Origin of the sequence: Streptomyces sp. NPDC058576, from assembly GCF_042718715.1 — a bacterium.
Classification (GTDB): Bacteria; Actinomycetota; Actinomycetes; order Streptomycetales; family Streptomycetaceae; genus Streptomyces.
Window position 1 is genome coordinate 1 of the sequence record NZ_JBHXPF010000048.1, and the last position, 57,671, is coordinate 57,671.

At 70.9% G+C, this 57,671-nt stretch carries 41 protein-coding genes, 1 tRNA gene and 7 pseudogenes (1 of these 49 running past the window's edge); 19 read left to right on the forward strand and 30 right to left on the reverse strand.

From position 1 onward, the window contains the following. Positions 1-367, forward strand: a 367-nt coding sequence (locus tag ACFWRV_RS27335; protein WP_384338391.1) for a helix-turn-helix transcriptional regulator, incomplete at its 5' end; no start/stop codon positions are given. On the opposite strand, the gene ACFWRV_RS27340 is transcribed toward ACFWRV_RS27335, so the two are convergent. The 9 genes from ACFWRV_RS27340 to ACFWRV_RS27380 form a co-directional block, all read right to left on the reverse strand. Continuing rightward, complete coding sequence (locus ACFWRV_RS27340) at positions 302-1,732, reverse strand: amidase (protein WP_384338392.1); 1,431 nt, start codon at positions 1,730-1,732, stop codon at positions 302-304. The two genes, ACFWRV_RS27335 and ACFWRV_RS27340, sit on opposite strands and share 66 nt — an antisense overlap. Positions 1,733-1,765: 33 nt before the next feature. Beyond that, on the reverse strand, positions 1,766-3,112 hold the full coding sequence (locus tag ACFWRV_RS27345) for a hypothetical protein (protein ID WP_384338393.1): 1,347 nt from the start codon (positions 3,110-3,112) through the stop codon (positions 1,766-1,768). Positions 3,113-3,124: 12 nt separating this feature from the next. Continuing rightward, entirely contained in the window at positions 3,125-3,520 is a 396-nt protein-coding gene (locus ACFWRV_RS27350) for a hypothetical protein (RefSeq protein ID WP_143203720.1), read from the reverse strand. 44 nt (positions 3,521-3,564) lie between these two features. Then, on the reverse strand, positions 3,565-4,773 hold the full coding sequence (locus ACFWRV_RS27355) for an acyl-CoA dehydrogenase family protein (protein ID WP_384338394.1): 1,209 nt from the start codon (positions 4,771-4,773) through the stop codon (positions 3,565-3,567). Between the two features lie 13 nt (positions 4,774-4,786). Next, positions 4,787-5,311, reverse strand: coding sequence for a flavin reductase family protein (locus tag ACFWRV_RS27360; RefSeq protein ID WP_384338395.1), 525 nt, complete (start codon positions 5,309-5,311; stop codon positions 4,787-4,789). Positions 5,312-5,506: 195 nt separating this feature from the next. Beyond that, positions 5,507-6,430: an SDR family oxidoreductase gene (locus tag ACFWRV_RS27365; RefSeq protein ID WP_384338396.1), complete on the reverse strand. Its 924-nt coding sequence runs from the start codon at positions 6,428-6,430 to the stop codon at positions 5,507-5,509. Next, positions 6,427-7,623: an FAD-dependent monooxygenase gene (locus ACFWRV_RS27370; protein ID WP_384338397.1), complete on the reverse strand. Its 1,197-nt coding sequence runs from the start codon at positions 7,621-7,623 to the stop codon at positions 6,427-6,429. The genes ACFWRV_RS27365 and ACFWRV_RS27370 overlap by 4 nt, the downstream gene beginning before the upstream one ends. 1 nt (position 7,624) lies before the next feature. Then, the gene (locus ACFWRV_RS27375; protein ID WP_384338398.1) at positions 7,625-14,872 is read right to left on the reverse strand and encodes an amino acid adenylation domain-containing protein; all 7,248 of its coding nucleotides are present in this window, start codon (positions 14,870-14,872) and stop codon (positions 7,625-7,627) included. Between the two features lie 228 nt (positions 14,873-15,100). Next, a complete protein-coding gene (locus ACFWRV_RS27380; RefSeq protein WP_384338399.1) occupies positions 15,101-17,935 on the reverse strand; it encodes a BTAD domain-containing putative transcriptional regulator in 2,835 nt (944 codons plus the stop codon). A gap of 100 nt (positions 17,936-18,035) precedes the next feature. Here ACFWRV_RS27380 and ACFWRV_RS27385 point away from each other — a divergent pair, with 100 nt between their 5' ends. Next, on the forward strand, positions 18,036-19,592 hold the full coding sequence (locus ACFWRV_RS27385; RefSeq protein WP_384338400.1) for an MFS transporter: 1,557 nt from the start codon (positions 18,036-18,038) through the stop codon (positions 19,590-19,592). Positions 19,593-19,651: 59 nt separating this feature from the next. Here the strand turns inward: ACFWRV_RS27385 and ACFWRV_RS27390 are convergent, their stop codons facing one another. The 3 genes from ACFWRV_RS27390 to ACFWRV_RS27400 form a co-directional block, all read right to left on the reverse strand. Next, positions 19,652-20,515 carry a LysR family transcriptional regulator gene (locus tag ACFWRV_RS27390; RefSeq protein ID WP_384338401.1) on the reverse strand — a complete coding sequence of 288 codons (864 nt, stop codon included), beginning with the start codon at positions 20,513-20,515 and terminating at the stop codon, positions 19,652-19,654. Positions 20,516-22,340: 1,825 nt separating this feature from the next. Further along, positions 22,341-23,123 carry a hypothetical protein gene (locus ACFWRV_RS27395; protein ID WP_384338402.1) on the reverse strand — a complete coding sequence of 261 codons (783 nt, stop codon included), beginning with the start codon at positions 23,121-23,123 and terminating at the stop codon, positions 22,341-22,343. 478 nt (positions 23,124-23,601) lie between these two features. Beyond that, a complete protein-coding gene (locus ACFWRV_RS27400) occupies positions 23,602-24,744 on the reverse strand; it encodes an FAD-dependent monooxygenase (RefSeq protein ID WP_384338403.1) in 1,143 nt (380 codons plus the stop codon). Positions 24,745-24,915: 171 nt separating this feature from the next. Here ACFWRV_RS27400 and ACFWRV_RS27405 point away from each other — a divergent pair, with 171 nt between their 5' ends. After that, the gene (locus ACFWRV_RS27405; protein WP_384338404.1) at positions 24,916-25,251 is read left to right on the forward strand and encodes an ArsR/SmtB family transcription factor; all 336 of its coding nucleotides are present in this window, start codon (positions 24,916-24,918) and stop codon (positions 25,249-25,251) included. A gap of 185 nt (positions 25,252-25,436) precedes the next feature. Here ACFWRV_RS27405 and ACFWRV_RS27410 read toward each other — a convergent pair whose 3' ends face one another. Further along, positions 25,437-25,763 carry a hypothetical protein gene (locus tag ACFWRV_RS27410; protein WP_384338405.1) on the reverse strand — a complete coding sequence of 109 codons (327 nt, stop codon included), beginning with the start codon at positions 25,761-25,763 and terminating at the stop codon, positions 25,437-25,439. Between the two features lie 74 nt (positions 25,764-25,837). Next, positions 25,838-25,912 (reverse strand) — tRNA-Ala (locus tag ACFWRV_RS27415). Between the two features lie 162 nt (positions 25,913-26,074). Here ACFWRV_RS27415 and ACFWRV_RS27420 point away from each other — a divergent pair. Next, positions 26,075-26,371 carry an antibiotic biosynthesis monooxygenase gene (locus ACFWRV_RS27420; RefSeq protein ID WP_384338406.1) on the forward strand — a complete coding sequence of 99 codons (297 nt, stop codon included), beginning with the start codon at positions 26,075-26,077 and terminating at the stop codon, positions 26,369-26,371. An 895-nt stretch (positions 26,372-27,266) separates the two neighbouring features. Here the strand turns inward: ACFWRV_RS27420 and ACFWRV_RS27425 are convergent. Beyond that, positions 27,267-27,398: pseudogene (locus tag ACFWRV_RS27425) on the reverse strand (AAA family ATPase); the annotation flags it as partial. 148 nt (positions 27,399-27,546) lie between these two features. Between ACFWRV_RS27425 and ACFWRV_RS27430 the strand changes: the two are divergent. Next, entirely contained in the window at positions 27,547-27,834 is a 288-nt protein-coding gene (locus ACFWRV_RS27430; protein ID WP_384338407.1) for a chaplin family protein, read from the forward strand. A gap of 115 nt (positions 27,835-27,949) precedes the next feature. Continuing rightward, positions 27,950-29,122, forward strand: coding sequence for a hypothetical protein (locus ACFWRV_RS27435; protein ID WP_384338408.1), 1,173 nt, complete (start codon positions 27,950-27,952; stop codon positions 29,120-29,122). Between the two features lie 374 nt (positions 29,123-29,496). Here the strand turns inward: ACFWRV_RS27435 and ACFWRV_RS27440 are convergent, their stop codons facing one another. Continuing rightward, positions 29,497-30,237 carry an SDR family oxidoreductase gene (locus ACFWRV_RS27440; protein WP_384338409.1) on the reverse strand — a complete coding sequence of 247 codons (741 nt, stop codon included), beginning with the start codon at positions 30,235-30,237 and terminating at the stop codon, positions 29,497-29,499. Positions 30,238-30,389: 152 nt separating this feature from the next. Here ACFWRV_RS27440 and ACFWRV_RS27445 point away from each other — a divergent pair, with 152 nt between their 5' ends. After that, positions 30,390-30,938, forward strand: coding sequence for an RrF2 family transcriptional regulator (locus ACFWRV_RS27445; RefSeq protein ID WP_384338410.1), 549 nt, complete (start codon positions 30,390-30,392; stop codon positions 30,936-30,938). Between the two features lie 60 nt (positions 30,939-30,998). Here ACFWRV_RS27445 and ACFWRV_RS27450 read toward each other — a convergent pair. The 5 genes and pseudogenes from ACFWRV_RS27450 to ACFWRV_RS27470 form a co-directional block, all read right to left on the reverse strand. After that, positions 30,999-31,147, reverse strand: a pseudogene (locus ACFWRV_RS27450) (HNH endonuclease); the annotation flags it as partial. Between the two features lie 92 nt (positions 31,148-31,239). Further along, on the reverse strand, positions 31,240-32,091 hold the full coding sequence (locus ACFWRV_RS27455) for a trimeric intracellular cation channel family protein (RefSeq protein ID WP_384338411.1): 852 nt from the start codon (positions 32,089-32,091) through the stop codon (positions 31,240-31,242). Between the two features lie 34 nt (positions 32,092-32,125). Then, positions 32,126-33,955, reverse strand: a complete 1,830-nt coding sequence (locus ACFWRV_RS27460) for an alkyl/aryl-sulfatase (protein WP_384338412.1) — start codon at positions 33,953-33,955, stop codon at positions 32,126-32,128. A gap of 184 nt (positions 33,956-34,139) precedes the next feature. Beyond that, positions 34,140-34,943: pseudogene (locus ACFWRV_RS27465) on the reverse strand (MerR family transcriptional regulator). A 13-nt stretch (positions 34,944-34,956) separates the two neighbouring features. Next, positions 34,957-35,121: pseudogene (locus ACFWRV_RS27470) on the reverse strand (VOC family protein); the annotation flags it as partial. A gap of 165 nt (positions 35,122-35,286) precedes the next feature. On the opposite strand from ACFWRV_RS27470, the pseudogene ACFWRV_RS27475 reads away from it, so the two are divergent. Then, positions 35,287-35,583: pseudogene (locus ACFWRV_RS27475) on the forward strand (transposase); the annotation flags it as partial. 9 nt (positions 35,584-35,592) lie between these two features. Here ACFWRV_RS27475 and ACFWRV_RS27480 read toward each other — a convergent pair. Next, complete coding sequence (locus ACFWRV_RS27480) at positions 35,593-36,756, reverse strand: serine hydrolase domain-containing protein (RefSeq protein ID WP_384338413.1); 1,164 nt, start codon at positions 36,754-36,756, stop codon at positions 35,593-35,595. 231 nt (positions 36,757-36,987) lie between these two features. Here ACFWRV_RS27480 and ACFWRV_RS27485 point away from each other — a divergent pair, with 231 nt between their 5' ends. Further along, positions 36,988-37,764, forward strand: a complete 777-nt coding sequence (locus tag ACFWRV_RS27485) for a MerR family transcriptional regulator (protein WP_384338414.1) — start codon at positions 36,988-36,990, stop codon at positions 37,762-37,764. Positions 37,765-38,086: 322 nt separating this feature from the next. On the opposite strand, the gene ACFWRV_RS27490 is transcribed toward ACFWRV_RS27485, so the two are convergent. Both ACFWRV_RS27490 and ACFWRV_RS27495 read right to left on the reverse strand, forming a co-directional pair. Further along, positions 38,087-38,503 (reverse strand): VOC family protein, encoded by a 417-nt coding sequence (locus ACFWRV_RS27490; protein WP_384338415.1) that lies wholly within the window; start codon positions 38,501-38,503, stop codon positions 38,087-38,089. 343 nt (positions 38,504-38,846) lie between these two features. Continuing rightward, the gene (locus ACFWRV_RS27495) at positions 38,847-40,439 is read right to left on the reverse strand and encodes a molybdopterin-dependent oxidoreductase (protein WP_384338416.1); all 1,593 of its coding nucleotides are present in this window, start codon (positions 40,437-40,439) and stop codon (positions 38,847-38,849) included. A 369-nt stretch (positions 40,440-40,808) separates the two neighbouring features. Here ACFWRV_RS27495 and ACFWRV_RS27500 point away from each other — a divergent pair, with 369 nt between their 5' ends. The 3 genes from ACFWRV_RS27500 (at position 40,809) to ACFWRV_RS27510 (ending at position 45,485) form a co-directional block, all read left to right on the forward strand. Continuing rightward, positions 40,809-41,633: an alpha/beta fold hydrolase gene (locus tag ACFWRV_RS27500; RefSeq protein WP_384338417.1), complete on the forward strand. Its 825-nt coding sequence runs from the start codon at positions 40,809-40,811 to the stop codon at positions 41,631-41,633. Positions 41,634-41,891: 258 nt separating this feature from the next. Continuing rightward, the gene (locus tag ACFWRV_RS27505; RefSeq protein WP_384338418.1) at positions 41,892-42,296 is read left to right on the forward strand and encodes a RidA family protein; all 405 of its coding nucleotides are present in this window, start codon (positions 41,892-41,894) and stop codon (positions 42,294-42,296) included. 354 nt (positions 42,297-42,650) lie between these two features. Next, positions 42,651-45,485, forward strand: coding sequence for a sigma-70 family RNA polymerase sigma factor (locus ACFWRV_RS27510; RefSeq protein ID WP_384338419.1), 2,835 nt, complete (start codon positions 42,651-42,653; stop codon positions 45,483-45,485). Between the two features lie 194 nt (positions 45,486-45,679). Here ACFWRV_RS27510 and ACFWRV_RS27515 read toward each other — a convergent pair. The 5 genes and pseudogenes from ACFWRV_RS27515 to ACFWRV_RS27535 form a co-directional block, all read right to left on the reverse strand. Beyond that, a pseudogene (locus tag ACFWRV_RS27515) lies at positions 45,680-46,321 on the reverse strand (FAD-dependent oxidoreductase); the annotation flags it as partial. A 206-nt stretch (positions 46,322-46,527) separates the two neighbouring features. Further along, positions 46,528-46,755 (reverse strand): hypothetical protein, encoded by a 228-nt coding sequence (locus tag ACFWRV_RS27520; RefSeq protein ID WP_384338420.1) that lies wholly within the window; start codon positions 46,753-46,755, stop codon positions 46,528-46,530. Next, positions 46,697-47,080, reverse strand: coding sequence for a DedA family protein (locus ACFWRV_RS27525; protein ID WP_384338421.1), 384 nt, complete (start codon positions 47,078-47,080; stop codon positions 46,697-46,699). The genes ACFWRV_RS27520 and ACFWRV_RS27525 overlap by 59 nt, the downstream gene beginning before the upstream one ends. Beyond that, a complete protein-coding gene (locus tag ACFWRV_RS27530) occupies positions 47,017-47,421 on the reverse strand; it encodes a hypothetical protein (protein WP_384338422.1) in 405 nt (134 codons plus the stop codon). The genes ACFWRV_RS27525 and ACFWRV_RS27530 overlap by 64 nt, the downstream gene beginning before the upstream one ends. Next, complete coding sequence (locus tag ACFWRV_RS27535) at positions 47,418-48,146, reverse strand: class I SAM-dependent methyltransferase (RefSeq protein ID WP_384338423.1); 729 nt, start codon at positions 48,144-48,146, stop codon at positions 47,418-47,420. The genes ACFWRV_RS27530 and ACFWRV_RS27535 overlap by 4 nt, the downstream gene beginning before the upstream one ends. Positions 48,147-48,278: 132 nt before the next feature. On the opposite strand from ACFWRV_RS27535, the gene ACFWRV_RS27540 reads away from it, so the two are divergent. The 3 genes and pseudogenes from ACFWRV_RS27540 to ACFWRV_RS27550 form a co-directional block, all read left to right on the forward strand. Then, entirely contained in the window at positions 48,279-49,424 is a 1,146-nt protein-coding gene (locus tag ACFWRV_RS27540; protein WP_384338424.1) for a sensor histidine kinase, read from the forward strand. After that, positions 49,421-50,071, forward strand: a complete 651-nt coding sequence (locus tag ACFWRV_RS27545; protein ID WP_384338425.1) for a response regulator — start codon at positions 49,421-49,423, stop codon at positions 50,069-50,071. Before ACFWRV_RS27540 ends, ACFWRV_RS27545 begins: the two co-directional genes overlap by 4 nt. A 68-nt stretch (positions 50,072-50,139) precedes the next feature. Then, positions 50,140-50,247: pseudogene (locus ACFWRV_RS27550) on the forward strand (TOBE domain-containing protein); the annotation flags it as partial. Between the two features lie 130 nt (positions 50,248-50,377). On the opposite strand, the gene ACFWRV_RS27555 reads toward ACFWRV_RS27550, so the two are convergent. Next, positions 50,378-51,244 (reverse strand): DUF4394 domain-containing protein, encoded by an 867-nt coding sequence (locus ACFWRV_RS27555; RefSeq protein ID WP_384338426.1) that lies wholly within the window; start codon positions 51,242-51,244, stop codon positions 50,378-50,380. Positions 51,245-52,003: 759 nt separating this feature from the next. Here ACFWRV_RS27555 and ACFWRV_RS27560 point away from each other — a divergent pair. From ACFWRV_RS27560 to ACFWRV_RS27575, 4 genes are all read left to right on the forward strand, one after another. Then, a complete protein-coding gene (locus tag ACFWRV_RS27560) occupies positions 52,004-53,605 on the forward strand; it encodes a DUF4331 domain-containing protein (protein ID WP_384338427.1) in 1,602 nt (533 codons plus the stop codon). Positions 53,606-53,703: 98 nt separating this feature from the next. Then, positions 53,704-55,059 carry a tetratricopeptide repeat protein gene (locus ACFWRV_RS27565; RefSeq protein ID WP_384338428.1) on the forward strand — a complete coding sequence of 452 codons (1,356 nt, stop codon included), beginning with the start codon at positions 53,704-53,706 and terminating at the stop codon, positions 55,057-55,059. Then, positions 55,056-56,723, forward strand: coding sequence for a nickel/cobalt transporter (locus ACFWRV_RS27570; RefSeq protein WP_384338429.1), 1,668 nt, complete (start codon positions 55,056-55,058; stop codon positions 56,721-56,723). Before ACFWRV_RS27565 ends, ACFWRV_RS27570 begins: the two co-directional genes overlap by 4 nt. Before the next feature lie 219 nt (positions 56,724-56,942). Then, positions 56,943-57,671, forward strand: partial view of a hypothetical protein gene (locus ACFWRV_RS27575; protein ID WP_384338430.1) — the 5' portion only. 588 nt of this gene lie beyond the right edge of the window; the window shows 729 of its 1,317 coding nt (coding positions 1-729); the start codon lies at positions 56,943-56,945; its stop codon lies beyond the right edge, outside the window.

The window sequence follows — 57,671 nt, forward strand, 5'->3', positions numbered from 1 at the left end:
GGCGGACTGGGGGCCGGCCCCGCTGCGCCGGGCGCGGCCCCGCCTGCAAGCCCCGTGCCGGCAGCACCCGCGCCGGGGGGCCCGGCCGGGGGTGCGGCCCGGGCCACCGGACCTCAACGACCAGGAGAGCCGGATCGTGCAGCTGGTCGCCGAGGGGCTGACCAACAAGCAGATGGCCCGGCGGCTGGGGATCTCGCCCCACACCGTCAACTACCACCTGAAGAAGCTGTTCCAGAAGGCCGGGGTCAACTCCCGTATCGCCCTGCTGCGGGAGACCGGCTGGAACGACCCGTCCGAGGAGTCACCCGAGCCGGGGCCGCGCGTGCGCCCACGGCCGGGCGCCTTCGAACGCGGCGGCCAGCTCTAGCAGCCGGTCCTCGGCCCCGGGCGCGCCGACGAGCTGGACGCCGACCGGCAGGTTCCCCGCGGCCACCCCGGCGGGCACCGAGAGCGCCGGCTGGCCGGTGATGTTGAAGGGGTAGGTGAAGGCCAGCCAGTCGGCGTACTCGCGCCACCGCTCCTCGAACCCCGTGCCCTCGGGAACCGCCCCGAGGACCGGCGGGAGCACGGTGAGCGTGGGGGTGAGCAGGACGTCGTACCGGGTCCAGAAGGCCAGCACCTCGGCGGCCCGCCGCTGGGCGGCCGCCAGGGCGGCGCAGTAGTCGACCGCGCCGAGCCGTTCGCCGCGCAGGGCGATGTCGAGGGTCGTCGGCTCCAGCTCGGCCAGCTCCCCGGGCGGTACGCCGCGGACCATGGTGGCCACGTTGGTGGCGATGACCGTCAGCAGCGGGTCCAGAAGTCCGCCGAGGTCGGGGGCGTCCTCGACCAGCTCGACGTCCAGTTCGCCGAAGGCCGACACCGTCCGCTCGAACACCTCCCGCACCGCCGGGACGACCATGCCGTGCGGCGGTGTGCACGTGTAGGCCACGCGCAGCCGCCGCGGCGAGCGCGGGCCGGGAGTGAGGAAGGGTGCGGAGCGCGCGGGCAGCCCGTACGGTTCCCCGACGGACGGGCCCGCCATCACGTCCAGCATCAGGGCCGTGTCGCCGACCGTACGGGCCATCGGGCCGCTGCTGACGTAACCCGCCCACTGCTCCTGCGAGGCGGGCGCCCACGGGATCCGGCCGCGGGTGGGTTTGAGCCCCACGACGCCGCAGGCGGACGCGGGGGCCCGCACGGAGCCGGCCCCGTCGGCGGCCAGGGCGAGCGGGCCGATGCCGGCGGCTACGGCGGCGGCCGCGCCGCCGCTGGATCCCGCCGGGCCGTGTTCGGTGTTCCACGGATTGCGGGTGGGCGGGAAGGCCCGGTTGTCCGTCGTGATCCGCAACCCGAACTCCGGCATGTTGGTGCTGCCGACGAGGATGCCGCCCGCCCGCCGCAGCCGGGCGACCACCTCGCTGTCGAAGCCGGGCCGGTAGCCGGTGAAGGGCCGCGACCCGTAGGCGGTCGGCAGCTGGGCCGACTCGTGGGCGTCCTTGACGGTGAACGGGACCCCGTGCAGCGGGCCCCGTTCCTCCGGCGGCAGGGCGTCGGCGGCTCGGGCGTCGGCGAGCGCGCCCTCCGCCCGTACGGCGGTCACCGCGTTCAGCCGGGGGTTCACCTCCTCCAGGCGGCCCAGGACCGCTTCGGTGACTTCGAGGGCGGACAGTTCCTTGTCGCGGATCAGGTCGCGCAGCTCGGAGGCGGGCAGGAAGAGAGGGGACTCGGTGGGCGGGTGGGGCGGTGATTCCATCGGAAGGTGCTCCCTTGCGGTTCGTGACGGGCTTCAGTCGCCCGCTCGTACGAGGGCGAGGACGAGCTCCACACAGCTGTCGGCGAGCCGCTCCGCGCGGTCGTCCCGGACGATGCCCTGGGCGTAGGTGAAGTTCCAGGCGAGCTGGTGGTGGGTGGAGTTGACGGTGGCGACGAACGCGCCGACCACCGAGAGCGAGGCGATGAACTGGGCACCGGACGCCCGCAGCGGTCCGATGGTGTCCGGGAACGGGAACCGGCCGATGTTGGAGAGGCAGAAGTTGATCGGCCCCTTCTCGTCCAGGTGCCGCACGAACGGCAGGCTCTCGGCCAGGTTCTGCGGACCGGCCCCGCCGATCCCGTTGATCATGGAGAACTGCTCGCCCCGCGCCTTGCGCGCCTTGAGGTCGGCGCTGATCTCCCGGGCCGTCTCCCACAGCGGGCGGTCCGCCCGGTGCTCGACGAGGGTGGGGATCGTCGCCACGTAACTGCCCACGTCGTCGGGGCCCACCGCCGGTTCGAGGTCGCCCCGGAAGTCGACCGGGGAGCCGATCGAGTACCAGGCGCCCTCGTCGGCCCCGGCGTCCACGGCGAGCGCCCGCACCATCGCGGCGGCGAGGACCCCGTGCATGGTGACCCCGCGGGCCCGGCAGGCGCGGGCGAGCCGGTCCAGCGCCGGGCCTTCCAGCGACCGGTGGAGGAACCGGGTGCGGCGCTCCTCGAAGGGCACCGGCCGGTCCGCGTCCACCCGGCGGGGACGCAGCCGTTCGAGGTCGCCCTCGTCGCGGTCGGCCTTCGCCTTCGCCCGTACCTGCCCCGCGGCACCGCGGTGCTCGGGCGGGAACAGTTCCTCGGCCGAGGGCAGCACCGTACGCGCTCCCACGGTGCCGCCGACGGCCAGCTCCGCCCACTGCCGCAGCAGCGAGATGAGCGTGGTCCCGTCCGCGACGACGTGCAGCAGGCTCAGGATCAGGTCGTGCACCTCGCCGTCCGGCCCGGGGCCGCTGAGGACGACGGCCGTGGCGAGCGGGCCGGCCCGCGGGTCGATGCGGCCGTTGACGAGTTCCTCGTCCACGACGCGCCGCCAGCCGTCCTCCACGGCCTGCGGCGAGCCGAGGGGCCGGTGTTCGAGCGGGACGGGACGGTCGTCCACCGCGACGAAGCGCGGGTGCCGTCCCGTCGGGTCGGCCTCGACCGCCACCCGCAGCAGCGGGTGGCGGGCCTGGAGTCCGTCCAGGGCGGTGCGCAGCGAGGCGCGGGAGACGGGCCCGTGCAGGCGGACCCGTCCGACGACGTTCAGCGGTGAGATCTGGTCGGCTATCCAGTACCAGCGCTCCAGCGGGCTCAGTTCCCGCCGGACCGCCCCGGAGGTCGTGGACACGGGCGTCCCCGGTCAGTCGACCGGCGACGCGGAGAGCGGCCGGAACATGCCCGCGCTCGCCCGGGTCTCCGGGGTGGTCTGCCAGGGCGGGTTGGTGCCGAAGGCGATCAGGACCTTCTCGCCGTCGGCCCGGAACGCGACGGGCTCGCCCTGCTCCACCCACACCATCTCGTGCGGTCCCGCGCTCACCGAGCCGCCTTCGAAGTCCACGGCGAACCGGCCGGTCAGTACGACGATGAACTCGTCGTAGCTGGGCACCCATTCCATGACGTCGCCGGGGTGCAGGCAGGCGAAGCCCGCCCCCATCGACTTCGGGACGCCGTCGTCGGCCAGGTCGCCGATGTAGATGCGGGTGTCCGCGAACTGCTGCCAGTTCGCCTCTTTCGTTCCGTACGTGCGTGCGGCCATGTCCGACTCCTTCACGAGGTGTTCCGCTTGCCGGGCTGTCCGCGTCAGACCAGCGGAGAGATCTGGTCCTCCACGCCCAGCAGGGCCTTGCCGTACATTTCCTTGATCATCGAGGGCTGGAGGATGGCGTGGCGGGCGCTCACGGCCGAGTCCCGCCAGATCCTCTGGAGCGGGTTGGTGTCGGCGAAGCTGGCCGCGCCGTGCGCGGTCAGCAGGATGTCGATCGCCTCGGTGACGTGCCCGATCGCCCCGCTGAGGTCCGCCCGCGCCCGGATGCGCTGGAGCGGGTCCAGGGCCTCGCCGCGCCGCGCCGCGCCGTCGATGTCGGCGGTGGCGCGGTGGACGTGGAGGTGAGCGGTGTCGATCTTCTGCGCCGCCTCGGCGACCCGCAGTTGAAAGGCCGTCGAGTCGCGCTGCTTCTCGAAGTAGGTGAACGTGATGGCCTTCTGGGCGGACTTGCCCCTGACCAGCTCCAGCGCCGCACGGCCCAGGCCGAGCTGGGTGGCCGCCAGGGGGGCGGCGGTGAGGAACTGCACGAAGGCGGAGCGGGGGTGGGGTGAGCCGGACCGCTGCACCGGGTAGTCGCCGGCCATCGCCTTCGGCACCGACACCACCCGGTGGTCCGGTACGAAGATGTCCTGGGCCACCAGGCAGTTGCTGCCGGTGGCGCGCATCCCGGCGACGAACCAGGTGTCCTCCACCGTGTAGTCGGCGGCGGGGATCAGCGCCATGCCCTGGTCGACGATCTGCCCGGTGGAGTCGGGGACCGGGAAGCCGATCACGGACCAGCCGGCGTGCCAGGAGCCGGAGGCGTAGTGCCAGCGGCCGGAGACCCGGTAGCCGCCGTCGACCCGCTCGGCGGTCGCGCTGGGCGTCAGCACGCCGGAGATCCGGGTGTCGGGGTCGGCCCCGAACACCTCGTCCTGGGCCCGCTCCGGGAAGAGGCTGGTGACCCACGCCAGCGAGCTGCCGACCGCGACCACCCACGAAGCGCTGCCGTCCCCCTCGGCGAGGGTCGCGGACACGTCGACCAGGGTGCGCAGGGACACCTCGTGGCCGCCGTACCGCTTCGGCACGGCCAGCCGGAACATGCCGCCGGCGGTGAGGAGTTTGACGGATTCGTCGGTCAGCCGGCGGTCGCGCTCCCCCTGCTCGGCGTTGCGGGCGAGAAGCGGGACGAATTCCCTCGCGGTGCGGAGCAGCTCGGACGATTCCGAGGAATGGAGTTCATTCTCGGTCCGGGTGTCGGCCATGGAAATCTCCGTCTCAGTGGGCGAATGCCGTGATGTGGTCGGTGAGGGAACGGGTATGCGTCGGTGCTGCCGCGGAATGCGTGCCGAACGTCCGGCGGCCGTAGACGAGCGGGGCGGCGCCCCGGGTTCCGGAGACCCGGGTCACCAGGCCGAGCAGCAGCAGGTGGTCCCCGCCGGGGACGTGCCGCTGGAGCTCGCACACGAGCCATCCCGGGGCCTTGCGCAGACGCGGGAGGCCGCCGTCCGGGCACCAGTCGACCCGGTCGAACCGGTCGGCCGCCGAGGAGGCGAACGCCCCGGCCACGTCCGCCTGTCCGGCCCCGAGCAGGTTCACGCCGAACCGCTCGGACCGCAGGATCTTCGGCAGCAGCCGGGAGCGCTGCTCCAGCGCGACGGTCACCATGGCCGGCCGCAGCGACAGCGAGGTGAGCGAGCCGACGGTCGTACCGTGGGGCAGGCCGTCCGCCATCGCCGTGACCACCGCCACCGGGGTGCAGACATCGGCCATGAAATCCTTGAAATCTCGCTCCGTAACCATTCCTTCTCCTCAGAGCGTGAATGGGCCAGGCATTTTCACGGGGCCGTTCCGGCGGGTTCGCCGGCCGTGCGGAAATCCGGCCGGGCTTTTCTTCCCGGACGTGGACGCTGCGTACGCTAGCGAGGGGCGCGGGGCGCGTACAGGCATATCCGCCCGGTACTACGCGAACACGCAGTCGCCCCGGGCCTGCCGCGATTACCGGCCGGCGTCCCTGCCGCCGGTCGTGCCCACGAGGGCGGTGATCGCCCGGAACCGGCGGTCGAGCAGCGGGTCGGGGAGCAGCCGCGCCGTCCGGGCCATCCGGCGGGCGTCCGTCCCCACCCAGTAGCGCGCCCGGGGGCGTACGTCGGTCAGGGCGCGCAGGACCGTGCGGGCGAAGTCCTCCGGGGTGGTCCTGCTCGCCATCGCCTGCTGCGCGTTGCCCTCCAGGAACCCCCGGAGTGCGGACCGGTAGAGGTCGGCGACCGAGGGGACGGCATCCGCCAGCGCCCGTTCGCCCGCCCGCGACACCTTGGTCCAGATCGGCGTGAGAATGGCTCCCGGCGCCACCACCGAGACGCGTACGCCGGTGGGCGCCAGCTCGCGGCGCAGGGCGTCGCTGAGCGCTTCCTTGGCGAACTGGGCGGCGGAGTAGGCCCCGAGGAAGGGGACCGCGGCCTTGCCGAGACCGGACGTGACGTTGACAATCCGGCCGTGCGACCGGCGCAGCAGCGGGAGATGGGCCCGGATCATCGCGAGGTGCCCGACCACGTTGACGTCGAGCTGACGGCGGAACTGGTCGCCGTCGATGCACTCCAGCGGGCCCGGTACGCAGATCCCGGCGTTGTTCACCAGCCCCCGCAGCCCGCCGTAGCGGTGTTCGACGAGTTCGGCCGAGGCCCGTACCGACGCGTCGTCGGTGATGTCGATGACGGCGTAGCGGAGCCTGCCGTGCTGCGACTCGGTGAGCAGCTTCTCGCCGTCCTCCTCCCGGCGGACCCCCGCGAGCACCTGGAAGCCCCGGTGCTCCAACTCCAGGGCGCACTCGCGGCCCAGCCCCGAGGAGGCGCCCGTGACGACGACCGCGCCGTGCGGCGGGGTGCTCCCGCCGCGCGGTCCGCGTACCGTGTTCCGGCTCATCGGCCCGCCTCCCCGCCCGCGCCGGCGGGAAGGCCGGCGCCCGGGAAGGTCAGCGCCGGTTCGAGCTTGCCCACCAGCTTCCGGTGGGGCATCCACCGGAAGTAGCCGTCCCGGACCCGGCGGCGTACCGGGCCCTGCGACTGCTCGAACTCGCTGATGGCACGGGTGGCCTCCACCATGGTCCGGGTGCGTTCGTACCGCGCCGACTCGTAGCCGCGCAGCCCCCGGGGCACGTCCGGGGCGTGCCGCAGGTGCTGGGCCAGGACCGCGGCGTCCTCCATCGCCATGGCGGAGCCCTGGCCGAGGCTGGTGAGCATGGGGTGGGCGGCGTCCCCGAGCAGGGTCACCGGCCCCGTGCCCCAGGGCTGGAGGAACGCCCGGTCCCGGGTGTTCAGCGTGAGCAGGTCCTCCGCCGGGGTCACCCGGATCGCCTCCCGGACCTCGTCCGGCCAGCCGGAGTAGGCGTCGAGGACCCCCGCCTTGCCGCCGTCCCAGGTGCTGGACTCCTCGAAGGGCATGTTCTTGGTGCCCCACCAGTAGAGCCGGCCCCGGCCGATGTCGACCAGGCCGAACCGCATCCCGTCGCCCCACAGGTGGACCACGGAGCCGGGGGCGAACCGGGGGTGGCTGTACTCGGTGATGCCGAGCCACGCGATGTACCCGCTGTCGTGCACGGGCTCGTCCGGCCCGGTCGACTGGCGGCGTACGGCCGAGTTGAACCCGTCGGCGCCCACCAGGAGGTCGGCCTCAGCTTCCCGGCCGTCGGTGAAGTGCACCCGCGCCCGGTCGCCCTCCACCTCGAACCGGTCGGCGGCGGCGTTCAGCCGGATCGGGATGTCCGCCGTCTGGTCGAGGAGCGCGGCGAGCAGGTCGGACCGGCTGATGCAGACGCACGGGACGCCGATGCGCCGGGTGATCTCGGGGAACGGGAACTCCCGTATCAGCCTGCCCTTCCAGTCCTTGACGTGGTACGTCTCCATGACCCGGCCGCGCTTCTCCAGGCCGAGGTCGATGTCCAGGGTGGCGAGCGCGGCCGTGGCGTTGCTCATCACGGAGAGTCCGAAGCCGGCCGCCCGCATCTCCGGCGCCCGCTCGAACACCTCCACGTCGAAGCCGACGCGCCGTAGCGCAATGGCCGTGGTCAGGCCGCCGATCCCGGCGCCGACGACGATGGCTGTTCGTGTGCTGCTCATGTCAGTGCTGCCCGCTTTCGCCTGTGAGGAGTCCCATGGCCCTGAGTACCGGGCCGACGACGTCGGCCACGCGTGGTTCCTCCATGATCGTGAGGTGGTCGCCCTCGGTGTCGATCACCGTGAGGCGGCCGGAGGTGCGCTCCCGCCACCCGTTGGTCTCGTCCGCGTGCATGCTGTCGATGGCGGTGTGCATCTCCAGCAGCACGCCCGGCAGCGGATCGCGGGCCCGGAGAAGGACCACGTCGTAGTCCACGACCCCGGGCCGGTAGTCGAAGGCGGAGCGCCAGTTCGCCTCGTACACCTTGAACAGCCTCCGCACCACGGCATCGCCGCTGCCCGCGGGCAGAACGCCCTCGTCGACGGCCAGCCGCGCCATGAACGCGAACTTCTCGTCCAGCGTGGCCAGCCCGGGCGGCAGGAGGTCGCCGGCGGTGGCGCTGCCGTGCTGGAGCCAGAGCAGTTCCCAGAAGAACCAGCCGAGCAGGGCCTCGTCGTCGGTCCAGGGCCGCCGCCCCGGGTTGAGCGCCGTCGTGTCCAGGAGGACCACGGAGGCGACGCTCTCCCCGGCGGCGTGCAACTGGCGGGCCATCTCGAAGGCCACGAACCCGCCGAAGGACCAGCCGCCGAGGTGGTAAGGGCCGGACGGCTGGACCCGGCGCATCGCCGCGATGTAGTGGGACGCGAGCTGCTCCAGGCCGCGCACCGGCTCCGTGCCGACGTCCGCCCCGGCGGCCTGGAAGGCGTAGAAGGGCTGGTCCGGGGGGAGTTGCCCCGCGAACGGTACGTAGCAGAGCACGTTGCCGCCCATCGGGTGCGCGAAGAACAGCGGCGGCCGGGTGCCCTCCGGCCGGATCGCCACCAGCGGGTCGAAGCCGGCGGTCGTGCTGCCCGCCGAACGGAGCCGTTCGGCCAGTTCGGCCACGGTCGGCGCCACGATGAAGTCCGACAGGGGGATCGCGGTGCCGAACCGCTCCTCCAGGAGGACGACCAGACGCATCGCCGTGATCGACGTGGCGCCGAGGTCGAACAGGTTGTCGTGCACCCCCACGTCCGGCAGGCGCAGCAGGTCGGCCAGCATCCCGGCCAGCACCCGCTCGTGGTCGTCCCGGGGGGCGACCGGGCCGGCCGGCCCGGTGCGGACCGGCCGCACCTGCTGGAGCGCGGCCTCGTCCCGCTTGCCGTTCGGGGTGAGCGGGATGGCGGGCAGCCAGACGAAGTGCGCGGGCACCATGTAGTCCGGCAGCTTCGCGCGCAGGTGGCGCCGCAGCTTGTCCAGGTCCGCGCGCTCGGCGTCACCGACCAGGAAGGCGATCAGCGAGGTGTCGCCCGCCTCGTCGCGCCGGGCGATCACGGCGACGTCGGTGATCGCGTCGGGACCGCCCGCCGCCGCCCCGGCGGTGACCAGTTCGATCTCCCCGGGCTCGACCCGGTAGCCGCGGATCTTGACCTGCCGGTCGGCGCGGCCCAGGCAGACCACGTCCCCGCCGGGCAGGACCATGCCGACGTCCCCGGTGCGGTAGACCAACCCGTCGCCGTCAGGGGCGGACAGGAACCGCTCCTCGGTCAGATCGGGCCGGCCCGCGTACCCGTCGGCCAGGCCGGCGCCGCCGATGTAGATCTCGCCCCGGCTCCCGACCGGCACCCGGCGCATCCCCTCGTCCAGGACCAGCACCCTGGCCCCGTGGATGGGCTGTCCGACCGGGGGCAGCGCGGGGAACACGGCGGGATCGCCGGTCATCCCGTGGAAGGCGGCGGCGTGGGTCTCGGTGGGACCGTAGTGATTGTCGACCACCACGTCGCCGAGCGACGCGCAGAACCGGCGGATCTCGTCCGTCGTACGGAACTGCTCGCCCGACGAGCACAGCACCCGCAGGCTCCGCGGCACCAGGCCGAGCGTCACCGACGCCTCCGCCAACTGCTGGAGGGCCACGTACGGCAGGTGCATGCGCTCGACGCGCTCCCGGTCGATCAGCCGCAGCAGACCGGGCATGTCGCGCCGCAGCGCCTCCGTGACGACGACCAGGGTCCCGCCGCCGGCCAGCGTGGCGTACAGCTCCTGGAAGGAGACGTCGAAGCTGAGGGGCGCGTACTGCACCGTGCGGGCGCCCTCGGCGGTGCTGGCGATCCCGTTCTGCCAGGCCACGAGGTTGGACAGGGACCGGTGCGGCGCCGACACCCCCTTCGGACGTCCCGTCGAGCCCGAGGTGAACAGCAGGTACACCTCGTCGTCCTCGGAGATCTCCGGCAGCTCGGCGGCGTGCCCGGTGGCGGCCAGCGCCTCGTACGGGAGGACGGGTACGGGGGTCTCCAGGGCCTCCACGAGGCCCCGGTGCTCCGCGTCCACGACCACGCGGGCAGGGCGGCCCTGCTCGATCATGGCGCGCAGCCGGTCCACCGGATAGGCGGTGTCCAGCGGCATCGCCGAGCACCCCGCCTTCGCGGTGCCCAGGAACGCGGCGACGGTCCCGGCCGCCCGGCCCATGGCGAGGCCGACGCGGTCGCCCGGGCGCACTCCCGACTCCAGCAGACCCGTGGCGAACCGGGTGGCGACCCGGTCCAGCTCCTCGTACGTCCACGTCAGGTCCTCGGAGACCACGGCCTGCACCCCGGGGGCACGGCGTGCCCGCTCCTCGAAGGCGCGGACCACGTTGACCGGCGGCCGCCCGGTCCGCGGCGGCTCCGGCGCCGGAGCGAGGAAGCCGAACTCCACGGCGCCGTCCGGCTCCTCGGCGAGCCTGCGCAGGATGCGCACGTACGTGTCGGTGTACAGCCGCGCCTGCGCGGGGGTGAACGACTGCCCCGAGAAGTCGAGGCGGAGCCGGATGCCCTCGTCCACCGGGTCGACCATGGCGTTGACGACCAGGGAGAAGTTCGTCTCCTCCCGGACCGCGAAGCCGCGGCTGGTGATCCCGGGGGTCCGGAAGACCTCTCCGAGCTGGCGGAAGTGGATGAAGTTGAACAGGGTGTCGACCAGCGACGTCCGGCCGAGGTCCTCCTGGATGACCGCCAGCGGCACCCGCCGGTGCGGATAGCTCTCCCGCTCCCGGTCCAGGGCGCGTCCCACGACGTCGAACCAGGTGGCCTGCTCCGCGTCCACCCGCACGGGCAGGGTGTTGAGGAAGAGGCCGCACGTGCGCTCCGCGCCCTCGACGTCCGGCCGGCTGTGGGTCACCAGACCTGTCAGGACGTCGCGTTCGCCGGAGAAGGCCCGCAGCATCAGGACGTGCGCGGCGAACAGGACCGACTTCACCGGAACCCGACGGTCACCGGCGGTGGCGCGCAGGGTGTCGACGAGATCGGCGGGCAGCCGCAGGTCGCACTCCACCCGCTCGTCCGTCCCCGGCGCCTCGTGCGGACGGAAGCTCTCCAGATGGGGCTGCGTCGCGTCGGTCAGCAGGTTCCGCCAGTAGGCGCGGCCCGCCTTGGTGTCGATGGCCGCGCGCTCCTGGGCGACGTGCAGCGCGGCCGAGGGCGGCGCGGTGTCCGGCACCGGCTCCAGGTCCAGTCCCAGCAGGTGGCCGTAGTCCTGGAGGAGTTCGGAGACGAGGTTGGCCACGCTGCCACCGTCGAGGATGGCGTGGTGGAAGCTGAGGACCAGCTCCACCGTGTCGGGCAGGGCGAAAGCCCGGAAGTGGTACAGCGGCGCGCGGTCGAACCGGTAGTCGTGCCGGCGCCGGGCGGCGATGTGCTCGTCGATCACCGCCTCGGCCTCCGCGGCCGGAGCCTGACTCAGATCGCGGACGCTCAGCCCGCCCTCGGCGGAGGAGTGGACGATCTGGAGCGGCTCGGCATGGCCGGCCAGGGCGAACGACGACCGCAGCACCGGATGGCGTGCGACGAGCCGGTCGAAGGCCGTCCGCAACTCCCGCTCCCGCCACGGCATGGCCAGGCTGTAGCGGAAGACGTCCTTGTACGTCGCGGAGTCCTCCTTCTCCCGGCTGTGGAACAGCAGGCCGAACTGGAGGCGGGTGATCGGGTAGGCGTCCTCGTACGTCTCCAGGCGGGCCCGGTCCACCGGGGAGACCAAGGCGAACGGGGCCAGGGCCGCGGAGCCGGCCGGGACCGCGGAGCCGGCGTCCTCGGCGCACGCGGCCACCCCCGCCACGGTGGGGTTGCGCACGAAGTCGTCGGTGGTGAACCGGATGCCCGCCTTCTCGGCGAGCGCCCGCACCCGGAGCATGCTGATCGAGTCGCCGCCGATCACGAAGTAGTCCGTGTGGACGCCGACCCGGTCGACGCCGAGCACCTGGGCCCAGATGTCGGCGAGCACCGACTCACGGGGGGTGCTCGGGGCGCTGTCCGTGGCCTCGGCCGCGTCGGTGGACGGGGCGGGCAGGGCCCTGCGGTCCACCTTGCCGTTGGGCGTGAGGGGGAGGCTGTCGAGCCGTTCGAAGGCCGAGGGGATCATGTAGGAGGGCAGCACGCTCCCGAGCGCCGCCCTCAGGCGGCCCGGGTCGAGCTCCCGGTCGGCCGTGCAGTAGGCGACGAGGACCGGGCCCCGGCCGCCGCCGGGCCGGTGGTCGACGACCACGGCGTCGCGGATCGCGTCCAGCGCGACCAGCGCGTTCTGCACCTCGCCCAGCTCGACCCGGTTGCCGCGGATCTTCACCTGGTCGTCGTTCCGGCCGAGGTACTCCAGGTTGCCGTCGTTCAGCAGCCGGGCCAGGTCCCCCGTCCGGTAGAGGCGGCCGCCGGGGACGAAGGGGTCCTCGACGAAGCGCTCGGCGGTGAGTTCGGGCCGGCCGAGGTAGCCGCGGGCGACCTGGACGCCCCCGATGTGCAGCTCGCCGGGAACGCCGACCGGCTGCGGGCGGCCGTGCCGGTCGAGCACGTGGAGCGTGGTGTTCTCCACGGGGCGTCCGATGGGCACCCGCGTGACGGGGCCCTCGGACGCGGGCGGGCAGTCGAAGTAGCTCACGTCGACCGCGGCCTCGGTGGGGCCGTAGAGGTTGACCAGGCGGGGCCGGTCACCGCCGTCGAAGATCCGGTTGAACTGGGTGACCCGCTCGGGGGGCAGGGCCTCCCCGCTGCAGAAGACGGAACGCAGGGAGCCGACCCCGGCGGCCCGCTCCGGGTAGTCCTCCAGCAGGTCCAGAAACGGGCCGAGCATCGAGGGCACGAAGTGGATCACGCTCACCCGGTGGTCGCGTATCGTGCGCGCGATCCGCTCCGGGTCCTTCTCCGCTCCCGGCGGCAGCAGCACCACCCGAGCGCCCTGGACGGCCCACCACAGCAGCTCCCACACCGAGACGTCGAACGAGATGGGCGTCTTCTGCAGGAGCGTGTCGCCCGGACCGATGGGGTAGCGGCGCTGCATCCACGTCAGCCGGTTCCCCACCGCGTGGTGCTCGACCATCACGCCCTTGGGACGCCCGGTGGAGCCGGAGGTGTAGATGGTGTACGCGACGTCCTCCGGGCCCGCGGTGCGCCCGAGGGACCGGCTGGAGCCCCGGTACAGCTCGGAGATCCGGAGCACCGGGGCGCCGGTGGGCAGCTCGTCGACCTCGTGCGCACCGCGCAGGACCAGCTTCGCCCCGCAGTCCTCCAGGAGCAGCCGGACGCGGGAGGGCGGATAGCCGGGATCGACGGGGACGTAGGCGGCGCCCGCCTTGAGGATGCCGAGCAGGCCGGGCAGCAGCTCCGGGCCGCGCTCCGCGAGGATCGCCACCCGGTCGCCGGAGCCGGCGCCCCGCTCGCGCAGCACCCGCGCCACCTGGTTGGACCGCCGGTCCAGCTCGGCGAAGGTCAGCGTGGCACCGGAGGCGCCGTCGACCACCGCCGTCAGATCGGGGGTGCGCGCCGCCTGTTCGGCGAACAGCTGGTGCAGCGTCTTCTCGCGCGGGTAGGGGGCGGAAGCGCCTTGGCGGCGGCGGACGACGTCCTCGTACTCGTCGTCGGTCAGCATGGGCAGCTCCGCGAGCGGCAGCTCGCGGGAGTCCAGTCCGCGGCGGAGGAGTTCCCCGACGTGCCCGGCGAGGGCCGCGGCCGTGAGGTGCCCGTCGAACACGTCGTCGGCGTAGTCCAGGTCGACGCGCAGGCCCGGCTCGTCGTCGAACGCCTGCACCATGACGGAGAGGGCGTCGGCGGCGTGGACCGGGGCCATGATCGTGGTGGTCCGGTCCACTCCCGGGATCCCCGACGGCCGGGGGAAGCGCAGGTAGGAAGCGGTGACGTCGAACAGCCGGCGGCCGTCGGCGCCCTGCACGGGGGCCTCCCGGAGGATGTCGCCGTAGGGCAGCCGCTCGTGCTGTCTGAGCCGGTCGATCTGTCGGCGGACCCGCTCGGCGAGTTCCACCAGCGGCAGGTCCTCCGCCACCGCGATGCGCACCGGCAGATTGTTGGCGAACTGGCCCACGATCGAGCGTTCGCCCTCGGTCCGGCGGTTGAGGAAAGGCACCCCGAACACGACCTCGTCGGCCTGGTGGATGCGCCCGAGGCACACCGCGAACGCCGCGAGCAGGTAGGGGAAGGGGGACGCGCCCGCGTCGAGGATGCGCCGCACCAGCTCCTCGCCGACCGGGAAGGAGTGCCGGCCGCGGCCGGGCCGGGCGGCGCCGGAACGTGTGAAAAGAGCGGGCTCCACGCCCGTCAGATATTCCCGGTAGAACGCGCGGTCATTCTCTCGGTCCGCGTCGCCGAGGGCGGAGTCGCTTTCCTGGATGAAATCCCAGTACGAGGCGGATTCGGTCCGTCCTGCCGACTCGGCTGCTTTTTCACCGGCGGCCGGAACGTCCTTTCCGGACACGCGCGAGCGGTAGTCGGAAAGAATCCGCAAGGTCAGCGCGTTCAGGGCCCAGGCGTCGGTCACGATGTGGTGCGAGGTCAGCACCAGGTGGACGGCCTCCGGCCCCTCGGTGACCACGGCGGCCCGGAACAGCGGGCCGCCCCCGAGGTCCAGCGGCCGGCCCAGCTCCTGCTCGCACCAGATCCGCACGGCCCCGGCGGGGTCCGGCCCGTCGGAGAGGTCGATGTGCTCGAAGGGCGGCGCCCCGGCGTCCGGCTCCTCCGTGATCCGCCGGACCCGGGGGACCCCTTCGTCGTCCTCGCCGAACCGCAGCCGGAAGGCGTCGTGCTCCCCCACCGCACGGGCCAGGCAGGCACCGAGCAGCTCCCGGTCCACGGCCCCAGCCAGCCGCTCGTGGACCAGGACGTTGAATTGGCAGTTCCCCGGTGTCCTTGCTTCGGCCGCCCAGATGTCGCGCTGGGAGCCGGTTAATCCGAGGGCCCCTAATTCAGCTGCTATCCCCACGGAAAGACACTCCTTCGCCTGCCATTCGTACGCGAATAAATAACGGCTCGGATCAGGCTAGGGTGAAGGGTTCGGTGCGGCTACTGCGTAATCGAGTAGGGCGTATTCGAGTAGGGCGCACGAAAGAATACGCCCGCTCCGGCGCACGCCGCCGGAGCGGGACGGACCACCGGAGCGCGGGGCCCTCCCACCCGGAAGGCGCGCCGGGCTCGCCCCCGGCGGGTCCGGTCACGCCCGGGCGACGAGGTCCAGTTCCGCCAGCGCGGCCGCGGCGTGCGTGGCGTGTTCCGAGGACTGGCTCTTGGCCAGCGCCCGGTTCAGATGAGACGTGGCGGCGTCCCGGTCGCCGCGGAGCCGTGCGGCGTGTCCGAGGCCGATCTCGGCACGGATCTCGCCCCGGTGGTAGGCGCGTTCGGCCGACACGGACAGCGCACGCTCGTACAGCTCCGTCGCCCGCTCGACGAAGCCGCTCGCCAGCGCGGCCCGGCCGAGGAAGGTCAGCGTCTCGACGACCTCGGTCCACAGGCCGAGCTCCTCGGCCATCAGGAGCCCCTCGCGGTGCAGCCGTTCGGTCCGTACGCGGTCGCCCTCGCGTTCGGCCGCGAGTGCCAGGGACCGGGTGGCCCGGAGCTGGCCCCAGCGGTCGCCGACCTCGCGGAACAACGCGGCGCCCAGCTCCGCCGACCCGTCCCCGTCCGGGGCGTGGCTCGCCAGCTCCACCAGGGCCGCGGCCTGGCCCCAGCGGTCCCGGGCGGCGCGGGCGCCGGCCAGGCTTGCCTCCACCAGCCGCCGCCCCTCGCGGTGGTGGCCGCGGCCGGTCAGCCCGGTGCCGACGAACCACTGGAGCCGGGCCTTCAGCACCGGGTCCTCGACCCCGGCGGTGGGGTCCTCGCCCGCCCGGCCGGGCACGGCATCGGCCTGCGAGGTGCGCAGCTCGACACCGGCCAGCCAGACCCGTGCCGTCAGGCGCGCGGCCGGCTCGGCGTCGACGTCGGCCGTCAGCGCCGTCCGCAGCGACCTGCGGGCCTCGGGGAACCGTCCGCGCAGGAACCAGTACCAGGCGAGCGCGTTCACCAGCCGCACCGCGTACCCGGCGGGGTCCTGGGCGACCGCGAGGTCCAGGGCGCGGCGCAGATTGACGGTCTCCGCGTTGAGGCGTTCCAGGGAGCACCGCTGGTCCGGGCCGCGCAGCCGCTCGCTCTCCCGCTCGGCCGACTCGGTGCAGTACCGCACGAAACGCGCGCGTACGGCGCTCTCCTCGTCCGCCTCCGCCAGCCGCTCGGCGCAGTAGGCGGCCACCGATTCGAGCAGCCGGAACCGGTCGCCCTCTCGGACCACCAGCGAGCGGTCCACCAGCCGGGAGAGCAGGTCAGGGATCCGCTCGGCGGGCAGCTCCCCGTCGGCGCAGACCGCCTGGGCGGAGGGCATGACGCAGCCGTCGGCGTGCACGACCAGACGGCGCAGCACGGTGCGCTCGTCCGGCGGCAGCAGCTGCCAACTCCAGTCGAGCATGCCCCGCAGCGTCTGCTGGCGGTCCGGGAGCCCGCGCACCCGTACGTCGGGCCGGGCGAACCGGTCGTCCAGCCGGGCGGCGAGCTCCTGCGGGCTCAGCGTCCGCAGCCGGGACGCGACGAGTTCGAGGGCGAGCGGAATCCCGTCGAGGCGGCGGCAGACGGTGGCGACGGCCTCCGCGTTGTCCGCGTCCAGGACGAAGCCGGGCGCCGCCGCCGAGGCTCGCTGCACGAACAGTTCGACGGCGCTGGACCGGGCGACCGCCCGCGGATCGGTGTGCTCCGGCAGCGCCAGCGGCGGCACCGGGTGCACCACCTCGCCGGGGATGTCCAGGGCTTCCTGGCTGGTGAGCAGGAGGTGGGCCGCCGGCACGGCCGACAGCAGGGACTTGGCGAGCACGGCCACCGGCTCGACGAGGTGCTCGCAGTTGTCCAGCAGGATCAGCAGCCGCTTGCCGGCCACCGCCTGGCACAGCCAGCCCACCAGGTCGTCCAGGTCCGGTTCGGTCGCGGCCGTGTCGCACAGGCCCAGCGTCGTGATGACGCGTTCGGCGATGTCGTCCGGGTCGGACGCGGCGCCCAGGCCGGCCAGTTCGACCAGCCATACCCCGTCGGCGTACCGCCCGGCCGCGTCGCCCGCCGCGGCGATCGCCAGCCTCGTCTTGCCCACCCCCCCGAGGCCGGTGAGGGTGACGAGACGGGTGCTCGCGCCGGGGTCCAGGCGGGCCAGCACCTGGGCGGCCGCCTCGCGCCGGCCGATCAGCGGGGTCAGCGGAGCGGGCAGGTTCGTCCGGGACGACCGCGACCCGATCGCCGGTGTGGCGAGCTCCGGCTCCTGGCGCAGGATCGCCTCGTGCAGCGCGGCGGCATGCGGACCGGGCGAGGCGCCCAGCTCCTCGGCCAGCTCCCGGCGCAGCTCCTGAAAGCTCTGCAGCGCGTCGCCCTGCCGCCCGGAGCGGTACAGGGCGCGCATGTGGGCCATGCGCAGCCGCTCGCGCAGCGGGTGCCGTGCCACCACCGCCCCCAGCTCCGCCGCGAGCGCCGTGTGCTCGCCCAGGGTCAGCCGGACCTCGGCGTGGTCCTCGACGACGGCCAGGCGCAGCTCCTCCAGCCGCGCGATCTCGCTGCGGGCGAACAGGGACTCGGCCACGTCCGCGTAGGCCGGGCCCCGCCACAGGGCGAGCGCGTCGGCGAACAGGTCCGCCTTCACCGCCGGCTCCCGGTGGGTGCGGGCGCGGTCGGCCAGCTCCTGGAAGCTCAGGGCGTCGACCACGGCATCCGCGAGCAGCAGCCGGTAGCCGGCGGGCTCGCGGACCACCTGTTCCCGGCCCAGCACCCGCCGCAGCTGGGAGATCTTGGTCTGCAGGGTGTTGGCGGACCCGCCCGGCGGGTTGCTCGCCCACAGGTCCTCGATGAGGCGGTCCGCGGGCACCGGCCCGCCACCGTGGACGAGCAGGTTCGCCAGCAGGGCGCGCACCTTCGCTTCGGGGACCCTGATCAGCTGCCCCTCGGCGTTCCAGACGGCCAGCGGACCGAGCACCCCGTAACGCATGGCCGCAGTCTATCGCCGAACGACCCTCAGGAAACCGTGCGTGAGGGGCGGCAGGGTGGCGATCGCATGTCGACGATCCGAGAAAAAGGCAGGGAGTGCTATGAGCACAACGACCACAGGCAGAGCGGGAGCCCGGGAGTGGGGAGGGCTGGCCGTCCTTTCGTTGCCCACCGTGCTGCTGGGCCTCGACGTCACCGTGCTGTACCTGACCCTTCCCTCACTGGCCGAGGATTTGCGCCCGTCCGGCACCCAAGAGCTGTGGATCATGGACGCCTACGGGTTCCTGATCGCCGGTTTCCTGCTCACCATGGGGACGCTGGGTGACCGGATCGGCCGCCGTCGGCTGCTGATGATCGGGGCGGCGGCCTTCGGGATCGTCTCGGTGCTGGCGGCCTACGCCACCAGCGCCGACATGCTCATCGCCGCGCGGGCGGCCCTGGGCGTCGCCGGTGCCACGCTCATGCCGTCCACACTGGCGCTGATCAGCAACATGTTCGCCAACCAGCGGCAGCGCTCCCTGGCGATCGGTGTCTGGGCCACGAGCTTCGCGCTCGGCATGGCGCTCGGCCCGGTGGTCGGCGGGGTGATGCTGAACCACTTCTGGTGGGGTTCGGTGTTCCTCCTGGCGGTGCCCGTCGCGATCGTGCTGCTCGTGGCCGCGCCGCTCCTGATCCCCGAGTACTCGGCGCCGCAGAGCGGTAGGTTCGACCTGATCAGCGTGACGCTGTCGCTGTTGGCGATCCTGCCGGTGGTCTACGCGGTGAAGCGCTTCGCCAAGGACGGCTTCGATCTGCCGATGATCGCCGCCGCGGTGATCGGCGTGGTCTTCGCGGTGCTGTTCGTCCGCAGGCAGGGCAAGCTGGAGAGCCCGCTGCTGGATGTACGCCTCTTCGCCAACCGGACGTTCAGCTCCGCGCTGAGCGTGCTGCTCATCGGTCTCGTCGGCGTGGGCGGCTCGATGCTGCTGATCACCCAGCAGCTCCAGTTCGTGGAGGGGCTGCCGCCGGTCGAGGCGGGGTTGTGGATGGGCCCGCCCGCCCTGCTGATGTTCCTGGCCGCGATCGGCTCGCCCCTGGTCGCGCGGCGGGTGCCGCCGGGCCTCGTGGTGGCGGCCACCCTGATGCTGTCCACGGTCGGATACGTCCTGCTCGCCCTGGTGGGTTCCTCGGGCGGCATCGCCCTGATGGTCGTCGGATTCGGCCTCGTCTACCTCGGGCTCGGGGCGATCGCGGCCCTGGGTACGGACCTGGTGGTCGGGGCGGCGCCGCCGGAGAAGGCCGGCTCGGCCTCGGCGATGTCGGAGACCGTGCAGGAACTGGGCCTCGCGCTCGGCGTGGCGATCCTGGGCAGCCTGGCGACCGCGATCTACCGCGGCCAGATCGACGACGAGATCCCCGCCGGCACGCCGTCGGACGTGGCCGACGCCGCGGGCGACAGCCTCGCCGGCGCCGTCTCCTCGGCCCGGCAGATGCCCGCCGGCTGGCTCGACCTCGCCAAGGAGGCCGCCACCTCCGGCATGAACACGGCGATGGTCGTGGCCGCGGCGTGCACGGTGGTCCTGTCGATCCTGTCCGCCGTCGTGCTGCGGCACGTCGGAGCCATCAGCGACGAACCGGGGGCCGCGTCGGAGGCGGAGCCCGTCAAGTCGCGGGTCTGACCGGCCGCGGCCCGCACCCGCCGCACCCGCTCGCGGGGGCGGCGGGTGCGGGCACGGGCCTACTCGGCTCCCTCCGCGACCACGTCCCGCGCCAACTGGATGAAGGAGCTCAGCGCCGGATGGCGATTGTTGGAAGCCCAGACCAGGTACACCGGCACCGCGGGCGCGTCCCGCAGGGGCAGGTAGCTGATCTCGGCATGCGGGTGCATCCAGGCGGTGGAGGCCGGGGTCACGCCGATTCCGACACCGGCGGCGATGTAGCTCTGCCAGTCGTCGATCGTGTCCACCTCCACCGCCACCACGGGTTGCCCGCCCTCCTCCCACAGGTCGGGGTTGGTGGTCCCGGAGAAGGAGTTGAGCACCAGCGGGTAGGCGGCCAAGTCCCGCAGCGACACCTCGTCCAGGTCGATCAGCGGGCAGTCCGAGGGCACCGCGACGACCCGGGGCTCCATGACGAGCAGCTCCTCGTGCAGACTGCGCCGCCCGGTGTGCGTGCGCATGATCGCCACGTCCGACTGGCCGGTGGTGAGCCCGCCCGCGGGGTCGTCGACCCGCTTCAGGCGTACCAGGACCTCCGGGTTCGCCTCCTTCCACTGGCGCAGTATCTCGCTGGTGTACACGCCGATCGCCGACCAGGCGTGCCCCACTCGCAGGGCCCGCACCCGGTGCAGGTCCGAGTGCATGGCGTCGTCGAAGGCGGTGACGGCGGCATCCGCCTTGGCGCAGAACATCTTTCCCGCCACGGTGGGCTGCACCCCCTCCGCGGAACGTTCCAACAGGGTCTGTTTCACGTGGCGCTCCAACTCCGCGAGTCTGCGCGACACCGCGGACTGGGCCTCGTACAGACGGGCCGCGGCCTTCGAGATGCTGCCTTCGTCGACCGCTGTGAGGAAGGTCCTCAAGTGGTGGATTCCCACAGCCATGACGCTGCTTTCCTTTCGCAGAGAAATACGGGGGTGCACGGAGACCGCACCGGCGCGCGTTCGACGAGAACGGGGGGCACGCCGGGAAGAGGGCACCGGTAGGCCATGACGGAAAGGCCGCCCGACCCGGGGACCGGAGGGCGCGACGCGGCCCGGAGGCTCACCCGGTCAGGAGCGTGCGAGGGTTCCCGGACATCGGGAGAAGCGCTCATCGGCGCCCGTCGTCCGCCGGCACGCCCGCGGGGCCCGTGTCATCGCAGACCCGGACGCGGCCGGCTCCGTACCCCACTCCACGAGACCGTCCCGGACATGTCGCCCTCACTCCGTCGCAGCCCCGGTGCCACGCCACCCGCTCCACGGGCCGGCCCCGCAGGCCGGCCCATTCCCCTTACGGGTCGGGGAGATGTCCCCAGGGCCGGTTTCTGGCCTGGGGCCGACCATGGCTTTCGGGTCACGTCATCGCTTTCCAGGAAGAGGGCACACGTGTAACACCCCGCATGGGCGTAGAGGGAACGACGAATATCGGCGTGCAGTAGATCCTGGAGCCGACGAATCACGCACTGCCTGTACTCACGGCGGCTTCGGTCCTCAGTGTGACCGGTGGCGTTTACGTGTTCAACAACCTCTCGGCGAAGGACTGATATACACCTGTCACGTGGCTCGCGTTCGGGTTGTGTGAAACGTCGGACCGAAGCGTTTCGGTGCAGGTGGGATGCCGGGTACGGCCAGCGAAAAAAGGGACGATCGGTCGATACGGACCGTTCCGGGCGGCGAAAATAAGAAGTACTCCGTCCCGAATGGCGGAAAGTCGGCGCATCTTTTTCGGACACCGGTGATGCGCCATCTCCGCCTCCACCCCGCTCCTGAACGAGCGATGCCGCGGAAGTTGAAGACTAGACAGATCGCCGCCCGGTGAAGGTATAGCGGCAGTAAAGGGAGTGCCACAAATCTCGTGGCCTGCACACCTGTCCTTCGGAAGTCCCGAACTCCATCTCGTCCAGGAAGCGCTCGACCACGATCGGTGTGTGACCGAGCTCTGCTTCCGCGACCCCAGGCGCGGGAGGATGTGCACGTTGATCGAGCTGTCGACGTGCCGGCCGGTGGAGCAGTCCGCCCTTTTCGGCTGCCGGGGCCGCCCCTGCTTCGCGTACTCCTCGACCGTCAGCTGACCCAGTCCACGGCGGGCCGGCGCTGCGGTCGGCGCTGTGGTCCTCTTCTCCGCGGACAGCTGCGTCAGGCGCTCGATCGCATCACCCTGCTTGGCGTATCCGGACTCCTCGCTCTGCCTGCCTGCTGAGCGCATCCCGGAAACGTATCGAGTAACCTCACAGCGAATCACGGCTCAGCAAAGCCGTTGGTTTTCGCGACCATGGCCACGGCCCGTCCGACGGCAAGTTTGAGCGCGAAAGGAGGGGTGCCAAACGGGCTTGCACTGCTATGCCACCCTGGCTCGGTTCCACCATCCACCGAAAGCCCTGTGCAACAAGCTTGTTGGCGCTGCGGGCGTGAAAGGGCACCGCATAGTCGAGCTTTCTGGCGGGAAGGGCTGCCGGTGACGGTTATGGCGCCGGACTGTCAACGGATTCCGGGCGTGCTGGAACAGAGCGATCCACGGGTCACGGGCCGCTTCGAGCCAAGGAAGTCGCGGTGGAGCTTGGCCTTGGATCGACGCCCGCGAAGGTCGAGGGGTTGCGGTCGAAAGCCCGGCGCCCGGCGGACCGTGGGGGGCTCCTCCTGGAGGCGCCGGGGGCGTTCAGTGCCGGCGGGCGGTCCGCGGCCGTGAGTGCAAGGACTGCCCAGGGGCCAGCTGCGAGCACACGGGGCGTCAGGGAATCACGGGGCTGAAGGCGGCGACTACGCCCACTGCCACCAGACCCAAGGCGACGGCCAGTTTCAGGACCGTTACTGGCACTGCCAGCAGTAGCGAAGTACTCGCAGCCATCCGCTTCGAGTTCCTGGGGTCGTAGGTCACCTCAAGCCTTCCCGTGTTGAGCGCACTCTTGAAGGTGCGCTTATTGCCCTCTCCGTCGATGAATCGATACTCCGATCTCCCATGCAGTTTGTGCGTGGAGAGCGCCTCGACCGTCACGCCTCTCCGTCGCAGCACGACCTTGTCGCACAGGTGCTTCACTGACATGAAAGTGCCTACCGAGCCCAGGGTGAGGGGGAAGAGGCCGATGACCGCACCGATGATGAGCACGGATGAATGCGCGACGCCGAGATATATCAGATATCCGCAGTACGCGACTGCGCCACAGAGGACCGCAGATGGTATGCGCCAGCCGGTGAACAGTGGCGGCGCTTCGGGCGCGCGCAACCTCTTGGTTCGGACAAGTCTGCTTCCGCGCGGATCGAGTTCCACCGGAAGGCCGGCGTTGACGGCAGCCGCGAACGCTGTTGCGGAGGTGGCGTTGCTCGCCCGGATTTCGTGAGTCATGCCGTCGGTGAGGACGATCTCGACCGTACGCGCGCGACGTCCGCCTACTCGTGTCTCCTGAATGACTTCAAACGGAATGGTGGTGCGCACCTGTTCGCGGTCGACGACGACGGCTGACTTCTTCAGGGTGGCGGTGGCCCCGCGGCCGCGGACGATCTGGGAGGAGGACATGACTGAAACGACTCCCGGCGCAAGCCCAAGGTTGCATGTACGGGGCCATGAGATGTGCTCGCCCACCTGGCGTGCGCGGCTCGGGCCCGACCGCGACGCGACCTCGTCGAACCGACCCGCCGCCGGCAACCGGCATGAACGGCACCGTCACTCGCCCAGGGACTCGGTGCGGCAGCGGACAGGCACGTCGCCGCAGCTTGACACGCAGGCCGCGGAAGGGCACCCGGATGATGCCGTCGGCGCCTTGATGCGCCTTGTCCGCCCAGCACTTCACTTCCGCGTCGCGGGGGCGCAGTTACCGGCAGCACCCTGGTCGTGGCGAGCGCCGGGAACGGTAGGTGAGGGCCGACAGCAGCCGACCGCCGCATCGGCGGTGACTGCCACGCCGAGCCGGGCTCGTCGGACATAGCGGTCTGACCCGGCTGAGAGCTGCCGCGCTGCTGCGCACCGACCGGTGAACGGTCGGTGCGGACCCGGTCTACCGCTTCGCGGCTTCGCGAGGGGTGATCCGGTTCGTGCGACCGACCGCGCGGCCCGCAGCGTTGCGCACCGCGAGGCCCGGCCGGGTGCGGGGCACCAGGAGCCTGGAGAGCAGACCGACGCGTCGCTGCCGCGGGCCTACCTCACGGCGGATCCGCGACTCGTAGGCGGCGAAGGCGCGGGCGTGGTCACCGGGATGGGCGGTGAGTTCCTCTGCGAGGGCGTACGCGCCCGCCATCGCCATGCTGGACCCGTCGCCCAGCAGGGCTGTCGCCGCCGCCGCGTCCCCGAGCAGTACGACCCGTCCTCGGGACCACGAGGGCACCCGGATGGTGGTCAGGGGGTCGAAGAACGGAGCCGGGTGGTCGAGGAACGCCGCCACGAGTTCCGGTGCCCGCCACCGCACGTCGGCGTAGGCGTCGGCCACGGTCTGCTTGTGGAGGGCGATGTTCTTGCGGTCGTGGGGGGTCGGCTGTGCGGCCCGGAAGGTGAAGATCGCGAGCGGAGTGGTCCGCGAGGGGTGGACGACCAGCATCCGATTCGGCACGGTCAGCATCGTCATCTCGCTCGGGTCCTCGATCGCGTCGGGTTCCAGCGGGACGGTCGCGCCGTACAGGCCCAGGTCGCTCGCGAACTGCTGCTCGGGTCCAAATACCAGGCGCCGTACGGTGGAGTGCATCCCGTCGGCACCGACGACCAAGTCGAAGCGCCGTGGGGCGGACCGCCGGAAGGTGACGTCGACCCCTCCTCCGTCCTGGTCGAGAGCGGTGACCGTGTCGTCGAACAGGAACTCGGCCTCGGTCTGCGCCGACCCGTGGAGCACCTCGGACAGGTCGGCCCGGGTCACCTCGACCGTCGGCGCCTCGTCCGAGGTGAGCGGGAGTTGCAGGATTCGCCTGCCGTCGGGGTCGAGCAGGGTCAGTGACCGATTGCGGGTGGCGAATTCGCGGAGCTGCGGGAGGATGCCCATGCGGTCGGCGACCGGGATCGCGGGCCCCTTCACGACGATCGCGCTACCACCGGAGCGCAACTGCCGGGCATGTTCGACGACCGTCGGCCGGTAGCCATTCCGGGAGAGCCAGTACGCGAGTGCGGGCCCTGCGATTCCGGCACCGACTATCAGCACCTCGGGCTTCTTCATGACGATGACCTCTCGGAGTGTCGATGACCAGGTTCCCCGGCGAGTGCCGGGGCCGGTCTCCGGGCGCGGCGGCACGGGGCACCGCGATCGGACCAAGGTACGAAAGATTTCGTACCTCAGTGGAGCACATCCTTCAGGTACGATTCAAGTCGTACCTGAAGGGGGTGCCGCATGACCGGGAGGAACCTGGACGGCCCGGAGGCCGATGCGCTCGATCTGGGTGCGGTGTTTCGCGCCCTCGCCGACGAGCACCGTCGTTCAGTGATGACGCAGTTGACCGCCGACCGCGGCGACAGCGAGCGGGGCTGCAACTCGTTCGATCTTCCGATCTCGAAGCAGACCCAGACCCACCACTTCCGAGTCCTGCGCGAGGCAGGTCTCGTTGACGAGATCGACTACGGCAATCGCAAGGGCATCCGACTACGACGCGCGGACATCGAGAAGAGATTCCCCGGGCTGCTCGCCCTCCTGGGAGCAGAGCCCTCGGGCGATACCGCTCCTTCCTGAGCACAGCTGAGCACACCGGAGAGAAGGCCGAGTCGGCCCTGAGGTGCGAGCTCGACCGAATCCAGCTCGCGCCCGGCCCGCAGGTAGCCGAGCACGACGCGGGCATGCATGGGATCGGTGTCGCTTCGCCCCCTCCCCCCGTCCCGCGCTCGTGCTCGGCGCCGAGCACGTCCGCGCGCGCTCCTTCACACCAACACCCACTGAGGTTTCGTCAACCTGCTTGCGGAACGGGGCCACCGGGGTGAGGACGGGGTGAACAGGATCGCCGCCCATGACGAGATCGTCTCTACCTGTTCGCCCTGCTCGATGGTCTCCTCCGCGAGACGCCGGCTCTCCTCGCCCTGGACGAGGCTCGCGCTGGACATGCGGCGCATGGCCTCGTCCTGATTTATCGTCACCAAGGTGGAGTGGACGGTCAGCGCGTTCCCGAGCAGGGCCCTCGCCCCGTCCACGCGTTCGACCACCCGGATGGGCGCCGCCGAAGGCCATGTCAACCGGATCAAGATGCTCAAGCGCCAGGGTGTTCGGTCGCGCACGATTCCAACTCCTGCGCAAACGCCTATTGTTGGCATAATTCAGGTTGGGATGGGGCTGGCCGGATTTCGAACCGGCGTCCTCCCACATGCGGTGAAGGCGCGACAGCCACTGCGCTACGAGCCCCATCCCACCGCACGATCATACGAGCCACTCACACCCAGACCTCTGAGAGGACGTTAAGTCCGGTTCCGGTAGCGGCCTCGGGCCGGAGCAACAACAGCCAACTGGCAGTTCCGCAGCGGCACGAGGCTGGCGCTGCGGCTGCCTGTGTGCCACGCTGACGGCCGTGATCGTCAGAGTGAGTGAGGCACGCGTACGTCCTGAACGCTTCGAAGCGTTCCACGACTGGATCGTCTCCGCGGTGCGCGAGTTTCCCGGTCGCTATTCAGGGCTGGTCGACCACGAGGTGCTGCTCGCGCCGCCCGACTCACTGGTGTACGTCAGTCGCTGGCACAGCGAGGAGGACTTGGTCGGCTTCGCCGGCGAGCACTGGCGTGACCAGCCTGTGGTTCTGCCGGGCGAAGACGAGTACCTCGTGGCGCCACTTCAGGTGCGCCACTTCACGATCGCATCTCTGAGCTGACTACAGCCGCAGGGCAGCGGCTGCTTTCACCTGCGTTACGGAAACACGAACGTCGCCGTTGGTCCAGGCATGCCGCCCCAGCTCTGCGCTCGCGGGGGTTACTTCTACCGGCCGTCGAGTTCAGCGAACGCCGAGATCCGTAACTGCACGTACTCCTCGGCATGCCCACCGACGACCCGTCCATGAACGTCACCCGCAGTCGCCTCGGGCGCCTCACCCGCCAAGGCCTCCTCACCCAACCCGGGCGAGGCCGCTACCGGAAACGGACTTGACGGCCTCTGAGAATGTGTTCCACAGGACTGACCACTCAGCGCGACGACTTCACAGAAACGGCCCCAGAAACCGAGATTTGACGACGCTTCACGTTGCAGTCGTGTCCGTCGCCGGGCAGGCCCATGACGTTCAACACGGGTCCCTGGCCCTCAGGGATCTCGAAGGTGAAGTTTGCGGCCGTCGGGATCACCACGAGCGAGCACTGGTCGCCGAAGGTCAGCGGCGGATACGGCTCCCACGAACAGCCGGCCCTGTCCAAGGCGGCGACGACGTCCCCGTGGCTGAGTCCGGCTGGGAAGGTGCCCGTCCCCTCGACCACTGACGGGGGGAGTTCGACGACGTCACGCCAGGTCTGGACGCAGATGAGAGACACCTTGCGGCAGCGGCAGACACTCAGCTCAAGGTCTCCGTAGGCGAAGAGTCTCGGCCACTTTCTGTTCCGACTCATCGTTCCGATGTCCCACGGCTCGCCGAGAGCTGCGGTCACGTCGCTCCAGTCGGCTCCGCTGAACACCGGGCCCAGCCGGCCCGTCTTCGCCATGCTGGTCAGGACATCGAGAATCTCCATGAGGCGGAGCCTGACAGGTGTCCTGACCAGCAGTCCAGCGGTTTCAGGGGGGCAGCCCGCTGTGGTTTGTTCCGCTCGGGCTCGGGTGCTGGCGAGGCGGTAGGAGTCGGTGCCGGTCTCGATGATGGCGCCGTTGAAGGTGAGTCCATCGACGATGGCCACACACAGACGGGGGTCGGTGAAGGTCATGGTCCGGGTGTGACCCGATCGGGCTTCCGACGCGGCGGGTGCGCGCGGTTGACGTACGTCGTGTCGGGGGCTGGGTCCGCTCGTTGATCAAGAGACCGGCATATGCCAGCCGGATCGAGCCCGCCGCAACCACATGGAGCTGACGATGAGCAAGGAACCACGGAACACCGGTACGCGGGCGATCGTGCTGGGGGCGGTCGCCGGCGCGGCACTCCTTCCCGCAGGGACGGCTGAAGCGAACGTCGTCGGCGTCGGGAACGCGGCGTTCGGCAACACCTGCGCGAACCACGCCGATGCGCGGGCCGAGGGAGCCACGGTCGCCGGGAGCGGCCTGGGCAGCGGCAATCACGCCGGTCTGCCCCTGAACCTGGTACGCAACAACTGCGGCAACAGCGGCATCATCTGCACGGCTCTGTTCATGGCACGGTACTGATGCGCCGAGCGGACGGACCGGCGCCGGTGACCAAGGGCCCGGGACGGTGACGGGAGCGGGCGCGGTGACGACCGGCGTGCCGGTTGGTGACCGGGCGGTGGCAGAGTTCCTTGCCTTGAGCGGGCAGACGCTGCCCCTGCTGCGGAAGTGGGCGGGCGAGGAGCCTGGTTGCGGTCTGGCGCGGGGCCTGCTGACCCTCGCGACGTCCGAGCGGATGAGCGACACGGTCCTCAAGCAGCAGCTGGTGACCGCCCACCGTGACGCGCAGGGGGCCGGGGAGCGGGAGGCGAGCCTGGTGTACGGGGTGTTCCTGCACACCCACCGGCAGTACCGGCTGGCTGCCGATCATCTGGTGGCGCACTTCGAGCGCTGGCCGGCCGACGAAGTCGCGACACTGATACTCGACGCCTTCTCCGCCGGCGGGGACATCACCTACCGCGCGCACGGAAACGACCTGGTGGAGCAGCAGGCGATGCTCGCCGGGCCCGACAGCTGGGTGTGGACGAGCTGCCTGGCCGCCATCAGGGCAGAGCAGGGCCGGGTGCGTGAAGCGCATCGGCTCGCCGAACAGGCACTGTCCCTCAACCCCCGCTCGGGAGTGGCGGTCCACGCCCTCGCCCATGCCGAGCACGAGCTCGGTGCCGGCCCGGCATCCACCCGGATGCTGGACGACTGGCTGGCGCAGGACGCGCGGGCGGTGCAGCTGGGACATCTGAACTGGCACGCCGCTCTGCAGTCCATCGCCTGCGGGGACTTCACCGACGCCCGCCGCCGGGCCGATACGGCGTTGCGGCATGAGGACGTGGGCATGCGGGCGGCGACGAACTGGCGCTTGCTGCTGGTCGGCCAGGAGCCCGCCGGTCGCAGCGACCTGGATCACGTACGGGAGTTACTGGCAGCGCCAGGAGGCATGGCGGAGATCTTCCACACCTTCAACCTGGCCCTGGCCCTCGCCGTGGAAGCCGCGACCGAGGACCTGGAGAAGCTGGCCGCCCGGGCCGCCGCCGATCCGCGCCCCGACTACCACGACGTCCTGGCCCCGGTGGTCAGGGCACTGGCCCACATCACATCCGGCCGCCCCCGCGCCGCAGCAGAAGGCCTCACCGCTCTCGGTGAGAAGGCCGAACGGATCGGCGGGGTGCGGGTGGAACGGGAGATCATCCAGGACACCCTCGCCCGCGCTCTCATCGACTCCGGCGACCCCGCCTGCGCAGCCGCTCTTCTCCACCACCGCACCGCCACCCGGCACCACCACACCTACGAGAATCTCCTGCTCGTCCCACGCTAGGGCCGCCGCGCCTGCTGCCACGTACTCGCCGCGCTCGGGGTCGACCGGGCCACAGCCACCTGACACCGGACACCCGCCCATCAGCCCCTACGTCCCGCGCCCCCGAGCCCGCCACCCGGGGCCGCGGGCCATGCCACCGAGGATCCCTCCGCACCAGCCCGGACGCCGTACCCACGACTCGGGGATGACGAGGAACCTTGGCTCGGGAACTGGGCCCGTCGAGCAGCGGCAGCCCCGCTCCGGCTCCCCAGGCGTTCACCCTGCCCCTGTGACGCGGGCGACCGCGGCGGCTCTCCGTACGGGGAGTCGCCGCGGCGCGCGTTCTCGGGCGGCTCCCCGACGCCCAGCGAGGGGGCCGCCGTCCGCGGGACGGGTCAGGCGTGCCGCGCCAGCCAGTCGGCATAGCGGGTGGGGGCGATTCGGACGCCGCCCTTCGGGGTGAGGACGTCCCCGTTGACCGCGGCGAACATCCCGGCGGTGTCGTCGGTGGTCACCGAGCGACTGTCCCCCTTGGCCCGGAGTGTGATGAGTCCCAGCTCGTCCAGCGGGTAGGCGTCGGGCCCGGCGAGTTCGAGGGTGCCCCGGAGCGGTGTGCCGGCGGCTACCTCGGCGACGGTGGCGGCGACGTCCGCGGCGGCGACCGGCTGGAGCCGGGTGCGTGGGAGGCGGACCGTGTCGTCGTCGGCGGTCCAGGAGAGGACGGCGTCGATGAACTCCATGAACTGCGTGGCGCGAACGATGGAGTAGGGCACGGGACCGGCTTTGAGGATGTCCTCCTGGAGCGTCTTGGCCCGGTAGTAGTCCAGTTCGGGCACTTGGTCGACCCCGACGATCGACAGGACGACGAAGTGCCCGACATCCGCCTTCCGGGCGGCGTCCACGAGGTTGTCCATCGAGGTCCGGAAGAACGCCGGCGAGGCGTCGTCGAACGTAGGTGAGTTGGTGAGGTTGACGACCACGTCCGCGCCCGCGAGGGCGGCGTCCAGGCCCGCGCCGGTGATCACGTCGACCCCGGTGGACTGGGAGTGGGGTACTGCGCGGTGTCCGGCCGCGTCGAGATCCCGTACCACCTGGGATCCGATCAGTCCGGTTCCGCCGATGACGGCAATGTGCATGGTCCTGCCCTTCCTCGATCACGCGTCCCGTCCGGCCGGCAAGGGCGTCACACCACCCACCCCGGCAAACGCGGACATCCTTTATCCGAGATAATACTCGGACATCCAGTATCCGGGAATCCGGAGCCGTGGATTAGAGTGAAGAAGTGAAAATGTCTGGTGGCGTCGAGTGGGCACTGCACTGCTGTGTCGTGCTGACCGCGGCGGAAGGGCCCGCGGCGGCCGCTCGGCTGGCGGAGCTGCACGACGTCTCGCCCAGCTATCTCGCCAAGCAGTTGCAGGCCCTGTCGCGGGCCGGTCTCGTCCAGTCGGTCCAGGGCAAGGCGGGCGGCTACGTCCTGACCCGGTCACCCGCGCTCATCACGGTGCTCGACGTCGTCGAGGCGGTCGACGGCCTGGGTCCCGCGTTCGTCTGCACCGAGATCCGGCAGCGCGGCCCGATGGCCACTCCCCCGGAAGCCTGCGCCGCACCCTGCGCCATCGCCCGCGCCATGGGCCGGGCCGAGGCCGCCTGGCGGGAGGCCCTCCGCTCGATCACCGTCGCCGATCTCGCCACCGACGTCACCTCCGACAACGGTCCCGGGGCTCTGGGCAGGATCAGTACCTGGCTGAACACAGCCGGCGCCCAAGCCCCACCACCCGGCACGGGCGGGGCTCCGACCGCCGGGGTGCCCCGGCGGTCGGACCAGCCCCAAGCCTGAGCGACCGCCGGGGGGGGCCACCCTCCCAAGCCCCCGCCGCGTTCCTCAGCAGACGCGCGGTCAGGCGAGCTGCATGTAGCGGACGATGGTGTACTCGCACGGACTTTCGGCGTAGACCTTCTGCGCTTCGAGCTCACGGTCATCCGCGGTGAGCTGCCAGCGCAGTTTGCTGGCCACTCCCCCGCGTACCGGCACTGGCTGGCCTGGGACGTGCTTGTCGGATGGTGTCGTCCGCTCACGCCCGAGGCCATCCCCGGGCATCCGAGCGATGGCCCGGGTGTTGGGCTGGCCGCTGAGTGCTTCACGGCTGGCCGTTCGGCTGGCCGTTGTGGCCATCCTGCGTGGGCCCGGCAGGACGAGGCCCGGGCTCGTGGGGTTCGACGGTCAGGCCGAGCAGGCGCAGTTCCCGCATGGATTTTCCGGCGATCTTGCGGCCGAGGAGGGGGCGGCCGTCGTCGTGGCGGTAGACGCCGGCCGGTTCGGCGGCCAGGGGCTCCTCCCAGCCTCGGTACAGGGCGGTGAGGCGGACCGTAAAGCCGACCAGGAACGCGAGCGGAGCACTCGCGGCGCGTGGGAGACCCGCCTGGTCGAGGGCGATCCACACGGCGCCGGTCAGTGCGGCGATGGCGACGAACCACTCGCCGCGGACGAACTGCTTGGGCGGGATGCCGCAGACGACGTCGATCAGGAAGCGCCCCGCGGTGGGGCCCACAACGGCCAGGACCAGGGATCCCAGCACCGGCAGTCCGACATCCGTCCCGGTCTGCGCGCCGACGATGGCGTACCAGGGCAGGGCGAAGGACGTGACGAACTGGAAGAGCCCTTCGCGGAACAGCTGGCCTTCGGAGTAGGCGAGGCGGTGTCCGATGTATCCGGCGATCAGGCACAGCACGACGTACGAGGAGTTGGTCAGCGCGGCCGGGACGCGGCCGACCATGACGTCGCGGCTGACTCCACCGCCGATGCCGCCGAGCAGAGCCATGAGCAGGATCCCGACCACGGTGAAGTTCTTGTAGTGGTCGGGGCGACGAGCCAGCAGCGCCCCGTTCAGAGCGTTGGTGGTCGCCGCGACGAGGTTGATGAACGTGCCGCCACCGGTGAACTCGAACGATCCGAAGCCGACGGTTGCGGTCGCCAGCTGTGCCGTGCTCACCGCACTGCTCCCGTGAGCGCCGCAGGCGGGGGCGTCAAGGCGTGACGATGGGGAAGTCGGGGTCGGGGGTGTCGAGCAGGCCCGCCAGGGTCGCGAAGACCTGCGGGTCGCCCTGGACACCCACGCCGTCGAGTCCCTTGCCGGCGAGGACGCCGAGCAGCTGCGGTTTGGTCAGGGTCAAGGTCAGGTCAGCGGCCGGGCTCGGCCCGTTCACGCTCTGGGGGGTATCGGTGCTGCGGTAGGTGAGGGCCCCGTTGGACAGCAGGAGGTGCCAGGTGCGGCCCTCGTCGGTGAGGTTCCAGGTCATGGTGAGCTTCTCGTCCCATGCGCGGGGGCCGTCGACGCTGATGGCGAGCGAGTCGATGAGCATGTCGACGGTCAGCGCCATCGCCATCTCGGGGTTGGTCATCTCCAGCGCGGTGTGCGCGACGGTGCCGCGGAGCTCCTGGGCGCCCATCAGGTAGAAGTTGCGCCACGTGGCGTTCTCCGCGCCGAAGCCGAGCTTCTCGTACACCGCTGCCAGCGCCTGCTTGGCGAGCGAGTCGTCGGGGGCGGCGAAGACCGCGTGCCCCAGCAGCGTCGCGGCGAACCGCAGATCCCCCGACGCCGCGTACTCCTCGCCCTTGGCGATCAGAGCCGGGACGCCGCCGTAGTCGGCGGCGAACCTCTTCGCCTGCTCGACGGGCGGGTGCTCCCACAGGTTGGCCGGGTTGCCGTCGAACCAGCCCATGTAGCGCTGGTAGATGGCCTTGACGTTGTGGCTGACGGAACCGTAATAGCCGCGGTTCGCCCACCGGTTCGCGACCGCCGGCGGCAGCTCGATCCGCTCGGCGATCTCCGATCCGGTCAGCCCTTGGTTGGTCATGCGCAGGGTCTGGTCGTGGAGGTAGGCCCACATGTCGCGCTGGCCGGCCAGGTGCTGGACGACGCTGTCCTGGCCCCAGGTGGGCCAGTGGTGGGAGGCGAACGCGACCTCGGCCCGGTCGCCGAACAGCGTGATCGTCTCGCCCAGGTAGTGCGCCCAGATGCGGGTGTCGCGGACCACCGCCCCACGCAGGGTCAGGATGTTGTGCATGTTGTGCGTGGCGTTCTCCGCCATGCACAGGGCGCGCCGGTCGGGGAAGTAGAAGTTCATCTCGGAGGGCGCCTCGGTGTCCGGCGTCATCTGGAACACGATCCGCACCCCGTCGACGGTCTCCTCCTGTCCGGTGCGGGTGATGTCCAGCGTCGGCGGTACAAGCGTGATGGTGCCTTTGGAGGTGGTGATGCCCAGTCCGGCGCTGAGGTGTCCGGCGGGCCCCTTGGCCAGTTCGGCGCCGTACATGTAGACCGCGCGGCGGGTCATCGCGCCGCCCGCGTACACGTTCTCCGCCACCGCGTGCTCCAGGAACCCGGCCGGGGCGATCACCGGCACCGGGTCGTGTCCGTGCGGCAGCACGCCGCGGGAGCCACCGAAGTGGTCGCCGTGCGAGTGGGTGTAGATCAGCCCGGTGACCGGGCGGTCGCCGCGGTGCTCGCGGTACAGGGCAAGCGCGGCGGCCGCGGTCTCCGCCGAGATCAGCGGATCGATGACGATGACCCCGGTGTCGCCCTCGACCAGCGTCATGTTCGACAGGTCCAGGTTCCGGACCTGATAGATCCCCTCCGTCACCTCGAACAGGCCCTGCTTGGCGCACAGCCGGCTCTGCCGCCACAGGCTCGGGTGCGCGGTGGTCGGGCAGTCCTCGTCCAGGAACGCGTACGCCTCCCCGTCCCAGATCACCCGGCCGTCCTCCGTCCGGACCACCGCCGGCGAAAGAGCGGCGACGAAGCCCCGCTCCGCGTCGTCGAAATCGGCCCTGTCCGCGTAATCGAGATCGCCCATAGAGAATATGTAGCCCAAAAGCTCCCATATTCGTCGGACCTGCCTCACGCGTCTGCCCGGGCCAACCCCGCGAACAGGCCCCGAAGGCCGCCTCTCCACGGGCACCCACTCGCTGGTATGCCGGAACCCCGTACGAGTGTCATCGGACGCCCGCGCCGGGATGCAGGCTTCCGGACCCGGCGCTCTACTGCCAGGTTGCGGTGTCCGGGTCGATGCCGTGGGCGCGTGCGCTGGCGTCGATGATTCGACGGAACCACGTGGCAAGGCCGGCGCGGATGCCGTCCTAGTGAGCAGCAAATCCCGGATCCGTCTCAAACTTGCGGCCGAGACAGACCTGCATCTGCCTGGTGAGGGGGAAGTACGAAGCAAAGACTTCGCGGTGCCGCTCGACGAGTTGATTCGCTTCTGGGCTACCAGGTGTGACGCCGACGTTCAGCGCATCCCCGAGAGCGCGGTCGAAGTCGGCAACGGCGTCGGAGACGTCCTGCCATTCCTTCGGACCGCGAGAGGCTGAGCCTTCGGCGTACTGCAGCCATTGCGTCGTGTCTCCGTAGCGCTGACGGGCTGCGGCGGGCCAGTCCGGGTTCCACTGGGGGCCGAAGACCGCGGCCTGCTGCTCGATGGTCAGCAGCAAGCCGCGCTCGTGGGCGTCGATCATCCGATCCAGTCCGGCGGTGAGCTGCTGGAGACGGTCGATCCGTTCAGCAACCTGGCTGCGCTGCGCGCGCAATGCGCCGGGCACGTCTGCGGTCGAGTCGTCCAAGACGGCCCGAATCCTGTCCAGACCGAGATCGATCTCACGGTAGACGACGATGCGGTGCAGGCGTTCCAGATCACCAGCGGTGTAGAGCCGATACCCGGCAGCGGTGCGCAGCGACGGTCGCGCCAAACCGATCTCGTCCCCATGGTGCAGCGCGCGGACTGTCACGCCCAGACGCGTCGAGACTTGGCCGACGGTCAGGCCTTCGGCGTCAGTGGCATCAGGCATGCTCCCCATTGCACCCGAGCCCGCGAATCCAGAAGTCCATCGACGCCGCCAGATCGCTCGTGGGGATCGTCACGAACGCAGGCATTCCATAGATGCCACGGAACGGCTCCGGCGGAACCGCACCCGGGCCGGGAGCAGGCACAGGACTCATCTCGAAGGCGTTGTAGTAGTCGCTCATGCGCCCACCCTCCAACCTCACGCAACGTGAGGGTCAAGCCTGGTCCGTAAGTCTCGCCTACCCCGACGATGCGACCAACGTAGGGCCGGGTACACCTAGGACGGGCTCTTGTCCGTTCCTGCTGGGCCCGGCCTCGGTGCCGGTCCGGCGTTGCGGAGGCTGTTCCGCTCGCGCCGCGGTCGACGACGGCGCAAGCCCGGCAAACTCCGCGCCGACAAGGGCTACGACTACACCCACCTGCGGCGATGGTTGCGCGAGCGAGGCATCACCCACCGCATCCCCCGCAAGGAAGTCGAGTTCCCGCAACGACTGGGCCGCCGCCGCTGGACCGTGGAACGCACCATGGCCTGGCTCGCCGGCTCCTGCCGCGTCCACGGAGGCTACGAACGCCAGGCCGACCGCTTCCTCGCCTTCACCAGCATCGCCTGCACCCTCATCTGCTACCGCAGACTCACCACATGAGATGGACTCTCAGTCCGTCGGCTGCGTCGGCTCGGCCATCTCGTCCGTCGATCCGGCCTGCGCGCCGCCGAACACCTCGTCGACGAGCCTCTCCATCGCCTTCAGGAACGCCCCGGCCAGGGACATTGCGGCGTCGTCCACATAGTTGAGCGAGGCGGTGAGGGTCTTGCTGCCGTCGGGCGTGCTGTACATCAGCGCCGCGTGGCCCGCGGCACCGCCGTTGTGGAAGAGGAGGGTGCCGCCGTCGGGGCCCGCGCCCTGCACCCGAAGCCCCAGGCCGAAGCCGCTCTTGGGGTGCGGCGTGCGCATCTCGGCCAGCAGCGCGGCGGGCAGGAGCTTCCCGCCCGCCAGCGCGGAGATGAATGTGTGGAGGTCCTGGGTGGTGGAGATCATGTCTCCGCCGGCGGAGATCCAGGAAGGGTTCTGGCGGGTGATGTCGACGGTCTTCTGCCGGCCGGCTTCCTCATACCGGTAGTAGGCGTGGGCGTGCGGCTCGGGGATCTCCGGTGAGGTGTACGGCGCCACGGTGTCCGACAGCCCGAGCGGACCCAGGATCCGCTCCTGCGTCTCCTCGCCGCACGAGCGGCCGGTGACCTTCTCGACCAGCAGTCTGGCCAGCACGTAGTTGGTGTTGGAGTAGCTCCAGTCCGTCCCCGGCTCGAACCGCGCCGGCTTGGACAACGCCAGCCGTACCAGTTCCTCCGGCGGGTAGGTCTTGAACCGGTTGTCCACCCACTCCTGGCCCGAGATGGTGCAGGGGATCCCGGCTACGACCGTCCCGTCCTCGAAGAGTTCGCCGGTGAAGTTGAACACCCCGCTGGTGTGCTGCAACAGCATCCGCACCGTTATCCGCCGGTCAAGGCCGAACTCGGGCAGGTAGTCGGCCGCCGCGGTGTCCAGTTCGACCTTGCCTTCGGCCACCAGTTGCAGCACCAGGGTCGCGGTGAAGGTCTTGGTGTTGCTGCCGATCCGGACGTACCCGTTGACCGGCGGCTTGCCAGCCTCGCCCAGCTCGGCCACCCCGGCACTGCCGACCCACTCGCCCCGCTCATCGTTCACGCGCAGCGACACCCCGGTGAGACCGGAATCGACGATCTCCTGGATGGCCTTCTGCAGCTCCGGGCGATCCTGTCCCGCAACGGAGTTCTCTGTGGTCTGGGGGGACTCGCTCATGGTCATTCCTCAATCTCGCGACACTTGGCCCTGGCGGCTCCGGCCCCTTCCAGGCGGCCTTGCGATGAGCGTGCACCCTGACCTCGGGTCAAGGTCAACCTCCATCGTGACCACGGGCTGACCGGCACCGATCATTGCGCGCTACCCTCGCCCCTGTGATCGCCCGCAACCCGTACCGCGAGACCTCGGCCGCGGCCGTGGCCGCCCACGATCTGGAGGTGTGCTGAGCCGATGGCGAACGGGCTCACGATCGGTCAGGCGGCGGCGTTCGTCGGCGTCACGATCAAGACAGTGCGGCACTATCACCGGCTCGGCCTCGTCGCCGAGCCGGAACGTGACGGTTCCGGCTATCGCCGGTACGGGTCGGCCGACCTGCTCCGGCTGATCCAGGTCAGGACCCTGGCCGGGGCCGGCGTACCGCTGGCCGAGATCGGCGACCTGCTCGATGCCGGTCCCGAGCGGTTTGCCGCCGCCCTGGACGACGTCCATCGCCGCCTCACCGAACGGATCGAGGACCTGGCCGCACGCCGCGACACGCTCCACCGGCTCGACCACAGCGACCGGGCTCTGCTGCCCGACCGGGCCTGCGCGATCTTGGACCGACTCACCGATCTCGGCTTCAGCCCCGACTACGTGGCCGTTCAACGCGAGGGTCTGGTGCTGGCCCGGGCACTGATTCCGGAGATCTTCGACGGCTTCCTGACCCAGCTCGAACACTCACTCGCCGACGCCGACTTCATCGAGCTGACCAAACGCAGCTGGGACGCCAGGTCCTGGGATCCCGACGACCCGCGGATCGACGGGCTCGCGTCCGCGGTGGCCGCCAATCTGCTGACCAACCGTGCGCTGCAGACGGTGCCGACCGGGTTTCAGAATCAGTCCGACGCCGCCGCCCGGTACGGACTGGTCAACCACCACCGGGAAGACCAGGGACCCTCCATCGCCCGGTTGAACGCCCTGGTCGAAGCGAACCTGCGCGCGGCCGGCATCTACATCCCTCATCAGTAACGCCCGCTCGGGAGAAGGCCGGGGCCGCAGACTGGACGTGGGCACCCTGCGGTCAGGCAACGAGGATATTGACGGCTCCCCGGAGACTGATCAACTCGCCGAACACGTACCGTACTTGTCTGCACCATGAGCAGCCGACTGACCAGCGGATGAGCTTGACAGCCCTAGATAGCCAGCGGCCCGCCCTCCCGGCATCTGATCACCTGCTCGGGTGCCTACGAGCGCAGCCGCGGTGAGTACCGGGACAACCTCGTTGTCTGCGCCGGCCTCGACAAGGGACGCAGCCGTGAGGAATGAAGCGCGCATCCCTGAGCGCGTGAGGTCAACTTCCCGGTGCGAACAGCTCCAGAGCGATGTCGTCCGGGTCGCGGAATTCCAGGATGTATCCCGCTCCGATGTCCTTGATCCCCTCGTGAGCCACCCCGAGCTGGTCGAGGTGGCGCGATGCCCGCTCCAGGTCCGCCCGGCCGTCCACGGCGAAGCTGACGTGGTCCAGGCCCACCCGGTCCTCGTCGAAGCGGTCCGAGGCCACGGGCCGCAGACCGAAGAGGGAGTCCCCGAGCTGGTAGATCACCCCGCCGAAGAGGAACGAGAGCTCCTCCCGGGTCTTCTCGTCGGCGTCGGGAGGGAGGTCGAAGGCCACCGGCAGCCCGAGGACCGCGTCGTAGAAGGCACGGGAGCGCTCGATATCGGTGACGGTGAGACGCACGTGGGCGAAAGCGCGGGGCTGAATCGTCATGACCCCATGCTGCACCCTCCCCCGTGTTCCCCGGGTCTCCACTCGCCGACCGGACCGGCGAATCCACGGTGCCGGGCGTCGCCCGCGGGCGGGAGGGCTGGGCCACTCTGCGAGGAATCGCCTCGCGGACCGATCCACCGCCCGTCCGGTGGCGAAGGGCCTGTGCGTGCAGGGCCCGCCCCCCGAGGAGCAGGCCCCCGGCCGATTCCGCGTCCGGGGTTCTCGCCGGTGACGGAACCGGGTGCAGTGCGGCAACGGAGGTTCAGGTTTCCGGTCCCAGCGCCAGGCCCATCGGCTCCGACCTGCTCGTCAGCATGTGAGCGAGCCCCAGCGGCGCTGCGGGTCAGTCGATGGTGACGACGACGGACGGCCAGCCGCTGGCACCGTCGGGGACCGTCCCCGTCCGCTTCTCCGTCTGTACCTGTCCACCGCGTTCGGTGGCGCGGGCGGTCAGCGTGTGGCTGCCGGGCGTCGCCTTCCACGGGAAGGACCACTGGCGCCACGTGTCGACGCTCGCTTCCGTCGCCAGGTCGGCGTCCTGCCAGGGGCCGTCGTCCACCCGGACCTGAACGCGGTCGATACCGCGGTGCTGCGCCCAGGCGACGCCGGCGACCATCACCGTCCCGGCCTCGGACCGGGACAGCGGCTTGGGAACATCGATCCGCGACTGCGTCTTGATCGGTGCCCGACGGGCCCACGAGCGCTTCACCCAATACGGGTCGTAATCGGCGAACGTGGTCAGCTCGATGTCCTCGATCCACTTGCAGGCGGAGACGTATCCGTACAGCCCCGGAATGAGCATGCGGACCGGGAAGCCGTGAATGAACGGCAGCGGCTGCCCGTTCATCCCGACCGCCAGCATCGCATCACGCCCGTCCATGGCGGCCTCCACCGGGGAGCCCAGCGTCATACCGTCCACGGAGCGCGCCACGAGCTGATCCGCGGCACCGCCCTTCGACGGAGGCCTGACCCCCGCTTCGGCCAGGACGTCGGCCAGCCGTACGCCCAGCCACCGCGCGTTGCCGACGTACGGCCCGCCGACCTCGTTGGATACGCAGGTCAACGTGATGTCCCGCTCGATCAGTTCACGCCGGAGCAGGTCCTCGAAGGTGAGGGTGACCGGGCGGGCGACGCCCTTGCCGTGGATGCGCAGCCGCCAGGTGTCCGCGTCCACCTTCGGCACCACCAGGGCCGTGTCGACACGATAGAACGCCTTGTTCGACGTGGTGAAGCGGCTGATCCCCGGAACCTTGAGCTGAGTGCCGGGCGGCAGCGGAGGCGCCGGCGAAGCGGGGGCGGGCAGCCGCACCGCGTTCCGGGACTCCACCGCCGCCTGCGACGCGTTACCGGTGAGATAGCGACCGAGCGCTCCCACACCAAGTGACGCGACCGCCGCCGCCGACGCGCCGATGACGAACCCACGCCGGTCCCAGGCCGCTTCACGACCCGGTTCCGCGCCCGCCGTGGTCCTGCCGGCACGAGGAGGCTGGGTGAGCCGTCCGATGAGGTAGTAGAGCAGCGCCGCCGCCACCACGGCGCCCACCACGGAGGGGAGCGCGTCGGTGAAGCCCGACGAGTCCGGCCGGGTCAGCGCAGCAGTCGCGCCGATCACCCCGAAGATCAGAACCCCAGCCGCGCCGACCCGCCGGAACCGGAGTGCCACCACGCCCAGCACGATGGCCAACGCGGCCAGCGTGGCGAGGATGCCGAGTTGCAGAACCAGTTTGTCGTCCTCGCCGAAGTGGCGGATCGCCCAGTCCTTGACCGGCGTCGGTGTACGGTCGATGGCCGCCCCACCCACGGCAGTAAGGGGTCCCGCCTGCGGGCGGACCGCGGCGGAGACCAGCTCAGCAACCGCGAGAGCCGCGAACCCGGCAAGCAGGCCGCTCAGCGCCCCCAGTGGCAGACGGACCCAGAGTTTCGCAGATGTCGTCACACCCCAGAGTCCAGACCAACTGCGCCTGTTTCGCCCGCCCTGCCGGGCCGGCCCGATGGGATGCCACCCGAATACACGACATGGAGGCACCTAAGCGGTCGGCGGCCGACGCCACAGTCGCTCCACCGGGTGGCGGCCAGGCCCAGCACCACGCCGACCAGATGCTCCAGGTCCGCGATCCCGCCGGTGGGCTTCGCCGTGGGGCAGCCTTTCAGGAGCAGCGACAGTCCGGGCGAGCCGGCCCGCCACACCGATAGCAACCCGCTGAATTACCCGTCCGGCTGAAGCCCTCGGGGGCTGTTGAAGGGGAGGTATCAGGCATTCTCTAGGTGAGACGTACTCGTCGTGCCGAAGAAGGGGAGAACTGCCATGGGCTGGACGCTTGACGAGGAATTCGAGACACCTCAAGGGGTCGTGCGATGGGCGGTTCTTGGCAGTGGAGACCCGATTGTGTTGGTTCACGGCACACCGTATTCCTCCTTTCTTTGGCGGGACATCGCTCCAGCGCTTGCCCGTACCCGCACGGTCTTCGTCTTCGACCATCTCGGCTTCGGCCAGTCGGAGCAGCGCGAAGACCAAGACCTGAGCCTGGCGGCTCATGCGAGGAATTTCGCCCGACTTCTCGAACACTGGAAGCTGAACTGCCCCAGCGTGGTCGCCCACGACATCGGCGGGGCCGTAGCGCTTCGGACATTGCTGCTGGAGGAGCAAACCTATCGGGACTTGACACTCTTCGACGCGGTGAGCGGCGGCGAGTGGGAGCGTGGACTCTTCCAGCTTTTCCTGGAGCATACGGAGGTGTTCCAGAAGATTCCGGACTACGTGCACGAAGCGATCGTCGCCAGCCACCTGCGGCACGCCACGCACGTCGGCTTCCGGCCGGGAGTTCTCGACGAATTCCTCGCACCATGGCGGGGGGCCGCGGGGCAGGCGGCGTTTTACCGCCAGTACAGCCAGATCAGGCAGACGGACACTGCGGTGTATGAGCACTTGCTGGCTGGACTGTCTCTTCCGGTACGGCTCATCTGGGGCCGCGAGGACCGAATCCTCCCTCCGAAATACGCCACGTGGTTGCACGAGCGTATTCCGCACGCCGAGTTGCACTGGATCGAGGAAGCCGGCCACCTCCTCCAGGAAGACGCGCCTGCTCAGTTGGCGGCCTACCTGACTGACGGGTTCCCCTCAGGAAGATGAGGAGCAGCACGCCATCAGCGGGGAGGGTGGATCGTTCACGAGGAACTCAGTACCGACTTGTGCCGAGGGTAAAGTCATCAAGGCCGGCAGCCGGGTCTGCAAGTCTCGTGTGGTCTGCCTTGGACGCGCGTGGCTGCGGGCTCCTTGCCCTGCGGGTCACTAAACTGCAGCCGCCGTCAGTGATTCGCCGCAGTGCACTCCGGTTCGATTACGGACCGAGGGAAGTCGTCGTTGCCAGCAGAGTCGATGGGGAATGCTATGCCTGTTCAGGCCAAGACGTTCGGATTCGGTGTTCCCTGGGAATCCATTGCCGGGTACAGTCAGGCGCTGCAAGCAGGTGAGACTCTCTACATCTCCGGTCAGGTGTCTCATGACGAAGCGGGAACCTTCATCGGCGCTGGAGACATCGATCTCCAAACGACGACCGCCTTCGACAACTTGGATCTCGTGCTGGGGCACTTCGGTGCCGCACGGAATCAGATCGTCGAGACCACGCTGCTGATCGTCGATCTACGGCAGAACTTTGAGGTGGTGGCGCGCCGTCATGCGGAGTATTTCGACGGGCACCGGCCCACCTGCACCGCGTTGGGTGTCGTCGATCTGGCTCTGCCGGACCAGCTCATCGAAATCGGCGCGGTCGTGCGTCTGGACCTGAAGCCTTAGGCCGTCGGGGGCATCGGCATTGACCGGCCGGCGGCTCGCGCCCGGCAGCTTGGAGTCCCACTGCGCCACGGGGCGCGTACCCACCTCCACACGTCGCTCTCACCCCACGCGTCATCGACGGCCACGGCACCCTCGATGCCGGCACCTGGCGCGGGGCTGGGTGGCCCTTCCGCGCCCTCGGATGCCCCTGAGCCAGACCTTTGTCGCCCGGCCCTTGACGCCTGCGCAATCGGCGCACGCGGCCGGCCGCTCGTCGGCGCGGGAAAGTGTTATGCCCGGCGCGCCCCCTCGTCTCCTGGTGTTGCAACCACCCACCAGGGCGGCCGTGACCGCCGTTGTTCGAGGATGTATCGCATGCGACATGACGGGTCCCACGGGGCCGACACGTTTCCGGACCGCAGCACGGTCGAAGCCGCCCGCGACGGGGACGACGGGGCGGTCGAGAGGCTCACCGCAGGCTCGCTGCCGCTCGTGTACAACGTGGTCGGCCGGGCGGCGGAGGCCGATCTCGACGTCGATGACATCGTGCAGGACACGATGCTCGCGGTGATCCGCGCGCTGCCGGAGCTGCGGGACGCGGGGAAGTTCCGTTCGTGGCTGGTGGCCATCGTGATGCGACAGCTCACCGACGCCCGGCGCCGGGCGCGGGCCGGGCGGCTGACGACGCTGGAACACGCGGAGGAGCGGCACGCCCCGGAGCCGGACTTCGCGACGATGTTCCTCCTGCGGCAGTCGCTCACCGTCGAGCAGCGGCAGGTCGCCGCGGCCACGGCGTGGCTCGACCCGTCGTACCGGGACCTCCTTTCGCTGTGGTGGCTGGAGGCGTGCGGCAGGCTGTCCCGGAAGGACATCGCGGTGGCGACGAATCTTCCGGCGGCGCACCTCGCGGTCCAGGTGCAGCGGATGAGGACCCAGCTGGACGTGGCGCGAACGATCGTGCGCGCGCTGTCGCGCACACCGCGCTGCGCGGAGCTGACCGAGGTGGCGGGCCCGGGCGACCCCGAGCCCAGCCCGTTGCTGCGCAAACGGATCGCCCGGCACGTCCGCGGCTGCAAGCTGTGCGGTCCGGTGTCGGCCCGCCTTGTTCCGCCGGAGCGGCTCCTCGCGGGCCTGCCACTGCTGCTGCCGGGCCGAGCGGGGGAGAAGGGGGCGGCCGACGCCGCGGAGTGGGCGGGACAGCAAGGTCTCGGTGAAGCGGTGCGTCCGACGGACACCGGCGGCTGGTCGGCTCCGGGCGCGGACGGCCCCGGCGGGGCCGGATTGCCGGACGCGGCAGGACGTCCCTACGAGACCGCCATCCACCGGAACGCACCGCGCGGACACGGCCGTCATGCGACCGGCCGCCCGCGGGGCGACCACGGTGTGCTCGGCGGAATCTCCGCCAAGGTGACGGCCGCGACGGTCGGGGCCGGGGTGGCCGCGCTCGTCGCGGGGGTCGTCGTCGCGCTCCCGTCGGGGAACGCCTCCGACGCGCGGGACACGGCGTCGCAGGTCACGCCGTCGGCGGCGGCGCCCACTCCCGCCCCGAGCCGGAGCACCGCCGAGCCGGTCGTCCCCGCGAGGAAGCCCATGCCGATCCGTACCCCCTCCCCCGTCGCGCCGCCGGTCGTGCGCACCTCCCTGCCCGCGAAGACCCCCGCTCCGACCCTCTTCGTGAGCGCGGCCGGCAGCGACTCCAACGCCGGGACCTCGGCGGGGTCACCGTTCCGCACGGTCCAGCGGGCCGCCGACGTGGCCGAGCCCGGTGACGTCGTCGCCGTCATGAACGGCACCTACTCCGAGCCCCGCAAGGGCTCCAACGTGCTGACCGTCAAGCGCTCGGGACGCCCCGGAGCGCCCATCACCTTCACCGCGTATCCCGGTCACCACCCGGTCCTGCACCCGAAACAGGGCTGGAACGGCATCAGCATCTTCGGCGCGTCCCACATCGTCATCAAGGACTTGGAGGTCAAGGGCAACAACGCCGCCCTCACGCTGGGCGCCGCCGAGCGCTCGTCGAGCACGACGGATCCGACGTTCAACACCAACTGCATATCCGTGGAGAAGAACCGGGAGTCCGGCGCCTTCTCCGACCACGTCGACATCACGGGCAACACCGTGCACCACTGCGCGGGCGGCGGCATCTCGGCGATCGAGGCCGACCACGTGAACATCACCGACAACCACGTCTACTCCAACGCCTGGTTCACCGTCTACGGCACCAGCGGCATCTCGATCCTCACGCCGCGCGACATCGGCGGCGGCGACGCGCGGACGTACAAGACCCGTATCACCGGCAACCGGGTCCACGACAACGAGACCAAGGTCAAGTGGGAGGGCTGCCGCTGCTACTCCGACGGCAACGGCATCATCGTCGACACCACCAAGGGGCGGCCCGCCTACAACGGGCGCATCCTGGTCGCCGACAACGTCAGCTATGACAACGGCGGTTCGGGCATCCACGCCTACAAGAGCCGACACGTCGACATCGTGCACAACACGGCGTACCTCAACGGACGCAGCACCCGTATCGAGAAGCCCTACGCCAACATCTACGCCCACGACAGCACGGACGTGAAGCTGCTGAACAACATCTCCTACGGGCGTCCGGGGCAGGCCACCAACAGCAAGTCCCGCAACGTGAAAGTCACCTACGACTACAACGTCTACTTCGGCGGCAAGGCCCCCGAGGTCAAGGGAGCCCACGACATCATCGCCGACCCGAAGTTCACCGCCCCCAGTAGGACCGCGGATGCGGACTTCCGGCTCGTGAAGGGCTCGCCCGCCATCGCGTCCGGCACGCCGTTCGACGCGGTGACCAAGGACCTGAGCGGTGCGGGCCTGAAGGGCGGCGCGCCGGACCGGGGCGCGTACAGCTACGGAGCCGGCGTCGGCGCGCGGCCCGCGACGGTCGGCGACTCAACCGCGCCCGGCCAGGCAGGCCCAGCCCCGGGTGCTGGCGAGCCGTCCGGTGACACGGACCCGAGCCCCTCGGCCGACGCGGCATCGATGGGCGGCGCGGGCGCAGATGCAGGTGCGGAGACCGGCGCAGCCGGTGACGACGGCTCAGGCCTGACGGCCCACGGCGGCAGCGAACCACTGGCGCAGACCGGCGGCTCCGACCCGAAGCTGCCGCTGGGCATCGCCGCAGCCGCCCTGGCCCTTGGAGCCGGACTCGTCGTGCTCGCCCGCCGCCGTCGGCGTTCGTAACCCGCCCGGACCCCCGTACGACCGTCCCCGGACGCCCGCGCCGGGGACGGTCGGGACCCTGATCCTGGTGCCGGCCCTCCCTGCCTGCTCGGGGGCCGGCACCACTCACCTTCCGTGAGCTGGATTGTCCGACAGCTGGTCAGGGACGGAGAAGGCGCCTCTGACCAGAAAGCATGAGGATGCCTGCTGTTGACCGTGTTGTTCTCGGAGTCGATTCCCTGGAGGTCGGCGCCTTCGAAGGTGGCGGCTTCGGCGCCGCGGGGGAACATGGTCTGTTCGTACTCGGTGAGCGCGGTCTCGATGTCGTCGGCGTGGGCGGCGAGGGCCTTGCCGAGTTCGGCGCCGTCGAGCATGGCCAGGTTGGCGCCTTCGCCGTTCGGGGCCGTGAGGTGGGCGGCATCGCCGAGCAGGGTCACCCCCGGCACCCGGTCCCACCGGTGCCCGGTCGGCAGGGCGTGGTGGGAGCGCAGCACCGGCGCGCTGTCGCCGTCGGTGATCAGCGCGGTGAGCTCCGGAGCTCAGCCGTCGAACTCCGCCGCGATCAGCGCCCTCGCCGCGTCGGCGTCGGCGAAGTCGATGGCGGCGAACCAGTCCAGCGGCCTGGACAGCGACACGTAGGCGTGCAGGGTGTCGCGGCTCTCCCGGTGAGCGAAGATCTCCCTGCCCGGCGTGGGCGCCATCATCGACCCGCCGCCGACCGCCTTCGCGGCGGCCGGGTGCCGGGTGTCGGCGCCGACGATCGTGACCGGGGTGCGCATGGTGGCTGCTTCGGGATCGGGCCGCCCGGTGAGCTCCGGCCGGCCGTCTCTGGACAGGTGCCAGCCCCCGCCGACGAGCTACCGACGTCCGACCCACAGCCCCCCGCAGTGCTCCGACATGGCACCGACAGCGCAGGTCAGCCGGCTGTCAGCCGGACAGGGCCCCTGTGACTTCTGAGGTGCCTGCCACCGGAACCGACCGCCCAGCCCTCCCCGCACCCGCAGAACCGTTGCGCCCTCACCCGCCCGGCCCCGCGCAGGAGTCATCCCCCCCTGTGCGCGGATCAGGTCGTCGGGCCACGCCACTGCGCGCCGTCCGGACGGGCGGCGTGGTCGAGGACGGCGCACATCCGGGTTACCTGACCGTGGATGACCGCGGTGCCCGGGTCGTCCGCGAGCAGCCGCCTCGTGCCGGTGACCACGGAGGCGACCGCGACGAGCCGCACGTGCTGGTCAGCGCTGAGCCAGGCCGCCTCCGCGAGGACGCACGGCACCACGGCCAGTACGCTCATCGTCCCGGCGTCCACGCCGCCCGTATCCTCGGTGATCCGCCCGGGCCCGGCTGCGGATTCCGCGGCCGCCCAGGACCGCCGCGGCGATCACTGCGGCGCCAGCGGCGAGGGCCGGGCCGCCGTAGGTGATGATGTGCTGGAGGGATGCGGCCGCGACGTATCCGATGGTGGCTTCGGCGCCGGCCCACAGCGGTGCCGCGAGCAGGCTGTAGGGGGCGATGCGCCGGTAGGGCAGGTGGGTCGCCCCGGCCAGGTGCGGAGTCAGGGTGCGTACGACGGGAACGAAGCGGGACAGGAAGACGGCCTGACCGCCGCATCGGGCCATGAGCGCTTCGGTTCGCTGCCAGGCGGCGGTGGGGATGCGGCGGCCGAGGCGGCGGTGGGGATGCGGCGGCCGAGGCGCCCTGTGCGCAGGCGGCTGCCGAGCAGATGTCCGGCGCGGTGGCCGAGGGCGTCCCCGGCCACGACCGCGCCCGCTGCGATGGCGATGACCAGAACGAGGTTCAGGTCGCCTGTGCGGGCGAGTGCACCTGCGGCCAGCAGGAGGGTCAGGGTCGGGATGAACGCGCCGAGCAGCAGCACGGACTCGGCGAGCACCGCGGCGGCCAGGATCGCGTAGGCGGCCGGGGCGGGAACGTGGCCGATCAGTCCGGTCAGGGTGTTCACGAAGCAACGCCGGCCGTGATGTCCGGCGCTGCCGGGGCGGATGCTCGGGCGGGGCCGCGCAGCTGCCAGATGCTGGCCGGGGGCAGGTTGCCCCATACCGTCCAGCAGCCGGTGGCGTACCGGCGCTGGTAGCCGGCGAGAACCTCTTCGACGGCGCGGTGGCGGCGGGCCTCGGCGCGGGAGGCGGTCAGGGCGCGGGCGTAGCGGGTGCCGCGGTAGGTGAAGTAGGTGATCGTCCCGCCGGGGTGGAGCAACTCCAGGTATCGGTTCATGATCATCTCGACCTGGGTGGGAGAGAAGTTGGTGAAGGGCAGGCCGGAGACGATCACGTCGTAGGGGCGGCTGGTGTCGAGCTGTTCGACGAGGGCGTGGTGCACGCGGACCCGTTCACTCTCGCCGGCCAGTTGCGGATGGGTGCCGACGAGGTGGCGCAGCTGTGCGGCGAAGCGGGCGTTGGCCTCGACGATGTCCAGTCGGCTGCCCGGGGAGAGGCGGGAGATCAGGGTGCGGGTGACGGAGCCGGTGCCCGCGCCCGCCTCCAGCACGTTCAACGGCCGCGTTCCGTGCTCCTGGACCGGGTCGGTGAGCAGGCGGGCGAGCGCCTTGCTGCTGGGAGCGACGGCTCCGGTGGTGCGTAGGTCGCGGGCTGCTTCGAGGAGGAAGATCCAGCCCTCCGCGTTGCGCTGCGCGAGGACACGGTCGTGTGAGGTGGTCCAGTCGTCCATGGCTTCGACGCTAAGGACGGCCGCTCTCCTGCGGATCGTCCCTTGTGCGACCGCCTTCCCCTACCAAAGTAGGGGGTGGCCAAGGTCGAACGATGGCCGTGAAGCAGACGGGCACCGGCCTACGCTGCACAGGTGAAACGGGAACAGAGCCGCAGATGGGTCGTGTACGGACGCTATGGCCTGGTGGTGTTGCTCACGCTGGCCGCGGTCCAGAACGCGGCATCGAGTGCCGGCGGCCAGTACGGTGTCGTCCGCACAGCGGTGGCGCTCGCGTGCGGGCTCGCCCTGCTGCTGCGCGGGGCCCCCTGGTGGCTCGCCCCGGCTCTGACCACGGCGGCGGCGGGCGTGTGGGGGTGGCCCCTGCTCCCGCTGCTCCTGCTGGCCCTGTTCGACCTCGCCGCCCGTCGGCGCGTCCTGGCAGCCGTGGTCTGCTCTGGCGTAGCGCTCACCGGAAACGCCGTCCTGCACCCGGCTGTGTCCCTGTGGAACCCGCAACCCTATGGTTCGGTGCTTTTCGTGCTGCTGGCCGTGGTGGGCGGGCTGTGGATGGGAAACCGGCGCCGCCTTGTCGAGGCGTTGAATGCCCAGGTGGAGCATCTGCGGACCGAACGGGAACTACGCGAGCAGGCCGCCCGCATGGCCGAGCGCTCCGCCATCGCGGCGGAGATGCACGACGTACTCGCCCACCGGCTCAGCCTGATCGCCCTGCACACAGGTGTCCTGGCCACAAGAAATGACGCTCTGCCGGATGCCGTCGTCGAACGCCTCAGCCTGCTGCGCACCGCCTCCACCGACGCCCTGACCGATCTGCGCGACGTGCTCGGCGCCCTGCGCGCCGAAGCCTCCCCGGCCACCGACCGGCCCGCACCGGCGCTGCGCGACGTCGAAGACGCGATCGGGCAGGCACGGGCAGCCGGACAGGTCATCGACACGAACGTCGAAGGCAGTCCGGAGCAGGCTCCCGCGGCGCACCGGCTGGCCGTCCACCGGCTGGTGCTGGAAGCACTGACCAACGCCCGCAAACACGCCCCCGACGCTCCCGTGCGCGTCCGCGTCGACTACGGGCCGCCCGCCACCCTGATCGAAGTCACCAACCCTCCCGGCACCAGTCTCCCTGGCGCTCAGGCGGTTTCCTCGGGATTCGGCCTCATCGGTCTGCGCGAGCGCGTCGAAACACTGGGCGGGCACCTGAACGCCGGGCCCGGCGGCGCCGGCACCTGGCGACTGGCCGCCCGCATCCCCCACCGCGTCACCGAACAGAACGGTCCCCGCACGTGATCCGCGCCATGGTCGTCGACGACGACGCTCTCGTCCGCCTCGGACTGACCGACCTCCTCGACAGCGACGACACCATCGAGGTCGTCGCCCAGGCCACCGACGGGCTCCACGCCATCGAGCAGGCCACCGCCCACCGCGTCGACGTCGCCTTGGTCGATGTCCGCATGCCCCGCATGGACGGCATCGCCGCCACTCGGCGACTGCGGGCCCTGCCTCACCCACCGAAGGTCATCACCCTGACCACCTTCGACCTCGACGAATATGTCTACGACGCCTTGGCCGCAGGCGCCGACGGCTTCCTCCTCAAGGACACCGATCCCGCCGAGATCTTGCGCGCCGTCCACCTCGTCGACGCGGGTTCCGCCATGCTCCACCCCGCCGCCGCCCGCCGCCTCATCGACCGCTACCACCACACAGGCCGCCCCCGAGCAACCCAGGCACAGAGTCGCATCGCCCCCCTCACTCCCCGCGAAAAGGACGTCCTGGCCCTGCTCGCCGAAGGAGACACCAACGCCGACATCGCGAAAACGCTCGGCATGCAGGAGAGCACCGTCAAATCCCACGTCAGCCGCATCCTGACCACCCTGGGCGTCACCAACCGCGTCCAAGCCGCACTCCTGGCCCGCGACGCGGGCCTCGCACCCTGAGCTTGTCGTTCATCCAACGCGCCGCAGTGTGGTTCCCACCTGGTGATGGGTGGGACGGCTGTATGCCCCTCACTGCGGCCATCACCGAGAAGGCCGCCGCCGAACGGGGTCTGGCCGTCGGGTCACCCGTCGTCGCATTGATCAAGTCGACGGAGGTCTCCCTCGCGACCGCCTGACAGCGGCTCCCTCTCCACTGGCTGACCGCTGCGCCGACAACCCCGTCGTCCACACCGGTCCGACCGGACCTGATCACGACGAGCTGCCGTCTCTCCCGCAAGGAGGCGACTATCCGCCGGTGGCTGTGGATCAGCCCTGTGCGAGAGGCAGGGCGAGGTCGGTGACCTGCCGGCGCTGGGGGAAGGCGCCGAGGTCGCGGGCGGCCCCGGTGAGCACGTCGACCTCGAACAGACGGGCGGCACCAGCGGTGTTGAGGGTGGCGAAGCCCCGGTTGGTGCCGTGCTTGGGGGAGAAATAGATGTCGAAACCGGCGTCCGGGCCCGCATTCACTCCGAGGTTCCCGGTCGGGGCGAGGGTGCCGGCGTTGGCGGGCGACTGCAGGGAGACCCGGTCGGCCATGGCGTCGATGTCGAACAGGGTCGTCGCGGTCGCCGTGTTGAGGTCGTTGTTGGTGTACGCGGCGCCGGTGACGCCCGTCGCGGTGGTGGGCGGCATGGTCGGGTTGGTGAGCGTGCCGTCGGTCGTGGTGCCCAGAGGGGCGGCACTGTCGTCGATGTTGTGCCGCAGGTTCTGCCCGGTGTCACTGATGACACGGAGCCGGTTGGCGGCCGGGTTGAAGTCGACGCCGAACTGCCGGCCTGCGAGGGCGACAGTGAGCTGGGAGACCTTCGTGGCCCTGGCGTTGGTGGTGTTGAGGGTGTAGACGCCTCCCTGGTCGCCGATGCCGTAGAGCTTCGCGTTCTGCACGCGGAAGTCGATGCCGACGACCTTGGTGTCACCGCGCAGGCCGGACACCCTTCCGATGTTCGTGGTGCCGGCGGGCCGGTCGACCCTGAATTCGACCAGGCGTTGGTCGGCGGTCAGCCCGACGGCGGTGAGCGCCCTGTGCCCTCGGTGGTTCATGTCGCGGCCGTCCGCGGACGCCAGAGCCGGAGCGGACAGGGCGGCGGCCACAGCGACCGAGACGGCGGCTACGACGGTTCTACGCGTACGCATGATGCTCCAAGGGAATCGCGGTGTCCCGCGGAATGGCGAGCGGGTTCATGACGGATTCGGAGCCCGGGCACCCGCGGATGGGAAGAATCCCCGAAAGTCACCCCATCGGAGTCATCAACGGGGTTGAGCGGCCATCACGTGCGGGCGGGTGGCACCGGTACCGGGGGCGCAGACCGGCGGGGCCAACGGGCCGGGCCTTGCGAACTCCGCCTTCTCGCAGCGTTTTTGTGCTCCATCAACCATCGATGCGGCGGGCCGGATGCCCCTCGACGTCCGCTTAACCGATGAACGCGATACGCCGACGGAGTGAATTCCCCTCGCCTTCCTTCTTGCGAACGGCTTGCAATAACGGGGCTGTGCCCCTTTCGGCCCAGTGGCCCGCACGTGTGTCGCCGCAAATTTTCGCGGGAGGTCCACCGCACCGTTTTCCCGTCCCACCGGCCTTTTCCTCCCTCCTGGGCCGCTCGGCTGACCCGCGGATCCGGCCCGAGTGTGCACAGGAGGTGGTTTCGGCGTGCTTGTCTACGGCTGCGCGGCTCCTCGACGCGTCTTTCCTCCATGCGCGGCCCTCCCACGCGCAGCTCTTCGACGAGGGACCAGGTCTCGGATCACCTCGTTGATCCGCACCGTTCCTGTCACCCGGTCAGGGCGAATCTTCCCGCCCTTGCGCCGAAACGCCACACCACCCATCCGCCCACCCCTCGCTTCCGCATGCCGTCACACATGCCGGACGGGGGGACAGCAGACAGAAGGAACAGCGTGAAGGATTCTCAGTCAAAGCCCCGCTCACGACGCGTCCTGGACCGGTCCCTGCTCGTGCTCGGTACCACCACCCTGGCCGCGGGACTCGGAGCGATGACCCTCGCCCCGGGCCTCAGCGCGGCCTCCAGCCACCGCGAGGCGCCCCTGATCGCCGGGGACCCGCGGGCGGACAACACCGACGTGTACGCGTTCAGCAGCCCCGACAAGGCCGACACCGTCACGATGGTGGCCAACTGGATCCCCTTGGAGGAGCCCAACGGCGGCCCGAGCTTCTACGCGTTCGGCGACGACCTGCGCTACAACATCAAGATCGACAACACCGGCGACGGGGTCGCCGACGTCACGTACAGCTGGCGCTTCCGCGGCAGCTACCGCGATGACGCGAACCAGTTCCTCTACAACACCGGCCAGGTCACCACACTCAACGACCCGGACCTCAACTTCCGCCAGGTCTACGACCTCGTCGTCACGACCGGAGGAAAGAGCCGCACCCTCCTGCGGAACGTCCCGGCCGCGCCCTCCCGTACGGGCCAGGCGTCGATGCCCGACTACGCGGCGCTGCGCAAGCAGGCGACCTTCGGTCTGCCCGGCGGCGGCAAGACGTACGCGGGCCAGGCCGAGGACCCGTTCTTCGCCGACCTGCGTGTCTTCGACCTCCTGTACGGCGGAGACCTGAGCGAGCGGGGACAGGACACCCTGGCCGGCTACAACGTCAACACCATCGCGATCCAGGTCCCCAAGAAGCAGCTCGCCCTCCGGGGCAACACCTCCCGCAACCCGGTCATCGGGGTGTGGTCGACCACCGAGCGCGCGGGCGTCACCGTCAACGACTCCCGTGACGCGAAGTCCAAGAAGCAGTGGAAGCAGGTGTCACGCCTGGGGAACCCGCTGGTCAACGAGGTCGTCGTCCCGCTGAAGTTCAAGGACGCCTTCAACACCCTCAACCCGAGCCAGGACCGTACCGTCCAGCCGGTCGTCGACAAGGTGCTCGACCCGATCCTGCCCAAGCTCATCCAGCAGGTCTACGGCATCCCGGCCCCGCCGACCCCTCGCAAGGACCTCTTCGAGATCTACCTGACCGGCATCTGCAAGGCCTGCGGCCCGATCAAGGCCGATCTGAACGCCCACCGCCTCAACAAGGACGCGACGCTGAGGAAGATCGTCCCGGCGGAGGAGCTGCGCCTGAACATGGCGGTGCCGCCCACCGCCAAGCCCCAGCGGCTCGGTGTCCTCGCGGGCGACCTGGCCGGCTTCCCGAACGGGCGCCGCCTCGCCGACGACATCGTCGACATCTCGCTCCAGGCCGTCGAGGGCGCCGCCCAGACCGGCGTTCTCGTCCCCGCGCTCGCGGACGGCGACAAGGTCGACACCAACGAGGTCCCGTTCGGCGCCTCGTTCCCGTACGTCGCGCTGCCGCACACCAAGAACGTGAACCGCGGCCCCGGTGCGACCGGCCGCAGTGCCGAGCAGACCGCCACGGAGAACGCCGCGGCGAGCACCGCCATGAAGCCCACCCAGGCGGCGGCGCTCGCCGGGGCCGGCGCGCTCCTTCTCGGCGTCGGCGGCTTCCGCCTCCGCCGCCGCGGCAAGGACAGCTGAACCGGCCGCAGCAGCACACGGATCGAGGCCGCGAAGGTGTCCGGGCCGGGGAGCACAGCCCCGGCCCGGGCATCACCGAACCATGGGGAGGACCTTTCGTGCACCCGGACCACACCGCACCCACGTCGACGCCACCGCCGGCCCCGTCGCGAGGCGGCCGGCGGCTGCGAAACATCGTGGTCACCCTGGCCCTGGGCGCGACGATGTTCGCCGTCGGCGCGGTCATGCTGACGCCCGGCGGGACCACCGCTGTCCGCCCGGCCGGCCGCGGCCAGCCGGACGTGGCGCCCCGTGGGTCGATCGAAGCGCTCCAGGCCCGGGTGTCCCGGCTGCCGAAGGATTCCGGCGGCTGGGCCGCCCTGGGGATGGCCTATGTCCAGCAGGCGCGCAGCACCGCTGACCCGGCCACCTACGACCGGGCCGAGAAGGCGCTGCGGACCTCTCTCTCCGTGCAGAGCGAGGACAACACGGACGCGGAGACCGCCATGGGCGCCCTGGCCGCGGCCCGCCACGACTTCCCCACCGCGCTGCGCTGGGCCCGCAAGGCCACCACCAGCGGGCCCTACAGCTCCTCCGCCTACGGAGTCCTCGCCGACGCCCACACCCAACTCGGGCAGTACGACGAAGCCGACGAGGCCGTCCAGAGGATGACGGATCTACGCCCGGACGCCGCCTCCCTCGCCCGCGCCTCCTACGCCTTCGAGCTCAAGGGGAACACCACTCGGGCCCGCGCCCTGATGCAACGGTCCCTGGCGGCGGCGGCCACCCCGGCCGACAAGGCTTTCGCCCACAGTGTTCTGGCAACCCTCGACCTCCAGGACGCGAACCCCCGGGCGGCTCTGGCAAGGACGCAGACCGCGCTCAGGACCGCCCCGACGGATTCGGCTCTCCTGGAGACCCGTGCCCGCGCCTACCTGGCACTGGGCGACACCACCAAGGCCCTCGCCGACTACCGGTCGGCCATCGCGATCGCCCCCCTGCCGCACTACCTGTTGGGCCTGGGCGAACTGGAGCAGGCCCTGGGCAACCGCGAACGGGCCGAGGAGAGTTACGACCTCCTGCGCGCGCAGGACCGTATCCGGGAAGCGGCCGGCGACCCGGCGGACACCGACGCGATCCTCTTCGAAGCCGATCACGGCAACCCGCGACGCGCTGTCACCTTGGCCGAGGAGACCCTCCGTAACCGCCCCTTCGTCGCCGTCCACGACGCGTACGCCTGGGCACTGCACCGAGCCGGCCGGGGCGCCGAAGCCCTCGCCCAGGCCGACGAGGCCCTGGCCCAGGGCACCCGCAGCGCGCTCTTCCGCTACCACCGCGCCGCCATCCACCACGCCCTCGGCGACCCGGAAGCGGCCCGCCGCGACCTGACCGAAGCGCTGCGCGAGCCGGGCTTCCACCCCCTGCACGCCGGCGCCGCCCGTGACCTGCTCCAGCGAATCGACACCACACCATGAACCACACCCTGCGCCGAGCCCTCACCACCCTGGCCGCCGGCGCCCTCGTCGCCGTCGCGAGCGTGGCGTCCGCCCCCGCCGCCACCGCCCACCCTCTGGGCAACTTCAGCGTCAACTACCACACCGGCCTCGTCCTTCGGCCCGACCGGATCGACGCCCGCGTCGTGGTCGACCATGCGGAGATCTCAGCCCTCCAGCAACGCTCCGCCATCGACACCGATCGCGACGGCGAAGTCAGCGAGGACGAATCGCGCGTCCACGCCGAGAAGACCTGCTCGGACCTGAGCGGGCAGCTCCGCCTGAGCGTGGGCGGTACCCAGGCGGACTGGAAGCGGTCCTCGGCCACCCTGGTGTACGAGAACGGGGAAGCGGGCCTCAAGACCAGCCGCCTGACCTGCTCGCTGACCAGCCAGGCCGACCTCACGGAGCCCGCCGATATCCGGGCCGAAACGGACTACGACACCCAGCGCGTCGGCTGGCACGAGATGACCGCAACCGGCCAGGGCGTCAGGATCACCCGGACCGATGTGCCGGCACGTTCCACCACGCGCGAGCTGCGCCAGTACCCGCAGGACCCCCTCGCCTCCCCGCTGGACCAGCGCGAGGCGGAACTGCGCAGCGAACCCGGGCAGGGTGCGGGAGCCCTTCCGGCGGTGGCGGCCGACCTCCCCGGCTCGGGCGTGGTCAGCGAGGTGCTCGCCAAGGTCACCGAGACCTTCGACTCGCTCGTCGGGGCCCGCGAGATCACCCTGCCCGTGGGGCTGCTGGCCCTGCTCCTGGCGCTCGTCCTCGGGGCCTCCCACGCGGCGATGCCCGGCCACGGCAAGACCATCATGGCCGCCTACCTGGCGGGCCGCCGCGGCACCCGGCGGGACGCCCTCACCGTCGGCGCCACCGTCACCCTCACCCACACCGCAGGCGTCCTCGTCCTCGGCCTGGCCCTCCCGGTCTCCACCCATCTGGCGGGTGAGTCCGTCCTGTTGTGGCTCGGCGCCGCCAGCGGCCTCCTGGTCACCGGCATCGGCCTCTGGCTCCTTCTGGGCGCAGTCCGGGGCAGGCCGCAACACCAGCACCATCACCACGGCCACAGCCACGGCGACGTCGGCCATCACCACCACGACCACAGCCATGATCATGACCACGGCCACAGCCACGACCACGGGCCCGGTCGTCCCCACCGCCATGGGCCCGCCGCACCGCTCCCCGCGCTCGACAGCTCACCGGCCAAGGAGCTTCGGTCGAACCCCGCGGTCGCGACCCTCACCCCGCCGGACCACGAGCACCACCTGTCAGGCACATCGAAAGCCCCCGAGAAGGTCCGGCGTACGAGCAGGTCCGGCCTCATCGGAATGGGCATCGCCGGCGGCCTCGTCCCCAGCCCCTCCGCCCTCGTCGTGCTCCTCGGTGCCGTCGCCCTGGGGCGTACGGCCTTCGGCGTCCTCCTCGTCATCGGCTACGGCCTCGGCATGGCAGCCACTCTCACCCTCGCCGGACTCCTTCTCGTCCGCCTGCGCGAACGGATCGAGAACCACGACCGGGCCCGGACACTCCGCCACAACACCCTGCTCAGGAAGCTGGCACGGACCGGCCCCGTCATCACCTCACTCCTCGTCATCGCCGTGGGCCTCGGCCTGACCCTGCGGGCAGCCGCGGGCAACGGCTGACTCCTGCGGATCACCGCCGCGCGCCCTGCGCGATGCCGAGGACAGGGGCGGCCTGCACGAAGCGAGGAGTCCGCCGGCGCATCTCTGCGGCGAACCGGCCGACTTCCGCCTCGCGCCCGGCGAACCAGGCGTCCGCGCACGGAACATCAGCATGCGGCGAGTGCTCCTCGGGTACTCATGGAAGGTCTGCTCACCGTGAGCGGAGGCGGCGGGGTTGACGTGAACGCTGGGCACGGGCTTCTGGTGCTGATGGGCTCCGGCGAGACGAGCCCGACCATGGTCACTCTGCATCGGGAGGTCACCGCCCACCTGTCCCGCGAAGCCGATGCGGTGATCTTGGAGACGCCGTACGGCTTTCAGGTCAACCGCGCCGACATCTCCACCCGCGCCAGGGAGTACTTCCGTCGCTCGGTGAGCCTCGCGACCGTGGTCGCTCCGGACGCGCAGAACGACGGCCCCTCGGGCGACGGCGGCGCGGACAGGGTTCGCGACCGAGTCCGCAGGGCGGAGTGGGTCTTCTCCGGGCCCGGCAGCCCGTCGTACGCGCTGGGCCGCTGGAACACCCTGCGCCTGGGAGAGATTCTCCGCGAGCGAGTGAGCCGCGGGTACGGCGTGACGGTCATGGCCTCCGCGGCGGCCTGCACGGTCGGATTCGCGGCGCTGCCCGTCTACGAGATCTACAAGGCCGGGCATCCACCCGAGTGGCTTCCCGGGCTGGACCTGATGGGCACGCTCGGACTTCCGGTGGCGGTGATCCCGCACTACGACAACACCGAGGGCGGCACGCACGACACGCGATTCTGCTACCTGGGCGAACCCCGCCTCAGCGCTCTGGAAGAGGAACTACCCGACGGCAGCGCCGTCCTCGGCATCGACGAGCACACCGCCGTCATCGTCGATCTCGGCACCTCGCGGGTACGTGTGTCGGGTCGGGGCGCCATGACGATC

What these genes read in the sequence shown, in the direction of transcription:
- ACFWRV_RS27350 (WP_143203720.1), bottom strand. Translation starts at nt 3,520, where the DNA reads ATGGCCGCACGCACGTACGGAACGAAAGAGGCGAACTGGCAGCAGTTC.
- ACFWRV_RS27380 (WP_384338399.1), bottom strand. Translation starts at nt 17,935, where the DNA reads ATGCGTTACGGGGTGCTCGGTCCGCTGGCCGTCTGGAACGCCGAGGGG.
- ACFWRV_RS27340 (WP_384338392.1), bottom strand. Translation starts at nt 1,732, where the DNA reads ATGGAATCACCGCCCCACCCGCCCACCGAGTCCCCTCTCTTCCTGCCC.
- ACFWRV_RS27390 (WP_384338401.1), bottom strand. Translation starts at nt 20,515, where the DNA reads ATGGCTGTGGGAATCCACCACTTGAGGACCTTCCTCACAGCGGTCGAC.
- ACFWRV_RS27480 (WP_384338413.1), bottom strand. Translation starts at nt 36,756, where the DNA reads ATGAGCGAGTCCCCCCAGACCACAGAGAACTCCGTTGCGGGACAGGAT.
- ACFWRV_RS27355 (WP_384338394.1), bottom strand. Translation starts at nt 4,773, where the DNA reads ATGGCCGACACCCGGACCGAGAATGAACTCCATTCCTCGGAATCGTCC.
- ACFWRV_RS27555 (WP_384338426.1), bottom strand. Translation starts at nt 51,244, where the DNA reads ATGCGTACGCGTAGAACCGTCGTAGCCGCCGTCTCGGTCGCTGTGGCC.
- ACFWRV_RS27370 (WP_384338397.1), bottom strand. Translation starts at nt 7,623, where the DNA reads ATGAGCAGCACACGAACAGCCATCGTCGTCGGCGCCGGGATCGGCGGC.
- ACFWRV_RS27570 (WP_384338429.1), top strand. Translation starts at nt 55,056, where the DNA reads ATGAACCACACCCTGCGCCGAGCCCTCACCACCCTGGCCGCCGGCGCC.
- ACFWRV_RS27400 (WP_384338403.1), bottom strand. Translation starts at nt 24,744, where the DNA reads ATGAAGAAGCCCGAGGTGCTGATAGTCGGTGCCGGAATCGCAGGGCCC.
- ACFWRV_RS27460 (WP_384338412.1), bottom strand. Translation starts at nt 33,955, where the DNA reads ATGGGCGATCTCGATTACGCGGACAGGGCCGATTTCGACGACGCGGAG.
- ACFWRV_RS27365 (WP_384338396.1), bottom strand. Translation starts at nt 6,430, where the DNA reads ATGAGCCGGAACACGGTACGCGGACCGCGCGGCGGGAGCACCCCGCCG.
- ACFWRV_RS27505 (WP_384338418.1), top strand. Translation starts at nt 41,892, where the DNA reads ATGCCTGTTCAGGCCAAGACGTTCGGATTCGGTGTTCCCTGGGAATCC.
- ACFWRV_RS27485 (WP_384338414.1), top strand. Translation starts at nt 36,988, where the DNA reads ATGGCGAACGGGCTCACGATCGGTCAGGCGGCGGCGTTCGTCGGCGTC.
- ACFWRV_RS27405 (WP_384338404.1), top strand. Translation starts at nt 24,916, where the DNA reads ATGACCGGGAGGAACCTGGACGGCCCGGAGGCCGATGCGCTCGATCTG.
- ACFWRV_RS27525 (WP_384338421.1), bottom strand. Translation starts at nt 47,080, where the DNA reads ATGGCCCGATGCGGCGGTCAGGCCGTCTTCCTGTCCCGCTTCGTTCCC.
- ACFWRV_RS27440 (WP_384338409.1), bottom strand. Translation starts at nt 30,237, where the DNA reads ATGCACATTGCCGTCATCGGCGGAACCGGACTGATCGGATCCCAGGTG.
- ACFWRV_RS27490 (WP_384338415.1), bottom strand. Translation starts at nt 38,503, where the DNA reads ATGACGATTCAGCCCCGCGCTTTCGCCCACGTGCGTCTCACCGTCACC.
- ACFWRV_RS27430 (WP_384338407.1), top strand. Translation starts at nt 27,547, where the DNA reads ATGAGCAAGGAACCACGGAACACCGGTACGCGGGCGATCGTGCTGGGG.
- ACFWRV_RS27385 (WP_384338400.1), top strand. Translation starts at nt 18,036, where the DNA reads ATGAGCACAACGACCACAGGCAGAGCGGGAGCCCGGGAGTGGGGAGGG.
- ACFWRV_RS27500 (WP_384338417.1), top strand. Translation starts at nt 40,809, where the DNA reads ATGGGCTGGACGCTTGACGAGGAATTCGAGACACCTCAAGGGGTCGTG.
- ACFWRV_RS27445 (WP_384338410.1), top strand. Translation starts at nt 30,390, where the DNA reads ATGTCTGGTGGCGTCGAGTGGGCACTGCACTGCTGTGTCGTGCTGACC.
- ACFWRV_RS27395 (WP_384338402.1), bottom strand. Translation starts at nt 23,123, where the DNA reads ATGTCCTCCTCCCAGATCGTCCGCGGCCGCGGGGCCACCGCCACCCTG.
- ACFWRV_RS27360 (WP_384338395.1), bottom strand. Translation starts at nt 5,311, where the DNA reads ATGGTTACGGAGCGAGATTTCAAGGATTTCATGGCCGATGTCTGCACC.
- ACFWRV_RS27520 (WP_384338420.1), bottom strand. Translation starts at nt 46,755, where the DNA reads ATGAGCGTACTGGCCGTGGTGCCGTGCGTCCTCGCGGAGGCGGCCTGG.
- ACFWRV_RS27535 (WP_384338423.1), bottom strand. Translation starts at nt 48,146, where the DNA reads ATGGACGACTGGACCACCTCACACGACCGTGTCCTCGCGCAGCGCAAC.
- ACFWRV_RS27510 (WP_384338419.1), top strand. Translation starts at nt 42,651, where the DNA reads ATGCGACATGACGGGTCCCACGGGGCCGACACGTTTCCGGACCGCAGC.